The following is a 57,671-nucleotide window of genomic DNA, read 5'->3' on the forward strand; positions in this document are numbered from 1 at the left end:
GCAGGATTCCAGCGCTGCGGCAAAGTCGGCGGGGGCATCGATCTTGCGCATGCCCTTCCCGCCGCCGCCGGCGACCGCCTTGATTAGGACGGGGTAGCCGATGGCTTCGGCCTCTGCGGTGAGCCGCTCGACCGACTGGTCCGACCCGTCATAGCCCGGCGTCACCGGCACGCCGGCCGCGCGCATCAGCTGCTTGGCCGCGTCCTTCAGCCCCATCGCGCGGATGCTCGCAGGCTTGGGGCCGACCCAGATCAGCCCCGCGTCGATCACGGCCTGCGCAAAGTCGGCGTTCTCCGAGAGGAAGCCGTAGCCCGGGTGGATCGCATCCGCCCCCGTCTGCTTAGCCGCCGCGATGATCTTCGCCCCCACCAGATAGCTCTCCGCAGCGGGCGAGGGGCCGATATGCACAGCTTCGTCGGCTTGGCGCACATGCAGCGCCTTGGCATCGGCATCGGAATAGACCGCGACCGTGGCTATCCCCATGGCGCGCGCGGTGCGCATGATCCGGCAGGCGATCTCGCCGCGATTGGCAATCAGGAGTTTCTGGATCATCGGTGTTACATCCGGAACACGCCAAAGGCGGGTCGCTCGGCAATCGGTGCTTCGAGACACGCCGCCAGCGCAAGCCCCAGCACGTCGCGGGTCTGCACCGGATCGACCACCCCGTCGTCCCACAGCCGGGCGGTGGCGTAGTAGGGGTTGCCCTCGTCCTCGTATTTCTGGCGGATGGGGGCCTTGAAGGCCTCGGCCTGCTCGGGCGTCCAGCTATCGGCCTCGCGGTGGACGGTGGCGAGCACCGACGCCGCCTGCTCGCCGCCCATCACCGAGATGCGCGCATTGGGCCATGTGAACATGAACCGCGGCGAGTATGCCCGCCCGCACATCCCGTAATTGCCCGCGCCAAAGCTGCCGCCGGTCACCACGGTCACCTTGGGCACGGTGGCGGTCGCCACGGCGGTGACGAGCTTTGCGCCATGCTTGGCGATACCTTCCGCCTCGTATTTCCCGCCGACCATGAAGCCGCTGATATTCTGGAGGAACAAGAGCGGAATGCGGCGCTGGCAGGCAAGCTCGATGAAGTGAGCGCCCTTCTGCGCGCTCTCGGAGAACAGCACGCCGTTGTTGGCGAGGATCGCGACCGGCATACCCCAGATGTGGGCAAAGCCGCAGACGAGGGTGCTGCCGTAATGCGCCTTGAACTCGTGGAACTCGCTGCCGTCGACCAGCCGCGCGATCACTTCCTTCACGTCATAGGGCGCGCGCACGTCCTCGGGGATGAGGGCGTAGAGGTCCTCGGCGTCGTACTTGGGCGGGCGGGGGTCTTTCAGGGCGACGTCCGCCGCCGCGCCAGTGTTCGCGCCCAAGTGGCTGACAATGTCGCGCACGATGGTGAGCGCGTGCTCGTCATTCTCCGCGAGGTGATCGACCACGCCCGACTTCCTGGCGTGCAGATCGCCCCCGCCGAGGTCTTCCGCTGAAATCTCCTCGCCCGTCGCCGCCTTCACCAGCGGCGGGCCGGCGAGGAAGATCGTGCCCTGATTGCGGACAATCACGCTCTCGTCCGACATGGCCGGCACATAGGCCCCGCCCGCGGTGCACGAGCCCATCACGCAGGCGATCTGCGGGATGCCGAGCGCGGACATATTGGCCTGATTGAAGAAGATCCGCCCGAAATGGTCGCGGTCCGGAAAGACCTCGGCCTGATGCGGAAGGTTTGCGCCGCCCGAATCCACCAGATAGATGCACGGCAGGCGGTTCTCCTGCGCGATCTCCTGCGCGCGCAGGTGCTTCTTGACCGTCATCGGGTAATAGGTGCCGCCCTTCACGGTCGCGTCGTTGCACACGATCATGCACTGCCGCCCCGAGACGCGCCCCACCCCGCAGATCAGCGAGGCGCCGTTGACGTCGCCCTCGTACATGCCGTTGGCCGCAAGCTGTCCGATTTCCAGAAAGGGCGAACCCGGATCGAGCAGCCGCTCGACCCGTTCGCGCGGCAGCAGCTTGCCGCGCGACACATGGCGTTCGCGCGACTTTTCCGTGCCCCCCAGCGCCGCCTCGGCCACCCGCGCGCGCAGGTCCTGCGCCAACACGTGATTATAGGCAAAGCGGGCCTTGGCCTCGGGGCTCTCGCGGTCGAGTTTGGTGGTGAGCGTAGGTGCGGTCACGAGATGCCACCATCATTGCGTGCGCCAAAGTACCTAAGTGAACCAACAATAAGCGAACATGTGGTGCCGCCTTGCTCTCGCAAGCACGGGTCGATGGCAAGCGGCGCGCTCAAACCAAAGCCATCCGCCCTCATCTTCAAACAGTCCGCCGAATTAAAGCGCGTGATTTTAATCCAGGGCGTTTCATATCAACTTAGAACTCCAGCATCCTCAAGTTCCTGAATTTGCCCAGTGTCATATCCCAGGATGTCTCGAAGTACCTCCACGTTGTCACGGCCGTAGCAAGGCGCTGAACGCATATAGTTTGCAGGCGTTCGCCGAAGTTCAAAGGGTGACGCCTCGATCACGGTTGAGCCAGAAATCGCATGCGGCATGGTGACCAGATGCTTGCGCGCCACAATCTGCGGATCGAACGCAAATTCTTCGATCGAAGTCAGGCGATGGGTAGGAACGCCGCACTCTTGCAGCGATGTCTCGAGCGTTTCCACCTTTTGTCCGGACGTCCATGCTTCGATACGCGCCTCGATTGCATCTTCATCGCGCTTGCGGCCTTCAAATGTGGCCCACGACGGTTCGTCAATCTCAGCCAGCGCGGCAAACCGAGCCCATTGTTCGTCTGTCTGCACAGCTATCGCAATCCAGCGATCATCACCCGCCGTCGGAAAGACACCGTGCGGCGCCATCGCGAGATCGCGGTTGCCCATGGCGCCCTGCACTCTGCCGGTAGCCGAAGTCTCGGCCATCTGCGCCGCCAGGAATTGAACTCCTGCTTCTGTCTGCGATACGTCAAGCCAGCAGCCTTTTCCGGTGCGTCTGCGATGGTCGAGCGCTGCAAGGGTGGCAGGAATCCCAAACCGCGGCGCGACAAAGTCCGTGTAGGGGCCATAGGGACCAACGGGAGTCGCGTCTCTGTTACCGACAATATGCTGGAAGCCGGCAATCGCAGCGCCGTGGTTTCCGTACCCGGAGTACTTCGAATAAGGGCCTGACTGGCCGGTGAGCGATGTGCTGACCATGATCAGGCCAGTGTTGAGCTTTGCAAGCTCCTCATAAGACAGGCCCCAACGCGCCATCTGTCCCGGGGTGAAAGATTCCACCAGCACGTCGGCCCACTGCGCCAGACTTCGAACGATGTCGCGCGCCTCGGGCCGCGACATATCAAGCGAGAGCCCGAGCTTGCCCGCGTTACAGGTCTCGTAAAGGCCGGAGCGTTGGACATCATATTGCCCATCCGGGAATGGTCCCATCAGGCGCGCAGTTTCGACCCGCTTGGATGACTCGACCCGGATGACAGTCGCGCCGTAGTCGGCGAGATTGCGGCCGATGAGCGGGCCCGCCACAACCCAGGCCAGATCAAGCACCTTCACCCCCTCCAGCGGTTGCCTGGACGGCTCCGCCGGCAGGGCCTCCGGTGCTTCAATTGCCGCCCAATCCGCCAGAATCTGTTCGCGATGCGCATCCAGTTCGGGCGCGGCAGAGGGACTGGCAAAGGCCCCCGGCCAATTGCCGGCAAATCCCCACGGCAGAGTATATGTGCCGTCCGCCCCTTCGACGTTGGCAAGGTAATTGCGGGCAGCGAATTGTCGGCTCGACAGCATGTCCGCGATCGTGTCGATCGGGGCTATGCGAATGCCGCGATCAAGCGCAATTTGCATCAGATCGGCCTTTTTGAACCGGAGCAAAAAGGCTGACACATGATTGCGCGCTTCTTCAATCATGCTCCAGGTGATGTCGCCGCTCTCCAGGCGTTCGTGCAGGGTGGTCCAGTCCCAATCATGGAACGCTTCTGGCATTGCACCTTCATCAATCATCCAGGCGAACAGCTTGTTGGTCGAAGGGCCGGTCGCAGGCCCCATCGCCAGATGCATTTCGGCAAGCCCATCGGCGACTGGCCACTTTGACCGGCGGGTCAAGGACCCGCTGCCACTGAGATCCATTGGCCCAGCTTTCCCGCCTGAACTGACCGGGCCGGGCTTGGGCACGAAAATCTCATGCCCCACCGACTGTGCAAGCACAGCACCGAGCGTGCATTGCGGCAAGGTCTGAAGGATCGAGAGGTCGATATGCTGCCCTCTCCCGCTTCGAAGCCGCTCGGCATGGGCGATCAAAGCGGCTCCGGCAGCAGTGGCCGCTCCATGCAGATAGGCCTGCGGCACGCTTATCCGCAATGGCCGGCCATCGTGATCACGAGTGAGAAGCAACGGCCCACCTGCGGCCCATAGCGTCAGCTCACTGTCATGCCAGTCGCGCTTGGGTCCGGTCAGCCCAAAGGGAGTGATCGAGACATGAATCAGGCGCGGGTTGATGGCGGCGAGTGCATCGGGGTCGAGCCAAGCGGGCCTCCCCTCGCTCGGCGCGGCGGATTCAAGCAAGATATCCGCCGAGCTGACCAAGGAGTTCCAAGTTGCCGGGTCAGTCACCGGATCGCAGACGATCGACCGCTTTCCCGACGCATAGGCGGCCCAATAACAGGAACTTTCTGAGTCGCGCCAATCTGCGTTGAACGGCGGCTGCCTGCGGCCCGTGTTGCCGCCCGGAGGCTCCATTTGAACCACATCAGCCCCGAGCTGCGCTAGAATGTGTCCGGCTAGCAAGCCGCGATGGTCGGTAACGTCGAGCACTCGGTACGACGCGAGCAACCCCACCGACGCCGCACTGTCCGTAACCATTTTTCCACCTCTCCCCGCGCGCTTTTTTCCAGTGCGCTTCAGCCACGGCAATACGCACTCAGCCCCCAGTCGGTCAATACTTGCTTGCCACAAGCTAATCGATTAACGTGGCACACGGAGAGAGTGAGGGGCAGAGTGTGCGTGAAACGCCCACTGCGACATCCACGCGGGCACCCGACCTTCAAGAACAATAGCAACCTCGGAGGAAAAAATGTCCAGCGATCAATTGCAACAGGTCATCGAAATGATCCAATCGGGCCCTGATCTTGGATCCTTGCCTCCACCGGAATTGCGGGTGGCCTTCGATGCCATGGGCGAAATCACTTTGCCCGACCCGTCAATCGCGTTTGAGGCAGTCAATGCAAATGGCGTCCCTTGCGAGATTGGCGTCGCGCCCGGCTCCCGCACAGACGCAACCATTTTTTACCTGCACGGCGGGGGCTATGTCATTGGATCGCTCGCGTCGCACCGCGGCCTGCTTTCCCGATTGGGTCAGGCTGCTGCGATGCGCACGCTAGCGGTTGATTATCGTCTCGCCCCCGAACATCCCTTCCCCGCCGCTGTCGATGATGCGGCTACCGCCTATCAGTGGTTGATTGACAGCGGCACACCGCCTGAAAAAATTGTCTTTGCCGGAGACTCGGCTGGTGGCGGGCTTGCCGTTGCCACCATGCTCAGGTGCAAGTCTGCCGGGCTGCCCTTGCCGCGTGCAGCAGTGCTTTTCTCGCCCTTTGCTGACATGGGCACAAGCGGCCAATCGATCATCGAGAACCGCCCGCGCGATGTCCTTGTGACCGAAGGTGTCGCGCCGTCGATGGCCGAAACCTATCTCGCCGGTGCAGACCCCCGCTCCCCCGAGGCCTCGCCCATCTATGGCGACCTTACAGATCTTCCGCCGATCCTCATCCAGGTCAGCAGCCATGAGGTGCTCCTTGACGATTCCTTGCGGCTGCTGCGCGCGGCAATCATGGCGGACGTGAAGGTCCATCTGCGCGTCTATCAGGGTCTGCCCCATGTCTGGCAGCTGTTCACGGGAATGCTGGACGAGGGCCAGGCTGCGCTTGATGAAGCCGGTGCCTTCTTCAAGGAGCAGCTATAGCGACTGTGGAATGACTCAACAGTTCGTAGCCCACGCGCCACCTGGCGCAGTCGGAACGAATGCGCAGTCCGGATCGATAACGTTCGTCAGCATGCGGATCCAGGATCCGGGGAGTAAGTTTGGCGTGATCAAGATGCTGTGTCAGGTGCCGCGCAAGCAAGGCATGAGTGAAGCAGAGTTTTATCCGCGCTACCTCCGGGGACATGGCGGCCTCGTGAGACAACATGCGCAGGCCATGGCCTTCTTGCGCTATGTGCAAGCACACCGGATCGACGTGCCCGAAATGGCAGGATTTTCTGCAGGGTGCTCGTGGCGTGAACCTTTGGATGGTCAGTCGGAACTTTGGTGGGAAAGTTGGGACAGTATGGAAGCGGCGCTCGGCTCGCCCGAAGGGATGCGTGCCAGCGCCATTCTTGAGGATGACGAACAGGCCTTCACGGATACTGGCAATGTCAGCGGTTTCATCGCGCAGGAAGAGGTCGTACTGGATCAGTCCGATGGGACCGCGCCCGGATCAGGTACAGCGGTCAAGATCGTGATCGAGCTCTGGAAACGCCCTGATCTGACAGGAGCAGAATTCCGCACCCACTGGAGCACCCGGCACGCAGTCCTAGTACGACATCACGCAGAGGTACTGGGCGTCTGCAAATACGTGCAGAACCACAACGATCCCGAAACAAGGTTCGATTTTGCCGCATTGCGCGGGTGGCGCCCTGCCCCAGACGGCGTTGCGGAAATATCGTGGCCCAGTCTCGACGCGATGCAGAAGGCTCTGTCCTCACCCGCCGCGATCGCGGCTATTGCTGCGATGCGACAAGATGAGAATGCCTTTACCGATCCTTCCATGACCCGCGCTTTTGCGGCCCAAGAACATTCGATTTTTGACTTGATCTGAGGGTCGCTTGCACAGCGCAGGGGCCGCGTTGGGCCTATCGAGCGAGCAAACCCCCGTCGATGACCAGCTCCGCTCCGGTAACGAAGCGCGCTTCGTCCGACGCCAGATAGACGCATCCCCAGGCAATATCCTCAGGCACCCCGCCGCGACCACCGGGTTGGAGCGCGTTGAACATCGACTGCGCCGCACTCGCATCGGCTGCATTATTGATGATATTCTGGACAATCGGTGTGTCGATATAGCCAGGATGGATCGAATTGGACCGTATTCCGTCTCCGATATAGTCGAGTGCGGTCGACTTCGAGAAATTGCGTACCGCGCCCTTTGATGCCGCATAGGCGGCGAAATGGGGACCAGCGACGATCCCGAATGCCGACGAGATGTTGATGATCGATCCGCCGCCTGCATCGATCATGTGGGGAATAGCGTATTTGGTGAAGAGGAAAACGCCGCGTGCATTGACTGAAAAAGTACGGTCCCAATGGTCTGCCGAGATATCGGCCGCGGCGCCCATGCCGGCAACGCCCGCACACGCCACAACGGTGTCAAGCTTGCCAAAGCTCTCGACCGCCGCATCGATCGCCGCGATCACCTGATCCTCGATAGCGACATCGCAAGCGACAAAGCGGACCTTGTCCGTTTTGGACTGGATCAATTCGGCCAGTTTCGGATCAACCGGCGGCTGAAGGTCGGCGACAACGACGCTGGCTCCTTCAGCCACAAATAGGCGCGCAGTCGCCGCTCCAATGCCGGATGCGCCGCCAGAGATGACCGCTACTTTACCGTTCAGGCGATTTGTCATGGTGATTCCCTCAGAAGATATAAAAATGTAGGAAGACAGCAGTTAGAATTAACGGTCAGGATGAGAACTCTCGTAATCTGGAAACACGAGGTGTCTGCCTATTCAGGCCCAGCGATGACGGACTTCTCGCGGACACGTATGTCGATCCGCTATCCAGCGAAGTCCAATCTGCGCTCATCCCTTCGGTTCGGTGAACTGGAAGGCGTAAAGGGCCCTTCTCGCCTCGTCGTCGATAACGGATTTTGCCTCTGATCCCTGCATCACCATACCGACCCGCCGGATCGCCGGCCTCGCATCGACCGACTTGAACCAACGATTGAGATTAGGTCTTTGCGCAAATGCATCCTCACCTTCGGCGATGATGAAGGGCACTTTTTCGATCCATCCGTACGCCGCCATGTCCACGATCGTGTAATCGTCTCCGACGATGTAAGTTGATTCCTGAAAGCGCTTTTCGAGAACATCGAGATGACGGTTCATCTCGAATTCGTAGCGATGAAGCGCGTAGGGCACTGGCTCGGATGCATAATAGCGAAAGTGCGCGACTTGACCGCAGAACGGGCCAAGACCGGTGCCGATGAACATCAGCCACGACAGCAAGGCACCCCGCTCCGACGACCTTCCCATGAACTTGCCGGTCTTTTCGCCAAGGTAAAGCAGAATGGCTTGCGAATCGAAAACCACGGTTTCGTCGCCTGTTCCATCGTCGCGATCGACAACGATAGGCAGTTTGCCATTAGGATTTAGACGCCGCAGTTCCGGGCTGTGCTGTTGCCCCTTGTAGAGATCGACCCGCACGATCTCGTAGGCCAACCCTGTCTCTTCGAGCATAAGTGCCACTTTGACCGGATTGGGACCCTGGGAAAAATACAGTTGGATCATCTCGGCTCTCCTCAGGAAAGATCCAGAAGCAAGACCACTTCGGATGCGGGAGCGCCGCAGCCGGTGGTGCGGATCAAACCAACCCGACCCGGCTCGCCCAATCCGCACCTCGGGGGATGGGGCTACGCCCCGGCGCATTCAATAATTGAAGCTGACGCTCACACCGTAAGTTGCAGGCCTCCCGGCATACCGGCCGATGGTATCAAAGGCTGCGACGACGTTGTTCCAGTAATATTCGTTGAGCACGTTCTTGCCCCAGACCGATACGCGCCAGCTGTCATCGGCCGAGGCGATGCCGGCTCGCAAATCGACAAGCGCGTAATCGTCGATCTCGAACACAGTCGTGACGGGCGAAGTTATGCCTGCCGGGTTAATTTCACCACCTATCGTTGCAACGGTGTTCGACCTGAAATTGAGGCTCGCCCCAACAAAACCGTTGAGGGAATCCGACATCGGGAAATCGTAATCGATGTTGGTCCCAAACTGATATTTCGGAGTATAGGGTACATTCGCGCCCGCAAAATTGGCTTCGACCCCGCCAGCGTTGATCCCGGTGAACTCGGTGATGGTGGCATCAAGGAAAGTGAAGGTATTGTTGATCACCAGTCCCTGCGTCGGCCTGATGTTCATCTCGAGTTCGAAGCCTTTGACCTCCGATTTCGGGATATTCTGCAAGGTGTCCAGAATACCGAAATTGGGATCGACCAGCTTTGATCGCAGCTGCTTATCGGAATAGTCGTAATAAAAGACAGCACCATTCAATTGGAGTGCCCGATCCAGCAAGGTCGCCTTGAAGCCTGCTTCGTATGAAAGCACTGACTCCTGTGTGACGGGAAGGTATTGGCTAAATAGCGAAGCCGACAGCGTCGGGTAGCTACCCGCCTTGTAGCCCTTAGCAAGATTCGCGTAGAGCAGGATGTCGTCAGACGGCTTGTAGTCAAGCCCGACGCGCCAGGAGAAATTGTCTTCATTGAGGGAATCGATGAAGTTGCCAGATGCTCCTGGCACGACGCCGTTGTAGGTGTCAGGCGTGTTGTTGATTTGGTAGCACTGGCCGTCATAAGGACCCAATGCGCCGCCAAAAAGCACGTCATAGAACAGGGGACCGGTGTTGCGCGGGCTCCCGCTGTCGTCGAAGCCGCACAGGTCGGCATCGATCTGGGACTTGGTGTAGCGCCCCCCTACCTTGAGCGTAAGCTGGCCAACGTCATATTCGATGTTGGCAAAACCTGCATAGTTTTCAAACTTCTGATCGCTCGAGTAGGAAAGCGAGAAGAACGGGTAACCAAACAGTACATCGTACAGCCCCCGGATCGACGTATCGTCGAAGCGCAGATCAATGATCTGATTTACGGTACTTTTTTCGTAATTTGCACCGATCACCCAACGGAAATCGGAAAGGCTATTGTTTGCGATTCGCAGTTCCTGGCTGAAGCTTTCAATCTGACCGTTGTTGTTCACAAGATCGAGGGTGGTGATCGGGAGACCGTCACCTTCATCGCCTTGCCGCTGCTTGAATTCGACGTAGGACGTGAGAGAGGTGACGGTAATATCATCGCTCACGTCAAATTCCGTGCGCAACGATGCCTGCCACAGGCTGTTGTCGCGACGCGGTACACCCGGAGTCCAGTCCGCAGCCCGTGGCGACTCTGGCGAAAATTGCGCGGCAGCCAACTGCGGCGGAACGAACGGGGGTGCCTGCGGGAAAAGCGCGATAAATTGTGGAGCCTGCGTTTCGCTCTTGTCCTTCCAGCCATTCAGATTCAGCTTGAAGCGCAGCCGTTCGGTCGGTTCGAAATCCACCAGCAACCGGCCCATATAGTTTTCGATCTTGCCGTTGCGGTCACCGGGGCGCGAGTTGCTGACTTGCCAGCCGTCGGCCCGTTCGATTCGGCCTGCGATGCGGGCGTTAAGGTTCGGCGCCAACGGCCCGCTGATGTAGGCCTCGCCAATTACTTCGTTGAAGCGGCCATAAGAAACACTTCCGCCGGCGCTCAAAGAATCCGTGGGCTTGGCAGCAATGTAATTGATCGCACCGCCAGTCGCGTTCTGGCCGAACAGCGTGCCTTGCGGACCCTTGAGAATCTCAACCCGCTCCAGATCAAACGCCGAATGGGAGGACAGTGCCGGAAATGCCAGAGGCGCTTCATCGACGTAGGTGCTAACCGTCGGATAAGCACCAAGCGATGCTTCGTAAAAACCTACGCCCCGCAGCGTGTAAACAGGCGTGCCGTTCGCACTGTTCGTAAAGGAAAGGCTGGGGGTGGCCAACGCCAAATCCTCAAGCGAGTTGATCTGTCGGTTCTGCAGCGCATCGCCGGAAAGCACGGAAACAGTGATCCCGACATCGTTTAAACGCTGCTCACGCTTGTTAGCGGTCACCACAATTTCACCGGGAGCAGGCGCTTGGGCATCGGACGCTTCCGCATCACCGGTCTGCGCTTCAGCCGTCTGAGCATGCGCCTGCCCGGCGAATACGATTGCTGTAATGCTGGCGCCTAGCAAAGTGCGACTGAAACGGTTCATTTTACCTCTCCCGAAAATTGTTTTTGTGATTCTGCTGGATCAGCCGCGAGGAGCCCCTCGGCCTGTTTGCTGCTGAGTTTCTCGGCCAAGGCCGAACAGTGGTGTGTGGAATCGATGCGCGGATTGGGTCGAGATCTCCAACAATGGGCTGCGCAATCCGGCTTTGGCTGCAGCTGCAGGCGAAAGCCTGCCGGCGACAAGCGCACAGCCAGCCCAGCCCAATCGAGCTAACCAAGACACTGCTGCAGCACGATGCAACGTGCCGCCGGGCTGCCCCCGGCCATGACGATGAAACGGCACCCACGTGCTCAATACTTCTCTCCCACCTCAGTCTATCGCTGAGGTGATCGAAAGCTATCTCATTTGCTAACTAGGCGCAAGCAAGTTTCTACAGAGCGGAAATTCCACCGTCGATCTTGAGTTCGGACGCGGTCATGAAGCGACTCTCGTCCGACGCCAGATACAAGACGGCATAGGCGACATCATCAGGTTCCCCGAGTCGGCCGACGGGGACCTGCTTTAGGAGGCGCGCCAACATGGCCGCCTCGTCGCGATCACCACGAAGGTCGTCGAGCATTGGTGTTCTGATGAAGGTCGGGTGGATCGAATTGCAGCGGACATCCCAGCCCTTCTTGGCGGTGAGCAGCGCAATCGATTTGGTCAGCAACCAGACCGCCGCTTTCGCGGCGTTGTAGGCCGCCAGATTGGGCGATGCGATCAATCCTGCGGTAGAGGACAAATTGATAATCGATGCAGGCTGGCTTTCGCAGAGCAGCGGCAAAGCCAGCTTGCACCCAAGGAAGACGCTGTCCGTGTTCACGCACATGACGCGATGCCATTGTTCGAGAGAGAGATCTTCGATCGAACCGGTCTGCACAATCCCGGCATTATTCACCAGTATTGACAGGCCACCCATGCGATGACGGGCTTCGTCGAGTACACTTTCCCAATCGCTGGCGCATGTCACATCATGGCTGCTAGCAGAGGCAACCTGGCGACCGATTTCTTTGTTGATCGCATCTGCGACCTCCCCTGCCCCGGTCGCATTGATATCCGTCAACAGAACCTGCGCACCATGCAGCGCAAGCATCCGCGCAGCAGCTGCTCCCAGCCCTTGTGCGCCGCCGGTCACGAGTGCTTTCTTGCCGCGAACCCGTCCCGGAAAATTCATCTGCCTGCCCAATCTTCTTGTCATGCTTGCCGCAGGATACTAGTGTGTGACAAGCAAGTGGAGAGGTCAATGCAGAATCAGCTAGCCATGGGCTCGTCGGCGAAGACATCGCCGGCTGGCAGCGCCCCATATCGTCCGCGCACCGCGATCATCGGCGCAGGTGCTGCGGGGATGATGCAAGCGATCAAGCTCCGTGCAGCTGGTCTCGACAATATTGTAATCTATGAGAAGGCTCATGAGGTCGGGGGTACATGGCGGGAAAACCGCTATCCGGGCATCGCCTGCGACGTGCCGGCCCACCACTATAACTACTCGTTCGAGCACAATCCTGGTTGGAGCCACCGTCTCGCACTTGGCCCGGAAATCCAGGAGTACATGGTCAAGGTCGCCGATAAATACGACCTTAGGCGGGACATCGTCTTTGGCACCAAAGTGACCAAAGCCGAATTCGACGGTCGGCAATGGCATCTCGAAACGTCAACAGGGACACGCGATACGGTCGACTTCCTGATCGCTGCTACGGGCCCGCTGCACGTACCCGCTTACCCTGAGATCGACGGGATCGAAGAGTTCAAAGGCACGAAGTTCCATTCTGCTGAATGGCTCGACGGAATCGATCTGTCAGACAAGCGCGTGGGCGTGATCGGGAGCGGATCGACCGGAACGCAGCTCATCTCGGCACTGGCCAATCAGGGCGTCAACCTGAAAGCGTTTATCCGAACACCGCAATGGGTATTTCCCTTGCCCAACCGTCAATATGGCAAGACCGAGAAAGCTATCGTCAAGACCTTCCCGTTCATCGGGCGGATCGCGGGAAGCTTTTATGGCTGGTTCTTCGAACGCGTCTTCGCCGAAGCGGTGATCAAGGATGGCTGGCAACGCAAATTCCTGTCGGGCATGTGCAAATGGCATCTCGGCCGCATCAAGGATCCTGTCCTGCGGCAGAAGCTGACCCCCACCGATGCTCCGCTATGCAAGCGCATGGTCATGTCGACACTATTCTATCCAGCTGTCGCGCGGCCAAACGTCGAGATCATCCGTGACGGGATTGTGAAAGCAACCGAAACTGGCCTTGTTGATCAATCAGGTCGCCTGCACGAGCTCGATGTGATCATCTTTGCGACCGGGTTTCACGCTCGCGCCTACCACCGACCGATGGAACTGGTGAATGCCAAGGGAGAATCCCTGACAGAGGCCTGGAAGCAGCAAGTCGGCGCTCATCTGTCCGTGCATGTGCCAGGCTTTCCCAACTTCATGCTCATCGGCGGACCGCACTCCCCGCGGGGGAACTTCAGCGCGATTGCCTATTCGGAGGCGATCGTCGATCACATCGTGAAAATCATCCACCATTGTGCCGAAAATGGCATTCACGCGATCGAGGCCAAGCCCGAGGCGCTTGAGCAATTCCGCGAACAGGTGATTTCCGCTGTCCCCAAGACGATCTGGACGACGGGCTGCAGGAGCTGGTATCTCGATGAAAACGGCGTGCCCGAAAACTGGACCGGCTCGCCCGACGAATATCGTGAGGTTCTGCGCGAGCCGAATTACGCCGAATTCAGCCTTTCGGCATAGCGCGGCTGCGCGGCGCCCGGCACTCCGATCACAAGGATTAGCGCATCGCGGAAGTCGTGCAGGGCGCTTTCGAAGTCGATGACATCTGGATTAGACAACCATTGATAAACGAGGCCGAAGAAAAACGAGGTATATTGGAGCGCGACCCGTCCAGGCTCGACGGTGTGCTTGAATGATTTCTCTTCGATGCCCTGGCTGATGTATCTACCAATGGCACGGCGATAGGCACTATGCTGGGCGGCAAGCCTCTCCCGCATGACCGTGCTGCTGCCGACCGTTTCATAGTAGAGGATGAACATGGCCCGGATGTAGTCCGAGTTGGTGTTCATGAAATGGATGATGCTTTCGTTTGCGGCATCAAAAGCTTCCAGGCCGGTCTTGCTCCCGACAAATGCAGTGCTTTCCTTTTTCCAGCGCTCGTTGAAGACATCGATCAGTTCTGCAAACAGGTCCTCCTTGGAGCCGAACCGGTTGCTAGCCAAGCCCCGGCTATATCCCGCCAGCTCGCCAATTTCCCGTAGTGTGGTGTTGTGCGTTCCGCGTTCGAGGACGAGAGTCATGGCTGCATCGAGCATACGCCCGTCCGAAATTGCCGTGCGCTCCGCTTGGGTCAGACGTGGCGCCTTGCCTGCTGTTTTTTTTGCCGCCTGGGGCCTGCGCATTGTCACCAATTTTCCATTCCTCGCGAGAAAATCCCGGCCGTCATAGTTATTCCGGTTGCTTCGAGCAAGTGAGCCTATTGGCAGAAACGAAGAGCCTAACCCCCTAGGCCAATAACCTAGAACGCCCATTCACGCGCAATCTCGAGGACAAAGATTTCTTGCTTGCTTGCGTCTAACAAGCTAGCTGGCTTTTAGACGGCCAGATGGTCGCAACGGAGAGGGTTTTCGGGTGGCCGAGCATGCCAGCGCGCCAACCTCTGCGGGTGTCACGCCCGTTCGGGACGGCCATGAGTTCGACATAAGCAAGCTTGAGCACTGGATGCGCGCCAATGTTGAAGGCCACGCTGGCCCAGTGACCGTGAAACAATTCCGTGGCGGGCAATCCAACCCGACGTATCTGATCGCAACTCCGGACAGGAATTACGTCCTGCGCCGCCAGCCGAGCGGACCACTTTTGAAGGGCGCACATGCGGTCGACCGTGAAGCTGTGGTGCAAAGCGCACTCCTCGAAACTGGCGTACCGGTCGCGCGCATCTTTGGAACATGTCTCGATCCTGATGTCATCGGAACCAAATTCTATCTCATGGAACTGGTCGAGGGTCGCATCTTCTGGGATGCCACCTTCCCTGGCGTTCGGCTGACCGATCGCCCGCAATATTTTCTAGCTATGAATACGGCGCTTGCCGACCTGCACAGGCTCGATGCAGCAGCGGTTGGCCTCTCCGAATTCGGACGATCAAGTGGCTATGTGGAGCGTCAGATCAAACGACTGAGCGAACAGTACATGGCCGACAGCGAAGCCGGTCGGGATCCGAACATGGACCGCCTGATTGCGTGGCTTGTCCAGAATTTGCCGCAACACGAAGCGCCCCCCGCGATCGTGCACGGCGACTTTCGCTGCGACAATCTCATCTTTCATCCGACCGAGCCCAGGATCGTAGCCGTGCTTGACTGGGAGCTCGCAACGCTTGGTCATCCGCTCGCCGATTTCGCCTATCATGCCATGATGTACCGCATGCCGGGCCACATCGTCGCCGGACTGGCAGGCGTTGACCTCGCGGGCCTGAACATCCCTTCGGAGAAAGAATATCTCGCTCTTTATGCCGAACGCTCCGGGCTTTCGAGCACGGCCGATTACGACTTTTTCGTCGCATTTTCGTTCTTCCGGCTTGCTGCCATCATACACGGGATCAAAGGGCGTCTTGCCCGGGGAACCGCCGCTTCTGCCGATGCGGCCGAACGCGTGAAGGCTCTTCCAGAATTAACAGAACTCGCATGGGAACAAGCGTGCCGTGCCGGTGCAAAGACGTAATTGAGGTAGGCTGACATGGACATCACTCAAAGCGCCAGAAGCCTTGCGTTAGAAGAACAACTGCGCGCCTTCATGGCCAAGCACATTTACCCCATTGAACGGGATCTATACCTCGCTGCGGAGCGCTTGGGGCCGTGGGCCCTCTATCCGCACATTGAAGACCTTAAGGCTCGCGCACGCTCGGAAGGGTTGTGGAACCTTTTCCTGCCTGCATCGCACGCGGCTGGCGGCCTCACCAACGTCGAATATGCTCCGCTCTGCGCGGTTATGGGTCGGTCGCTGTTCGCGCCGGAAATCTTCAATTGCTCTGCGCCTGACACGGGAAACATGGAAACCTTGGTGCTCTTCGGCACTGATGAGCAGAAAGTGCGCTACCTTGATCCGCTCCTGGCCGGAACGACACGGTCTTCTTTCGCGATGACCGAGCCGGATGTCGCTTCATCCGACGCAACGAATATCGCCTCGCAAATTGCGCGCGATGGTGACGAATACATCATCAACGGCCGCAAATGGTACACGACGGGTGCAACCGATCCGCGGTGCGACTTTTTCATCTTCATGGGCCGAACCGGCAGTGCGGCCACGGATCGGCATAGAGCCCAATCCATGATTCTGGTCCCGCGCCATGCAGACGGCGTACGGGTGGTCCGGGCCTTGCCTGTCCTTGGTTTTTACGGCGTGCCGGACCGATCAGCGGAGGTTGTGTTTGAGAATGTTCGCGTCCCGGCGTCAAACATCCTGCTCGGCGAAGGCCGGGGCTTTGACATTGCCCAAGGGCGTCTCGGTCCGGGGCGAATCCACCATTGCATGCGCCTGATCGGCCTTAGCGAACGCATCCTCGAACGAATGTGTCGACGCGCGAGTGAGAGGGTGGCCTTCGGCGTTCGGCTGTCAGAACAGAGCGTCACGCTTGAGCGGATTGCGCAATCGCGGATCCTCATTGAACAGGCGCGGCTCCTTACGATGCGCGCCGCGTGGATGATGGATACAGTTGGGAACAAAGCCGCGAGACAGGAGATCGCGATGATCAAAGTTGCCGCGCCGGCGATGGCACAGCAGGTCATCGACTGGGCGATTCAGCTGTTTGGGGGGGGCGGGACCAACAACGACCACTTCCTTGCCGCAGCCTTTGCCAACGCCCGGCTCCTGCGGCTGGCGGACGGGCCTGACGAGGTGCATCGCAACCAGATCGCCAAGCTTGAAATGCGCCGCCATGCAGAGAGCGGTGGCGGGGCAGATGGCGCCGTAGGAGTCGGTTATACGCTCGCGGAAGCCGACGCTGCTGCAGCCGCCAGCCTGTGGCCGCCGCCAGCCACGACCGGTCAATCCCAAGTCGCACACGCGGACTTCCCCTAAATGCGGCCATTCCGTCGAAGAGAACCAATAGGCTTTTAAGATTCAAATGCAGTTGGAGCACATTATGCAGATGTTCGATTTCGATCTCGGCGAATCCGCCGACATGATCCGCGAAACAACCCGGCGTTTCGCCGCGGAAAAGATCGCGCCGCTCGCCAAGAAAGTTGACGCAGAAGACTGGTTTCCCCGTGACGAGCTGTGGACGAGCATGGGAGAGCTCGGCCTGCACGGCATCACTGTTGCGGAAGAGGACGGCGGACTGGGCCTCGGATATCTGGAACACGTCGTCGCTTGCGAGGAAATTGCACGAGCTTCCGGTGCTATCGGCCTCAGCTACGGCGCGCATACCAACCTGTGTATCAACCAGATTGCACGTTGGGGTTCGCCCGAGCAGAAATCCAAGTATCTGCCGAAGCTCATTTCGGGTGAACATCTGGGAAGCCTGGCAATGTCCGAGGCCAATGCCGGCTCCGATGTCGTATCGATGAAGCTGAAGGCCACGCCGAGCGATGGCGGTTATGTTCTCAATGGCACTAAGTTCTGGATCACCAATGCCACTTATGCCGATACGCTCGTGGTGTACGCCAAGACCGGCGAAGGCAGCGGGGGCATCACCGCTTTCATCATTGAAAAGGGCATGCCGGGTTTCTCGATCGGACAAAAGATCGACAAGATGGGTATGCGCGGATCGCCGACAGCTGAGCTGGTGTTCTCAGATTGCGAAGTACCCGAAGCGAATATTCTCGGGCCCGTGAACGGCGGCGTGGGGGTACTGATGAGCGGGCTCGATTTCGAACGCGCCGTGCTGGCCGGCATACCGCTCGGCATCATGCAGGCCTGCCTTGATGTTGCCTTGCCATACGTCCGGGAGCGCAAGCAGTTCGGCAAGCCTATCGGTCAGTTCCAGCTAATGCAGGCAAAGATCGCCGATATGTATGTCGCACTTAACTCCTCCAGAGCCTATATTTATGCTGTTGCAAAAAGTTGCGATGCTGGCCGAACGACACGGTTCGATGCAGCTGCGGCGATCCTGTTGGCGAGCGAGAACACTGTTCGTGTCGCGAGTGAGGCAGTTCAGGCACTTGGCGGTGCGGGCTATACCAAAGACTGGCCGGTTGAGCGGTTTTATCGAGATGCCAAGCTGCTCGACATCGGAGCCGGCACTAACGAAATCCGGCGGATGCTGATCGGGCGCGAGCTCATCGGCGGGGCGGGATAAGTCTATATCATGGACGGCATATCGGGGCGGTACAACGGCTGCGGCCATTACGCGGCCGCCCCGATGACGCGGCCATGCTCGACAAGATGCAGTAGTCACAATTTACTAGCTTGCCGCAAGCAAGTCTTGACGGTGTTGTGGGTGAAGCATACCATCGCGCCAGAAGAGTCGCACCCGCTGCAGGTGAGCGGAAGCGAACGACAAGAGGGTGTCATGTTAGCAATGTTTTTCGATCATTTGCGGCCCATCGCGGTCCGCTTGACCTGTATGGTTCAAGTATCACAACAGGTGACGGTCGGGCGCGCGACACTGGCAGGGATTGCATGATCTCGCCTGTCAGTCTGGGTCTTGCGCCATCTGAGATGGTTACCGGGGGAATTGGTCGGATCGCGCTTGGCGATCTGCTGCGCCGATCGGCCCGCCGTTTCGGGAACAAGACTGCGATTGCGACACCATCCACGTCTATCACTTTTAACCAGCTCGATGAGAAGGCGAACCGCTGCGCTAACCTGCTGCTCGATCTCGGGGCAAATCCCGGCGACAGGATCGCAACAATCTGCGCCAACAGCATCGACTTCGTGGTAACCATTTTCGGGATCCACAAGGCAGGGCTTGTCTGGGTGCCGGTCAATCCCCTCCTCCCGCCCGAGGATCGCGATTACATTCTCGCCCATACCGAGGCTTCGCTCATCATCGCCGATGAAGGCGTTGGCGTTATGTTTGCCAGCTCGGGTAATAATGCGTTGCAGGTGCTGAACCTTGGCCCTGATTTCGACGCCCGGCTTCAGACCGCATCGTCATCGGAGCCAGATCTTGCGATCCGCGAACGTGATCTGGTCATGATCATGTACACCAGCGGCACGACGTCGCGTCCCAAGGGCGTGATGCACTGCAATCTTGCGGTCTACGCGACCGTAATGTGCAACATCGGCGAATGGATGGTTACCCGCTCCGATCGTATCCTGATCGTCATGCCACTCTTCCACGTTTCCGCCCATTGTCTATTGACGACATTTCTCGCTGCGGGCGCGACGGTGGAACTGCACAGCGGGTTCGAACCGGCCCAGGTTCTGACCACAATTGCCGAGCGAGGCGTCACCTTTTTCGTCGGTCTGCCGATGATGTACGCGGCGATGATGGAGCACCCGCTGCGCAAGGGTCTGGATCTTTCGTCACTTCGCTACTGCATTTACGCGATGGCTCCGATGCCGGGGCCGCTGCTGCGACAATTGCTTGCCGAATTCTGCTCCACCTTCGTTCTATCTTCTGGCCAGACCGAAATGTACCCCAGCACGATGATGCTACGGCCCGAGCAGCAACTGCTGAAGGAAGGAAATTACTGGGGCGAACCGTCGATCGTGAATGATGTCGCGATCATGGCGGACGACGGTAGCCTGCTGCCGCGCGGCGAGATCGGCGAGATCGTTCATCGCGGCCCCAATGTCATGCTTGGATACTACAAAGACGACGAGGCGACCGCTCATTCGCGGCGCTTTGGATGGCACCATACTGGCGACCTCGGAGTGATCGACGGGGATGGTCAGCTGCTGTTCGTCGACAGGCTCAAGGACATCATCAAGAGCGGCGGTGAAAACGTCGCCTCGGTCAAGGTCGAGCAGGTCCTGCTCCAGCATCCGCAAGTCGCGAATGCTGCCGTCATCGGCGTGCCCCACCCCCGCTGGAGCGAAGCGGTGGTCGCGGTGGTGATGCTGAAGCCCGGAGCGAGCAAAAACGCCGACCAGATCCTCGATCATTGCCGGAGCGATCTTGCCCCTCACGAGGTGCCAAAGGCGGTTCAATTCGTGGACGAGATGCCGCTCACGGCAACCTCGAAGCTACGCAAGGTCGAATTGCGCGATCGTTTCATCAATTTGTTCGGAGATTGATCATGGCGATCATCGAGAGTTTGGCGATCCCCGAAAGCGAGGCTTTCAGAAAAAACAGAGCAACCCATTTGGAGTTGATCGATCAATTCCGCGCTCTGGAAACCAAGGTGCTTGCCGCTTCGGCTCGCGCAGGCCCGAAATTCGCCAAGCGCGGCCAGCTCCTGCCACGTGACCGCGTCGCCTTATTGCTCGACCGTGATGCACCCTTCCTCGAACTGTCGACGCTCGCCGGTATCGGCATGCATGACGACGACGGGGTCGAGAACGTCTACGGCGGCGGTGCGATTGCCGGTATCGGTTTTGTCTCCGGCGTCCGGGTGATGGTGTTCGCGAGCGATGCGGGCATCAAGGGCGGCGCTGCTCATCCGATGGGCATCAAGAAGCAGTTGCGGGCGCAGGACATCGCCATCGAAAACAAGCTGCCTTACGTCCAGCTGGTCGAGAGCGCCGGGGCAAATCTCAACCTCCAAGCCGAGATGTTTGTCGAGGGCGGGCGCACGTTCGCCAACCTTTCCCGCATGTCGGCACTTGGTCTGCCGACCGTCACAGTGGTCCACGGCTCATCGACAGCAGGCGGCGCCTATCAGGTCGGCCTGTCCGACTATGTCATCATGATCCGCGGCCGGTCCAAGGTGTTCTTGGCCGGTCCGCCCCTGCTCAGGGCGGCCACCGGTGAAATCGCCAAGGATGAAGATCTTGGTGGCGCCGAGTTGCACACCAGCGTCACGGGTGTCGGTGATTACCTTGCCGAAAGTGACGCTGATGGCCTGCGTCAGGCGCGTGAAGTTATCGCCAAACTGCGGTGGGACCGGAGCACTCCGACCGCTCCTCACTGCCCACCCCGCTATGATCGCGAAGAGCTTCTTGGCATCGTTTCGCCCGACTATCGCAAGCCGTACGATGTCCGGGAAGTCATCGCACGATTGGCGGACGATAGCGATTTTACCGAATTCAAAGCTGAATATGGCATCCACACGATTTGCGGTCACGCCCGGATCGAGGGGCGCGAAATCGGCATTATCGGCAACAATGGGCCGATCGACTCACTCGGGGCGACCAAGGCCGCGCAATTCATCCAACTGTGCTGCCAATCGCAGACACCGCTCTTGTTTCTGCAAAACACCACCGGCTTCATGGTGGGCGTGGAGGCGGAGACTTCAGGCATCGTCAAGCACGGCTCCAAGCTGATCCAGGCCGTCACCAATGCATCTGTGCCGAAGGTCACGATCCAGATCGGCGCGAGCTTCGGTGCGGGTGCCTATGCGATGTGCGGCAGGGCGTTCGGCCCGCGATTCATCTTTTCGTGGCCCAACAACCGGCTGTCTGTGATGGGCGGCGAACAAGCAGCAAAGGTCCTCACTATCGTCGCAGAAGATGGTGCCGCTGCCCGCGGGGTAGAACCCGATCACGCAGCGCTCGCAGCTATGTCCGAGCGGCTGATAAGTCAGTACGAGCGGGAAGGCGAAGCTCTGTTTGCTACGGCACGCCTGTGGGACGATGGGATCATCGATCCACGCGACACCCGCCGGGTTGTGGCCTTCTGTCTCGACACCTGCGCCGAAGGCGACGCCCGCGAACCGGCGCGCAACAATTTCGGGATTGCACGGCTGTGACGCAAGCGGCGCCCCTTCCTGCGAGCACAACCGTCATTCGTCTGGAAATGCGCGGCTGCGCGATCGTCGCCACGATCGATGATCCTGCCCGCCGTAATGCCATGTCTGATGCGCTGCTGGCTGATTTCGAGATTCTGTTCGCTCATTACAGCGACAGCCCTGATATTCGCGCGCTCGTCATCCAGGGTAACGACCGCGTATTCTGCGCCGGTGCCGATCTGGGGGGCAATACCCTGGGCGGCGCCTCAGCAGACCCACGTGCAGCGACAGTCGAACTGTCGCTCCGCGGTGCGCATCTCTACAGTGCTCTTAACGCCTTCCCCAAGCCGGTGATTGCTGTCGTAGAAGGTGCCGCCATGGGCGGCGGTCTGGGGTTGGCGTCGTGCGCCGATATGGTTCTGGCCGGGCCAGGCGCGGTTTTTGCGCTGTCCGAGGTACGGCTTGGGCTGGTTGCCGCGCAGATCGCGCCCTTTGTAGTTGCGCGCCTCGGCATGGCCCATACTCGCCGACTGGCGCTGACCGGCAGCAAATTCACCGCGGCGCAAGCGGCGAGCTTCGGTCTGGTCGACGAACTTTTGGCAGATCGCACCGCGCTCGACACCCGCCTCGACGCAATTCTCGCCGAAATCCAGGCCTGTGCCCCAGGTGCCTTGACGGCGACAAAAGCCTTACTGCGCGGCTTGCAGGAATTCGAAACAGCGGCCTTCTCGCATGTGGCCGCCGAGATCTTCGCAGACGCCGTCTTGGGTGAAGGCGCAGAAGGTATCGCAGCTTTCAAGGAAAAGAGACCGCCGGCATGGGCCACAAAATGAACCCGTTTTCGAAAATCCTGATCGCCAATCGCGGTGAAATCGCTTGCCGGGTCATTCGTAGCGCAAAGGCGAAAGGCTATGCTACGGTGGCCGTTTACAGCGACGCGGACGCCGGAGCTCGTCATGTCTTGGAGGCGGATGAAGCCTTTCGGCTTGGCGGCGGACCGCTGAGCGAATCCTACCTGTCGGCAGAACGGATTATGGCTGCGGCAGATGCAACAGGCGCCGATGCGCTTCATCCCGGGTATGGCTTCTTTTCCGAGAATGCCGAATTCGCAGAGCGTTGCGCAGCCGCCGGCATCACCTTTATTGGGCCGCAGCCGGATTCTGTGCGTGTCATGGGAGACAAAGCGCGATCGAAGCGCCGGATGATCGAAGCGGGTGTACCTTGCGTCCCTGGCTACGAAGGCGATGATCAGGATGACGCGATCTTCATTCGGGAGGCTGACAGGATCGGCTATCCGGTGATGGTCAAGGCATCAGCTGGCGGCGGCGGGCGTGGGATGCGTCTGGTCCATGATCGCGGCGATCTGCCCGGAGCGCTCGCTTCGGCCCGGTCGGAAGCCAAGAATGCTTTTGGCGACGACCGGCTGTTGCTTGAACGCGCCGTCATCAACGCCCGCCATGTCGAAATCCAGGTCTTCGGCGACACCTTCGGCTCAGTCGTGCATCTTGGCGAGCGGGATTGCTCGGTACAGCGCCGCCACCAGAAGGTGATAGAGGAAGCACCCTCTCCCGCGGTCAACGAGGATCTGCGGCGACGGATGGGCGATGCGGCTGTGCGTGCTGCTGCGGCGATCAACTACGTTGGTGCCGGAACGGTCGAATTCCTGCTTGGGGCCGATGGCGAATTCTATTTTCTTGAAATGAACACCCGCCTTCAGGTCGAGCATCCGGTCACCGAGTGCGTGACCGGTGTCGACCTGGTCGATCTTCAGATCGATGTGGCAGCCGGGCTGCCGCTGCCCTTCACCCAAGACGATATCACCATCTCGGGGCACGCTATCGAAGTGCGTCTTTATGCCGAAGACCCCCAGCAGGAATTCCTGCCACAGACGGGTGTGGCATCCGTCTGGGAGCCTGCCACGGGCGAAGGTGTACGCATCGACCATGGCCTCGTCACAGGACAGATCATCAGTCCCTATTATGATCCGATGATCGCCAAGATCATCGCCAGCGGCGCAAACCGTGAAGAGGCGCTTCGCCGACTGGTGCGGGCAGTTCGGGGCACTCATCTTCTGGGCGTTGCAACCAACCGCGAATTCCTGCTCGATGCCCTGTCGATTGATGAATTCCGTGACGGGTTGGCGACGACTGCCTTCATCGGCAAGCACTATGCCGATGGCTTCAAATCCGTTGATGCTGATCCCATCGCAGCCCTGCTCGCCGCAATCCTTGCAGCGGATGACGCCGGACAGGGTTGGTCATCCAATGGCGTTCAGACTCATTCGATCCACCTCAGCGGACAAGCAGGCGAGACCCCTGTCCGCCTTGCCCGGTCAGGCACGCGCTGGCTGGCGGAATGTGACGACGTTTCAGCGTCGATCGCAATCGTTGAACGTAGCCCGACCGCTATCCGGTTTGAGGTAGACGGGCTGGTCCGCCGAGCGGCATATTGGTGCGAACACAAAACGATCACCCTTGATCTCGACGGCAGGGTCTACAACTTCGAGGACACGACCTATCGCGCCCCATCCAAATCGGGGGCAGGCGGAGATGGTATGCTGCGCGCTCCGATGAGCGGCACGATCACCTCTGTATCGATCGATCAGGGCCAGACCGTCGCTCGCGGCGATGTGATGGCGGTGCTCGAAGCAATGAAGATGGAGCAGCAGATCATCGCGCCGATGGCAGGCACCGTCGCCACCGTCGCCGTTGCAAAAGGCCAGCAGGTTGCTGCGCGCGATATTCTGTTCGTGGTCGAGGCTGACCCGGCATGAGCCGCAGAACAATCAGCATCGGCGGTGCGTCGGGGTTCTGGGGCGACAGTTCCATTGCCTTGCCCCAGCTGCTTACGCACAATGGGTTGGATTACATCTCCTTCGACTATTTGGCCGAAGTGACGATGTCGATCCTCGCCCGTGCGCGGGCCAAGGATCAGGCGCTGGGATATGCCACCGATTTTGTCAGTCTGGTGGCCCGTTACCTGCCGGACATCGCCCAGCGCGGGATCAAGCTGGTGGCAAATGCTGGCGGCGTGAACCCTGCCGCATGCGCAGATGCGTTGCGGGCCCAAATCGCAAAAGCCGGATTGAGCCTGCGCGTCGGCGTCGTCACGGGCGATGATCTGATGGCGATGCAGGCTAGCTTGCAAGACAGCACCGAAATGTTTTCCGGCGCTGCAATGCCTGAGCGGCTCATGAGCCTCAATGCCTATCTCGGAGCAGCACCGATTGCCGCTGCATTGGATGCCGGAGCAGACATCGTCGTGACGGGGCGCTGCGTCGACAGCGCGACGGTGCTGGGCATCTGCATGCACGAGTTTGGCTGGTCGCTGTCGGATTACGACCGGTTGTCCGGCGCTTCGCTCGCTGGCCATATCATCGAGTGCGGCGCGCAGGCCACCGGCGGTCTGTTCACCGACTGGGAACAAGTCTCCGACTGGGCGAACATCGGCTACCCCATCGTGGAAATTGATGAAGACGGCGCGTTTGAGGTCATCAAGCCGCAGGGCACCGGCGGCCTTGTCTCGCGCGGCACCGTGAGCGAGCAGCTGGTTTATGAGATCGGCGATCCAGCTGCCTATCTCCTGCCTGACGTCACCTGCGACTGGAGCATGGTGACTGTAGCAGAGGTTGATGAAGGCAGGGTGCGCGTTTCCGGCGCGCGCGGCACACTGCCGCCCCCGACCTACAAGGCCAGTGCAACCTGGCAAGACGGCTTCCGCGTCGGTGCCACCTGGACGATCATCGGGGAAGCGGCGACCGGGAAAGCAAAGAAGGTGGGCGAAGCGATCGTGGGGCGGGTTGCCAACCTCCTGCAAGCAGCGGGCGCGCCTCCCTTTAGCGAGACTTCGATCGAAGTGATCGGCTCCGAATCCAGCTACGGTGCGAGCAGCCGTGCGCAAGCTGTGCGCGAAGTCGTGCTCAAGATCGCGGCGAAACATTCCGATCCCAAGGCGCTCGATTTGCTGGTTCGGGAGTTCACCTCTGCCGGGACGTCGATGGCACCGGGTTTCACCGGCATGGGCGGGAACCGCCCCAAGGTCATGCCGCTGGTACGCCTGTTTTCGATGATGGTCGACAAGGCCATCGTTGATGCCCAGATTCAGGTGGAGGTTGACGGAGAGACGGTGGCCCTCCCCGCTAAGTCTGATGCGCTTCAACAGGAGCAGCCAGACAATCAGTCGGTAACTGCCGAGCCTCCAACGCCAACGCCATCATTGGTCGAAGCCCCGATGATTGCGGTTCCGTTGCTCGCACTCGCGTGGGGCCGCAGCGGTGACAAGGGCAATCATGCGAACATCGGCATCATCGCGCGGCGCCCGGAATACTGGCCTTACATCCGGCAGGCCCTTCAGCCCGAAACGGTGGCCGGACTGTTCGCTCACTACCAACCCCGTGAAGTCCGCAGGTTCGATCTGCCCGGGGTCTGCGGTCTGAACTTCATGCTTTACGATGTGCTGGGCGGCGGTGGCATCGCTTCGCTGCGCAATGATCCGCAGGGCAAAGGCTATGCGCAAATCCTGCTCGGCACCAGCATTTCCGTGCCAGCTGATCTGGTCCGCGCCTGACCATCGCAGCCACTACCGACAATTCCACCGGAGTCTGAAATGTCCATCGAATCAAACAAAGAGGTTGTCCGTCAGTTCTTAGCCAAGTTCGGCACGGGTGATGCGGACGGACTCATCAACAGTCTGACCGACGACGCCGTCTGGTGGATCGGGGGCAAACCCGGTGATCTGCCGCAGGCAGGAGCGAAATCCAAGGAAGCGATCAGCGCCGTTCTGCGCGGCGTGGGGGCGAAGATTCCAGGCGGAATCGCAATGCACATCCGGGGCATGATCGGCGAAGACGACAAGGTCGCTGCCGAGGTCGAAGCCCATGGAGAAATCACCAACGGCCGCATCTACAACAACGAATACCACTTCCTGTTCACGATCCGCGAGGGTCGCATCGCAGGGGTCAGGGAATACCATGACACCCTTCATTTGAAGTCAGTCTTTGCGGCGTGATGCGCGGCATGCGCCGCCAAAATGCCTTTGCCATCCCGTCGACCAGGAGCCGCCAGTCCGATGACGAGCGCCGATACCAAGCCCCATGAAGGCGCCTATGCGCGCTGGCAGCAGACTGTTGCTGCACGCTATAAAGATCGCTCTTTTGTTGCCCGCAACCGGTCTGGCGTCGAGGTCGATCCTGTCTATGGCGGGCTCGACCGCTTCGGCAACGAAGCGGAGATGCCCGGACAATATCCCTATTCGCGCGGCATCTATCCGATCCATTACCAGTATCAGCCGTGGATGGACCTGCAGATCATCGGCTACGGCCTGCCCTCGCAAACGCGCGAGCGCATGGACCTGCTGCTCGAGCAGGGCGGATCAAAAGGGTATTTCGACCGCGAGGCGTATAACTTCATTTTCGATATGCCCACCTCGATGGGCTACGACCCCGATCATCCCGGTGTCCGCGGGAGCATTGGCGATTGCGGCATTTCCGTCTGCAAAGCGAGCGATTACGAGGTGCTGCTGGCGGGCAAGGATTTGTCGAAGACAACAGTCTCGCTGGTTCTGAATGCCGGATCGCCCGCGATGCTGGGCCTTTACCTTGCGGCTGCCAAGCGTCGCGGCTTTTCTTTCGATAGCCTGGGCGGCAATCTCACAAATTACATCTGGGACTTTTTCGGCCACAGCGGAGGCACCAATTTCTCACCGCGCGGCAGCTACCGTCTGATCGCGGACATCGCCGCTTATTGCTCGGAACATGTGCCGCTGTGGAACCCGCTGACGATAAGCGAACACAATATCTGCGAAGCGGGCGCCACGAATGTACAGGCCGTCGCCTATTCGATTGCGGCGATCATTGCGGTCAACGAAGAATGCGTGAAGCTGGGCATCGAGCCTGACAGTGTCGTCCCTCGTTTTGGCTTTCATGTCCGCTACGGCGAGAACTTCTTCGAGGAAGTTGCCAAGACCCGCGCACTGCGGCGTGTCTATGCCAAGGTAAACCGCGAACGGTTCGGATGCCAGAAAAGCGGATCGCTGCAGGCTCGGATTCACGCGCAGACCGCCGGTTCGCTGCTGACGGTGCAACAGCCGCTGAATAACCTTGTTCGCAATGCCTACGGCGCATTGGCCGCTGTGCTTTCGGGCGTGAACGGCATGACGATCAACGCCTACGATGAAGCTCTGGGTCTGCCGACCGAGGAAGCTGTCACCCTTTCTCTGAGAACCAGCCAGATCATCGCTGAAGAGACCGGCGCCGTCCATGTGTCCGATCCGTTTGGCGGTTCGTTCTATGTGGAATCGTTGACTGACGAGATTGAACGGCGGGTCTTTGAAATCATTGACGACATCGACAATCGCGGCGGTCTGATCCCATGCATCGAGTCCGGGTGGGTCAAACAGCAGGTTTCGGCCGCCGCCTATGAATGGCGTCAGGAGATCGAGAGCGGCGCGCGCACGATGGTGGGGGTCAACAAATACACCACCGACGAACCCGAGCAGTACGCCGTCTTCCAGCCCGATCCCGAAGCCGCTCGGCTGGCGATCGAAGATCTGGAACGCCATCGCCGCGAGCGCAATGAGCCTCGCTTCCAGCAGGCCATGGACGCCCTACGTCACGCAGCAATCGAGGTGAACGAAGGAAGGGCCATCGGGTCCGTCATGGCAAGCCTTGTGGCCGCAGCAGAAGCGGACGCAACCCTCGGAGAGATGCAGGCCGTCCTCCATGATGTCTTCGGACGCAACAAGTAGAAAGTCGGCAAAGATGCAAAACGAGCTGCCAACCCCGCGCATCCTCCTCACCAAAAGCTTCATCGACAGCCACGATCGCGCGATTGCAACCATTGCTCTGGCGCTGCGTGATGCGGCGATGGAGGTCGTGCTGATCGACTATCAGCAACCTGAAGACGTGGTGTCTGTCGCATTGCAGGAAGATGTCGACGTCATCGGCCTGAGCTTCATGTCGGGAGGCCAGGTAGAGACCACCCAGAAGATCGTGACCGAACTGGCGCGCCGCGACCTAACCGATCTTCCGTTGGTGGTCGGCGGAGTCATTCGTCCGTTCGACGTAGAGCCACTGGAGGCGGTCGGGGTAAGAGAGATTTTCCGGGGCGGCGCGCCGCTTTCCGACGTCGTTGCTACATTCAAGAGACTGGCTCACGAATACCGGGGAACGGCTTGACCTCGCATCGCACCAACATTGACGCCGCACCACTTCTTGAACGGGTCAGAAGCGGCGATCCGCTTGCGATTGCGAGGTCGATCACGGCGATCGAAAACCGCAGCGCCCTCGGCACGCAACTTGCCGTCGCCTGCCGCGGACGTGTCAGCGATTGCCGTACCATTGGCGTCACTGGCCCTCCCGGCGCCGGCAAATCGTCCCTGATCAATGCGCTCCTGCCGGAGATATCGGGACGGTATCAGCGCATCGCGGTCATCACTGTCGATCCATCAAGCCCGGTCAGTGGCGGCGCCGTTCTCGGTGACCGGGTGCGCATGGCGGCCTTCAGCGCCAACCCGAACATCTTCATTCGCTCGCTTGCTGCCCGCGGCCATCTTGGCGGGGTGACCCGCACCACTCGGTCGGTGATGGATCTTCTGGCGGCGGGCGGGATGGATCTGGTGATTGTCGAAACAGTCGGCACTGGACAATCCGAAGTCGAAATCGCCGACCTAGCCGACGCGAAGATTGTGGTCTGCGCACCCGGTCTCGGCGACGAGATGCAGGCGATCAAGGCGGGTGTGCTGGAAATCGCCGATCTGCTGGTGGTGAACAAATCCGATCTGCCCGATGCCGGGCGCACAGCGTCACATTTGAAGGCGATGCTTCACCATAGCGGCCATGATGAGCGCAGGATCGTGCTTCAGGTATCCTCGACCGAGAACAGCGGGCTCAAGGCTCTCGCGGAAGCGATCAGCGGCCTACTAGATCGTCAATCGGATGGTACTGGAGCATCACGCCCAAAGCGCGGCTTTTCACGTGCATTGCTTGCCAGCGATGTCGCCAATGCAGCCGCCGCTCTCGTGCAGCAGAACCAGGACCCGAGGGTGGACGCGATCGTGATCGGCGTGGCCCAAGGCAAGCTTTCCCGCGCCGAAGGCACAAAGCAAGCGCTTGATCTGCTGCTGAACTCCGATGCCGACCAGAATGAGGAAACTTTAATATGACCCGCGACCTGTTTTCGCTGAACGGGCGTGTTGCGCTTGTCACCGGCGCATCGAGCGGCATTGGCCGCGTCCTCGCCAAGGGTTTGGCTGACGCGGGTGCCAAGGTCGTAGCTGTGGCTCGCAGAGCGGATCGTCTCAAGGATCTCGTGAGCGATATCACGGATTCCGGCGGCAGCGCCCTTGCCGCTCAAGCCGATGTGACCGACGAAGCCAGCATCGAACGGGCCTTTGATGATGCCGAGGCAGCGTTCGGGACTGTCGATGTGATTGTCAGCAACGCGGGCGTGACCGATACCCGCAACTTCCTGAAGATTGACGCAGCCGCAAGAGACGCCGTCTTCGACACCAACTTGCGCGGCGTATGGAATGTCGGTCAGATCGGCGCGCGGAGGCTCGTTGCGGCAGGTCTCGGTGGCTCCATCATCAATGTCGCATCGGTTCTGGGCCTGGGAGCCCAGCCAGGGCTTGCCAGCTATTGCGCGTCCAAGGGCGCCGTCATTCAGCTCACCCGATCAATGGCAATCGACCTCACGCGGCACAAGATCCGTGTGAATGCGCTGGCGCCAGGCTGGTTCAAGACGGAGCTGAACAGCGATTTCTTTGAAAGTCCCACCGGGCTTGAACGCATCTCCCAAATGCCTGCACGCAGGCTCGGTGAGATTGAAGAACTCATTGGACCGGTCATCATGCTCGCAAGCGATGCTGGTTCTTTTATGAACGGTTCGGTTGTGGTCGTTGACGGGGCACTTAATGCTCTGGTTGCTTGACTGATCGTGGGACATGACAATACAAGTGAGCGATAAGTTCCTGTTCAACAGAGTATAAATTGGTCAACATTTGCGAGATTGCCAGCGCTAGAGGTGTTATTGAACCGATCGGAAGTCAATATCTCAGATCTAACGTTTCAAGCACCACTGCGGTCAGGAAGATGATCGAGCGATGCCTTCAATCCAGTCGTTGATCTCGGCCTCAACCCAGACTGAGCACTTGGGCCCGAGTGTGCGACATTTCGGAAAACGCCCTTCGCTCATACGCTGATAGATGGCCGAGCGGCGAAGTCCGACCCGGTCCATGACTTCGGGCAGACGCAGCAGACGCGGAGGTGGCGCGCTGGTAGGCGTGATCTCGGCGGTTTTGGGATTTGCAGTCATTGAAGGTCCTGTCGGGTTGTCGCATCGGTCCCCTCCGCGTTGCCTTGGTTCAGCGTGTCAGCGACATGGCGATGTCGCGATTGGCCAGATCATCGATATGCCTGGAGAGCAGCTTCGCCACGAGCTGCGAGGTGCCGCTAGCCCAGCGCGGCCTCAGGTCATCGACCCTTCGCCCAAGGGTGCGATCAAGTTGCCCCGGCAAACTTGTGATGAATTCATCAAGGAACGCTCCCATCTCGCGGTGCATCCATTCGCAAGCCAGCGCTTCCTCGCCTGCCAATGTCAGCACGATTACGGCATGGGGCGAAACACCGCAGACCTCGAGAAGACGCACAGCGCGGTCAATGCTGATAGCGCGCTCACCGCGCATGACCTTCAGCATGGTTTCACGGTGGATCCCCGCTTCACTGGCAATCTGGTGCTTCGGCTTGTCGGCGGTTTCAATGGCGTGCGTGATGACGCGCGCAAGGCTGGCATTCGTATCTGGGGCAGACTGATGCATGGCGACGACTCCTGTCTCTGAGCATGTGAGTCGAAGGCATATCGCGCATTATCGATATAAGAAAGAAATTAGAACATATATCGAACATCTCGTTTCTAGGATGACCTATCTTAGGACACGAATCGCCGGAGAATGTCGACAGCGCAAGTGGTGCAGATCGACTTTGATCACCGTTAAAGCCACTGATCATGAGGAAGAATCTGGCTAAGCCCATTTCGATGCGTCCATATACGTCCGCTGCGCGGCACGCAGAAAGCTCCAGACTTCCTACACGCATTTCCTAGATGCATAGAGAACACACAGCGAACGCAAGAACGCTGCTCAACCCTCCCAGACGGAGTTCTCTTATGCAGTCCCTGACCCTCCCCCAGCGCGCCGCCACATCCTTGCAGCGCGCCTCCAAATTTGACCGGGCAATGACCTTGGCCATCCCGGCGCTGATCGCCAGCCTCGCGGCAGGCGCGGCCTATGCCGGCGCCGATACGACCTTTGATCCGGCGCTCACACAATTCACGAACTTCCTCGAAGGCTCGGGCGGCAAGATCATCACCGTTCTCAGCCTCGCGGGCGGCCTGATCGGCCTTGCCTCGGGCCGCTTCTCGCTCGGGCAGGTCGCTGTCCCGGTGGGTGTAGGCATCGGTGTGGGCACGGGCGTTCCGATCGTCACCTCGGTCGTGACCGCGGTCATCTGACGCATCGGGCACGGGAAGGCAGCATAGCCATGAAGGACCCCTATATCATCCCGCGCAGGCTCGACGATCCGGAGCTCATCGGCTTCTGGACCATCGACGAGTTTGCCGGGATGATCATCCCCTTCACCTGGGGCATTCTCAGCCAGCATATCTTTATCGGCATTATCGTTGCTTTCGGCGCCTGGTTCGCGCTGCGAAAGGCAAAAGCAGGACGCGCCAGCTCCTGGGTAGCCCATGCCGCATATTGGTATCTGCCGGCCGGAATTCTCGGGCTCAAAGCGACGCCGCCTTCCCACTGCCGCCTGCTTGCCGGTTGAGGGGAGACATCCATGTTTGCCGACATTTCTCATGAGCGACAGCAGACGCTGCTGCGCCAGCGCAACCTGTTCGCGCTGACCAGCGCCGGCCTCGGGATCGCGCTGGTGATCACCGCTGGCCTCGCGGCCACCCGGGACCGCGAGGTCGTTCTGCTCCCGACCCTGCCCAGTGCGCTGACCGTCAGCAGCGCAGGGGTCGAGGCCGATTATCTCGAGCTCGTCACCCGCGACACCGCGCTCGTTCTCCTCAATCGCAGCCCCGAGGGCCTCGATTACTGGATGGCCGAGATTTTGAAGCTCGCGGACCCTGCAAGCCACGGTCAGCTCAAGGCCGATCTTGTCCGGATCGTTGCCGAACAGCGCGGCTCGGACGTCACCCAGGCTTTCGTGATCCGCTCGATGACGGTCGATCCCAAGGCGCTCACCTCGGAGGTGACCGGCACGCTCAAGACCTTCGTCGGCGCGCAAGTCATCGCCAGCGATGATCGCCGGTTCCGCTTCCACTGGACCTATCGCGGCCTGCGCCTCGCGCTCGCCGGGTTTGCCCAGGTTCCCACTGACAAACAGATGAAGGAGGCCAAGTGATGGCTTGCCAATCCCCACCTCGCAGTCACCGCGCAGCGATCTGCTCGGCCACGCTACTTGCCGTCTGTGCCACCAGCGCAAACGCAGCAGACCAGTTCCGTCAGGCCGCCGACGGCTCGAGCATCGAATGCGCGGTTTCGGCGCGCGAGCTCACCCGCTTTGCGCTGATCGACGATCAGTTTGCCAGCGTTTCGAAGATCTCGAGCGGAACGCCTTACAATGATTTCGCGGTGACCAACGAGCCGCTGCGCGGCGACATCTACGTCTCGGTCCCGGAGACCTTTGCGGCGCGTGCGATCAGCTTCTTTGCCACGACCCGCAAAGGCTATGTCTACAAGCTTGCCTGCAAGATCGAGCCGATCCCGGCGGTCCAGGTCTTCATCGCCAACCCGGCCATTGCGCAGGGCAAGGCAGCGGACTGGGAGCGCGAAACCCCGCTGTCTACGAGCGCGGTGCGCCTCATTCAGGCGATGGCCAATGACCGCGCCGTCGATGGCTTCGAGGTGCGCCAATCTGCCAATCCGCCGGCACGCGTGGGCGATCTCGAGGTCCAGCTGATGGCCGACTACCGGGGCGCAGCGCTAGCAGGAAAGGTGATCCGCATCGCCAATCGCGGCGCCACGCAGGTGACGCTGGCCGAGCGCGACATTGCCCCTACCGACACGCTGGCGGTGACCATCGTCAATCCTGTGCTGGGTCCAGGCGGCAGCACGACCGCCTTCATCGTCGGGACGAACGGAGGATCTGAACAATGAGCGATACGTCACCCGCACCTGCCTCGCATGACGTGCACTCGGAACACCCTGCCCCTTCGCCGGTCGCCGAGCTTAACGCCCGGACCGCGCGTCGCCAGAAGCTGCTCATGGGCGCCATCGGTGCCCTTGTCCTGGTGGGCGGCAGCTGGTTCATTCTTGGCGGCGACGACAAACCCGCCGGCAGTGATCCGGATGCTGCGCAGACCATCGATACGGCCGGCATCGTCAACCGCGACCTCGCCAACCGCGAGTTCGTTGCGACCTACAGCAACAGGATCGATGCGGTAACCCGCGAGCAGAAGGCGCTGCGCGATGCCAGCGTACCTCGCAGCGAGATCGAGGAACAGCTGGCGGCGCTCAAGGCCGAGAACCAGGCGATGCGCACCGACGGGCAGGCGGCAATCGATGCGATCTCGGCGGAGAATGTCGAGCTCAGAACCCGGCTCGCCAGCCAGCCGCCTGCCCCGCCCCCTGCTGCCCCGCCTCCGGCCTATGGCCCGCAAGCGGGAGGCTACGACGCGCGCGGCAGCGCGGCTGCGCCCGCCCGGTCAACCGGTACAACGACCGAGAACGCCGGCCCTGCCTTTGCGCCCGGCGAGGTCAAGCTGTTGAGCTTCGCCTCGGAGAAGGCGGGCCCTGCAGGACGGCGCACGGCACGCCCTGAAACGCCGCCCGTGGTGGTCGAGGACTCGCCCGATTATCTGCCGCCCAATTCCTATGCGCCGGCGCGGGTCATCGTGGGCGTCGATGCCTCGGCAGGGGTCTCGAGCCAGACCGATCCGCTTCCAGTGGTGCTGCGGATCACAGGCCCGGCGCGCTCGGTGATGCAGGACGGCAAGGTCCTGACGACGCGGATCGAAGGGTGCATCGTCAATGGCGCAGCGCGCGGCGATCTCTCATCCGAGAAAGTCTATGTGAAGCTTGCCCGCATGACCTGCGACCAGCCCGGGGGGCGGGTTGCGGTGAGCGAGGTCAAGGGGTTCATCAGCTTTGCGGGCAAGTCCGGCGTGCGTGGACGCGTCGTCAGCCGCGAAGGCAATCTGGTCAGCCAGGCGCTGCTTGCAGGGATCGTCGGCGGGTTCGGACGCGGGTTCTCAGCCAACGCCAATGGCATTTTCGCAGGCCAGCTCGGTGCAGGCCAGCAGCGGGAGCAGCTCTCTGCCACCGACATTCTGGCGGGCGGTCTCGGACAGGGTGCGGGCGAAGCTGCCGATACGGTCAGCCGCTACCTCATCGAGCGCGCAGAACAATACCAACCCGTCGTCGAGATGCCGACCGGCATCGCGGTCGAGATCGTGTTTCTCGACGGCGTCTTCGTGAGGAATTCCCAATGATCAGCGATACGAATCCCCTCCCCCACAAGCGGCGCATGCGCTGGATCAAGCCTGCGGCTGGAATCGCCGGGGTGATCGCCCTTTCGGCCGCGACAGGCTGGGCCGTCGCGAGCCTCGCCTCACCCATGAAGGCACCCGATACAGACACCGTGCGGGCCGCCCTTAAGCTGCGCCTGCCCAAGACCCCGATCGACCGGATCGCCTGCGAGGGTCTCGGCGGCCTGTGCGAAGTCGCTTCCAAGTCGACGCTGTTCTACGTCGACCGGGCGGCGCGCTATCTCGTGATCGGTCGGGTCTATGACATGGAAGCGCGTCAGGATCTGACGGCGGCCCGGCTGCTCGAGCTCAACCCTGACCTTCTGACGGCGGGCGCGCCCCGGGCTGCTGACGGCGAGAAAGCCCCTCAGGCCGCGGCGCGCATGGCCCCCAGAAGGGTCTCTCTAGAGGGCCTTCCGGCCAATGGCGCGGTCACCTGGGGCCCCGTGAACGGGCCGAAGGTGGTGGTCTTTTCCGATTTCCAGTGCGGCTACTGCAAGAGGCTCGAAGAGGAGCTGAAAGCGATTGGCGCGCGCGTCGAGGAACGGCCGATCTCGATCTTCGGACCCGAAAGCCGCCGCGACGCCGAACGCGTGCTTTGCGCGCCGCGCCCCGAACTCTCGCTCCGGCTTGCCTATTCGGGCGGCGCGCTCGTCAATCCCAAGCCCTGCGACACGAGCGGTCTCGATGCCAACGAGGCCTTCGCCAAGGCCAATGGCTTTACCGGCACGCCCGTTCTCGTGCGCCCTTCCGATGGCGCAGTGCTCGAGGGCTACCGCCCGGCGGCCGTGCTCCGCGAGTTCCTGCGCCCCGCCGCTCCGGCGCTGACCCCATCCAAGAAAGGATAGACCCATGCGGCTCCCCTTCCGTTTCCTCGTCTGCGCCGGTCTGGCCGTGATGACGAGCGCCTGCGCGACCTTCGGCACCAATGTCGAAGGCTCGTTCCAGTGCCGCGCGCCCAAAGGCGACTGCGCACCCTCCCACGTCCTCGATGCCCGCGCGACCAGCGACATGACGACGGACAAAAACCCGCAGCACGCCATGCGTCCAGCCATTGCTGTCGCGGCAGGAGATCAGGCGCGCACATCCGAGCGCACGCTGAAGATCGTGTTCCCGGCGCGGGTCGATGAGGCGGGAACGCTGCACGACGAGGCCGTCGCCTGGGCCGTCATCGAGAACCCGCGCTGGGCGGCGGAGCTGCGCCGCAATCCCGGAGAAAAGTCCGCTCCGCCGCTGATGCGACAGTTGAAGCGGCAGCTGAAGGCGGTGCAGGCCACGGCGCAAACCAGTGCGCAGGCAGACAACATGCTCGCGGCTGACAGCATGGACGAAGCCACCACCGCCCAGTCAGACCAGAACACCCCCGACGCCGAAATCCTCATTCAGCCCGACAACCACTCCGATCTCTTCCCGTTGGTCTCGCCGCCGGTATCCCCCTCCCCGGCGAACGAGACTGCAACCGGTGCTGATGCACCGGTGGCCGGGGGGCTCCATGCGACCGCGTCCCCGCATGATCCAGCTCCCCGGCTTTCCAATACCCGCGCGCCGCTGACCTTCCCCAGCATCGAGGCGATCGAGACGGCCAAGCGCGATGCAGCCGCCAGCAAGGCACAGCCCGAGAAGGAGCAAAACTGATGGCCCAGCGCCTCAACATGATCGTCGACCGGGTCCTTGCAGGGCTTCTGGGCGATGCCGAGCATTCCGAACCGGCGCGCCCTGCCCTTATGATCGATCAGCTCTCGGACTGGCTGCCCTACCGGGTCTATGATCCGTCAAACCGGCTCTACCTCAACGCACGCTCCAAGGGGTTTGTGCTGTCGGTAACGCCGCTCATCGGCGCCGACGAGCGCACCGGCGAGATCCTGGGACAGTTCTTCTCCGAAGGTCTTCCACCCGGCGCGTGCCTGCAGGTGCTGCACCTAGCCTCGCCGCGCATCAGCCGGATCATCGCGCCGTGGTTCGCCCCGCGCTATCTGCAGGGCGGGGTCTATGAGGCGATTGCGCGCCACCGCGCCAAGCGCCTGTATGGCCTGGTGTGGCAATCGGGCTCGGCCGATGCGCCGTTCCATGCCCGCCACCACCAGGTGATCGTATCGGTTGGCGTTCCCGCTTCGAAGGCGGTCAGCAATGAGGAGCTGCGGCAAACCCGCGACGGCCTGATCGCAATGCTCAAATCTCTGAACCTCGGCGTGGTCGAGGTGGGGCCGGAGGATCTCATCGCCATTATCGATGACCTCACGTCCCCCACCACCGCGCCGCAGGAGGATGCCCTTGCCTATAATCCGCACGACGCGATCGCTACGCAGGCGATCCGGCATGATATCGAACTGATCGTACAGGAAGACCGGATGCGGCTGGCAACCGAGCGCTTCCGGCCGACCGGCAAGCTTCGCGACGGCGTGCCGGAGATCGGGACGATCTACCCTGACGCCTTCGATGTTCGCCATTTTTCGGTCCGCAACACCCCGGCGCGCTGGGCACCCTGGGAATGCGCGCGGCTGATCGGCGATCTGTTCACCGACAAGCTGCGTTTTCCTTGTCCCGCAGCGACCATGCTGTGTCTCGTTTATCCCGATCAGGAAGCGGCCGCCGCCAAGGCCGGGTTCAAATTCATGCGCACCACCAGCCTTGCCGAAACGCGCAGCGCGCGCTTCCTGCCACGGATCGGCGAACAGGCCGCAGAATGGCAGCATGTCCAGGCCGAACTGCAGGAAGGACGCCGGCTCGTACGGGTGTTCTATGGCCTCACGACCTTCTCGCCGCTGGGGCGCGGGGACAGCGACGAGCGCGCGATCAAGTCGATCTACAAGGCGGCAGGCTGGGATCTTGCCGACGAGCGCTTCCTGCAGATTCAGGGGCTGCTGGCTGCCATGCCGATGACACTCGCCGATGGGCTGGGTGCCGACATGGAGCGACTGAAGCGCTTCAAGACCGTCTTGTCGACCACCGCCGCCAACATGGCGCCGATGCAGGGCGAATATCTCGGCAGCGCGCATCCCCATCTGCTGTTCATTGGCAGGCGCGGTCAGCCCTTCTTCTGGTCCCCCTTCGAGAATGAGGCGGGCAATCACAACGTCGCGATCTGCGGCAAGTCGGGATCGGGCAAATCGGTGCTGCTCCAGGAAATGTGCGCTGCGCTGCGCGGCGCGGGCGCTCAGGTGGTGGTGATCGATGATGGCCGCAGCTTCGAGCACTCGGTCAAACTCCAGGGCGGCCGCTTTGTCGAATTCACGATGAAGGCGGGCTTCTGCCTCAACCCCTTCTCGATGATCGATGCCGCGCGCGCGGCCGAGGACGAGGATTACCGGCTCGACTGCTTCGGGATGGTCAAGGCGATCATCGGCCAGATGGCACGGCACTCGGCCAAGCTCACCGACATCGAGCGCGGTCTTATCGACCGCGCAGTCAACGTGGTGTGGAACGAGGCGGGAAGCGCCGCGACCGTTACCAGCGTCGGCGAAGCGCTTGCCGGCGTCGGACACGAGATCGCAAGCGATCTTGCGACCTCGCTTGCCCCATACATGGCCGGCGGGACCTATGGCGCCTTCTTCGAGGGCGAGGCGAGCCTTGCGCTCGACAGCGATTTCACGGTCTTCGAAATGTCGGACCTGTCGGCGCGCGAGGAACTGCGTGCCGTGGTGCTCTCGGCGATCATGTTCATGACCAGCCAGGCGATGACCCGCACCCCGCGCCAGGTGCGCAAGCTGCTGCTCATCGATGAGGCCTGGTCGATGCTGAAGGGCGGGTCGATGGGCGAGTTCGTCGAGACCTATGCGCGCACCTGCCGCAAATATGGCGGCGCGCTGGCGACCGCGACGCAGTCATTGAACGACTATTACAAGTCCGACGGGGCCACGGCCGCGCTCGAGAACAGCGACTGGATGCTGATCCTCCAGCAAAAGCCCGAGACCATCGCCGATTTCAAGGCAAGCAAGCGCCTCGACATGGATGACCGGACCGAGACGCTGATCCGCAGCCTCAAGCGCTTGGGCAACGACTATTCCGAGGTGTTCATCAAGGGCCCGGAGGTCGAAGCCATCGGCCGGCTTGTGCTCGACGAGTACTCGGCGACCCTGTTCTCGAGCTCGCCTGAGACGTTCGCTGCGATCGATGCCGAAGTCGCGCGCGGGCATCAGCTGGCCGACGCGATCGAGCAGATCGCCTTTGGTCGGTCCTGAACAATAGCCCTCACAACATCACAAGGGACCCCAGAAAGCCATGGAACTTCATCTCGTCGACCCGGCGCACCAAGCGTCAGTGCTCCCTCAGTCAGACATGCCACCGGGGACATCCTCGCCCAAACGCGCCTGGCAGCGGCGCGCCAGCGACCTCTGCTTCATCGCGCTGAAGGCAAGCGGGTTCATCGCCTCGAGCTATCTCATGGCCTTGGGTGCGCCGCTGCTGTTCTTCCTTGCCCTGTCGGGCGGGGACGCAGGGCTGCTGTTTGGGCAGCTCGCCAACATCGCCGAGCGCTTCCTTGCGGCTGACCATGCCCGGCAGGTCGCATTCCTTGGCGAGATCAAGGTCGTGCTGATCGGGCTGGCCACCCTGCTGATTGCCTGGCGCCTGCCGCGCTTCCTGCGTGATCTGGGCCGCGAACTCTCGGGAGAAAAGTTGTGAAGAACATATTGGCAACAAAAAGCCTGCGCAGCAAGCTTCCCGCGATCAACACCGCGGCCATCGTGCTGGGTGTGAGCATGATCGGCTCGACCCTCTGGGGCGTCTGGGCGACTGACGCGCTGCTTACCCTCCAAAAGCGCGAAGTTGTGACGGTCCAGCTGAGCCGCATCATGGGCGACTTCATCGAGGCCGAGGCGCGCGCCGGCCGGCCGCCCGAAGAGACGAAGCAAAAAGTCGAGCTCTACCTGAAGGCGGTCGAAGCCTCGGTCGAGGCTCTGGGCCGCGACGGGCGCACCGTGCTGGTGGCCGAAGCTGTGGTGTCGGGCAGCGCGCCCGACCTTACCGAAAGTGTCCGCGCCGATGTGGCGCGGCGGGTGGCAGGCGTTCGCCATGCGCAGCCCTGAGATCCTCACCCGTTCGGCCACCGCGCGCCGCCTTGTGCTGCTCGCGGGCCTTGGCGCAGGCGCGCTCGCGCTCACCGCGCTCGGTGCCTTTGCCAGGGGCCATGCGCTAATGATCAATGTGAGCCCGAGCCTGCCTTTTTGGGCGCTCTGGACCACAAAGGGCGCCGTCCCGCAGCGCGGCGACATCATCCTGTTCGTGCCGCCGCCCTCCCCGCTGCTCGAGGCGCATTTCGGCAAGGAGCCGAAGCCCTTCGGCAAGGTGGTGAGCGGCGTGCCCGGCGATGTCGTAACCCGCAAGGACCGCGCCTTCTTCGTCAACGGACGCCTGGTCGCGACGGCCAAACCGGCGAGCCGCCGCGGCGAGCCTCTCGCACTTGGCCGAGCCGGAGCAGTGCCGAAGGGCTGCTATTTTGTCACAACCCCGCACAAGGACAGTTTCGACAGCCGCTATGCGGCTATCGGATGGGTCTGCAAATCACGCATCCTCGGGGTCGGGAGGCCGATCCTGTGAAGGCGCTCCTCTTTACCGCAGCATTGTGCCTCGCCTGCAGCGCGCCAGCTGCCGCGCGCGACTATGGCCAGCATGGAACGCTCTGGCCTGTCATCGAGCCCGATCTTCTTAAGCAGATCGAAGCGCGGCTGACCCACCTTGAAAAAACCGGCGAGACCGCGCGGCTCAATAAGCAACTGAAGCAGCGCACGATCGCGCGGGTCAATCGTCCCGAGCCGGTTGCGGGTATCACGAACGCTGTAACCGCCCGGAGCTGGGACTTCGATCCGACGATCAGCGCGGACCGCGACATTGCTGACGACAAGGGTCGGATCATCATTGCGGCCGGCACGCGGGTCAATCCGCTCGACACTGTGCGCCTGCGCGCTCCCCTTGTGTTTCTCAACGGCGACGACCCGGCGCAAATCGCATGGGCGAGCCAGCGCTATGGGACCACGTCGGCGAAGTTCATTCTGGTGCGCGGCGCGCCGCTCGCACTGATGAAAGCCCGCCAGCGCCGCTTCTATTTCGACCAGGGCGGGACCCTCGTGAAGCACTTCGGCATCCGCGCCGTTCCGGCCGTGGTCGAGCAGCAAGGCCGTGTGCTGCGCGTCAGCGAGGTTCCGCTCAAACCTCGGGAGCGCAAGCCATCATGACCCGGAGAAAGCGTTTCCTGACATGGATTTGCAGCGCGCTCCTGATGCTGAGCCTCAGCGCGCCGGCCAGCGCGGATGCGGGCCCGGGCAAATGCACGGGCAAGTTCGTCAACCCGATCACCGACATCTGCTGGTCGTGCCTGTTCCCGATCTCGGTCGGGAGCCTCAAGATCTGGCCCTCGAACCGTCCGGACCCCGACAACCCGGACCTGCCGGTCTGCCTGTGCGGCATCCGGCCCGGGATTGCGATGGGCTTCTGGGAGCCGGTACGCCTCGCCGATGTCAGCATGAAGCCGTGGTGCTTCGTCAATTTGGGCGGGATGAAGATCGATCCCGGCTTTGACATCGGGTTCAAGACCATGGCCGGGCCTTCGGCGGTGGGCGGCGCGACCCAATACCATTCGCAGTGGCATGTCCACTGGTACGCCTATCCGCTGATTTACTGGATGGAGCTGGTCGCCGACTTCCTGTGCCTTGAGGCAGGTTCGGTCGACATTCTCTATGTGAGCGAGATCGATCCGCTGTGGCAGGACAGCGAACTCACCGCGATCATCAATCCCGAGAGCGTGCTCTTCGCCAACCCGCTGGCACTGGCGGCCTGCGCGGCGGACTGTGTCGCAGCGACATCGAAACTGCCGAGCGACGATCTGTTCTGGTGCGCCGGGTGCCAGGGCACGATGTACCCGCTCAATGGCAATGTCTCGGCGACGATCGGCCATGTGCAGGCCTCGCGCCTGGCTCTGTCGCGCTTCTCGTACAAGCTGCATCGGCAGCTCGTCGCCTGGGGAACGATGGGCAGCAAGGGATTGTGCGGCAAGTATCTCATGCCGGTGATGCGCAAGCAGCAATACCGCTTCCAGGCCACCAACCCCAATCCGCAGACCAAGGGCCGCTATGCCTGCGCGCCGATTGGCGCCTCCACCACCTTCATGTCAGCAGGACAGGTCTACCCCGCCATCGGCGAGGACATGGGCTACCTGGTCTGGCGCAAACGGAATTGCTGCGCGCTATGAAGAGCCCTTTTCATCTTGCTGTATTCGCGAGCCTCATCAGCCTCGCGGCCATTGCCGGCGCTGCGGCACAGTCGATTGAGCCCGAGCTTGATCTCGCTGCCATCCGCGCGAAGGCTGAGATCAATGCGGGCGAGGCCGAGGCGCTCGCTGCCACCGCACATGCGCGGGCCAAGGCCCTTATGGAAGAGGCCGATGCCAATGCGCGCGGCGCGCAGACGCATGGCCAGAACTATACGCAGGCGGCAAGAGCGGCGGCGAAGCCGCCCTCGCAGGACACCTTCGATTTCGACCGCATGGTGGTCGATGCCGGGACCATGGCGACCAGCGAGCTCGGCGAAGCGCCGCGCTTCATCGCCTTTGCATCGCTGTCGATGCCGCCGGCTGCTCTCAAACAGATGATCCGCGACGTGAATGCTGCAGGCGGTGTGGTCGCGCTGCGCGGCTTTCCGCAGGGCAGCGCCAAGGCGTTCACCGAAGCGCTCGGCAAGCTCGCGCTCGACCAGGACACGCTGGGACAGGTGGGGATCGACCCCCGCCTGTTCCGCGCGTTCAATGTAACTGCCGTCCCGACTTATGTGGTCGCGAGCAGCGACTTCGACCTGTGCGACGGGTTTGATTGCCAGACTACAGTGCCGCCGCATGACCGCATCAGCGGCAATGTGAAACCTGCCTTCGCGCTCGAAACCATCGCGCGCGGACAAGGCCCGGCTGCGCGAATCGCTTCCCAATATCTTGGCCGCCTTGAAAGGACCGGACCATGATACGCAGGCTCCTCATCATTCCCGCTGTCCTCATCGCGTGCCTTGCACCCGCCGCACAGGCCCAGACTACGCGTCAGGGCCCCAGCACCACCGAGGCGGCCAAGGCCGAAGGCAAGGCATTCGGCCGCGAACAGGCTGGCGCTGCTCAAAGCGCGGCGACCACGCGCCCCGACGCAGACAGGATCCCGAACTTCAGCAGCGCGCCGGCCGAATCCCGCTATTTCGATGATCCTGCGCGCATGGAGCGCGACGCGGCAAGCCAGGCAAATGCCAACACCGGCTATCGCACCATGCGCGATTCCATGGAGCGGCGCGCGCGCTTCACGCCCGAGGACCTCGATGCGGTTGTTGCCCGCAGCGGGCAGATCAGTGCCGACCCGCTTGCCTTTACCAGCGGCATGAGCGTCAGCGGCTCGCAGGGCCGCTGCGTCCCGCTGCCCCCTGGCAGCGGAACGGGCGCACGGTACATGGCAACCTGCAATGTCGGATACACGGCGAGCGAGGAGACGCGCAGTTGTACGATCCCGCTCAACGTCGCGGTCGAGACAGAGACCCGCTACATCTATTGGTGCAGCGAATTTGGTTCGGGCTTTGAGGAAGATTGCACACGGTTCCATGCGGCGAGCTGTGAGCGCACGGGATTTATCGAAGGCCCTTGCCTGCAATGGGGCGACTTCGGCGGACCGCGCTTTTGTGCCGAGCCCGGGAACCCCATCAGTGTCATGTCCTGCCCCGCCCCGGTTACAGGCGGCGAACTCCAGAACATCGTAGCGACGCGGAACGTCACCACCAGTCGCGATGAAAGCCGCTGCCCCTTCGCAGCGGATGCCAGCTGCCGCGAGGCTACCGAGGCCTGCTCTGACAGCGATCCGGTCACCCGGATCATCGACGGCGTCGCCGTGACGCAGCCCTGCTGGGCGTGGGAGCGGCAGTTCACCTGCGCTCAATTCGTCGAAGCACAGGACTGCCAGACCCTCGAGACGACGCCGGGCTGCGCGCTGGTCGGCGAGGAATGCCTCTCGGGCGAGCCCTGTCGTACTTGGGAGCGGGTCTATGATTGCCCGGTTCCCGATCAGCCCGGCAGCCCCAACCAGTTCATCTGTGATGGCGACGTCTATTGCATCGATGGCTCATGCGAGACGATCGAGCGCGAGGCGAATGACGAGTTCAAGGATGCCGTCGTCGCCTTGAATGCCATGGATCAGGCGCGCCGCGAGTTCGATCCCGACACGCTCACCCTGTTCAAGGGTACCCGCAACACCTGTTCGTCCAAGGTGTTCGGCGTCCTTAATTGCTGCAAGGGCAAGGGCTTTCCGCTGATCCCCGGGATCCAGCTCCTTGTGAGCCTTGGCTGCAGCCGCGAGGAAATGCTGCTGCATGAGCGCGATGCCAAGGGCCTGTGCGCCTATGTCGGCACCTATTGCTCAGACAGCTTTCTTGGCGTCTGCCTGACCAAGAAGAAGGCCTATTGCTGCTTTGAATCCAAGCTCTCGCGGATCCTGCAGGAGCAGGGGCGCAGGCAGCTGAACAAGCCGTGGGGCAATCCCAAGACCGAGCAGTGCCGCGGCTTCACGCTCGACGAGTTTTCCCGGCTCGATCTCAGCCAGATGGATTTCGGCGAGGTGTACGCCGAATTCACCGAGGCTGCTCGCCTGCCCGACGAGCTCACAGCAGCCAGCGATCTCCAGCAGAAAATCGAGGACTATTATGCCCGTGCCAGCAATTAGGGCCGCCTTGCGGCCGCTCGCCACCTGCATCGCTCTGCTCGCTGTCGCGGCGACGCCGCTGCGGGCCGAAGAACTGCCAATGGTGCAGGCGGGAGAGCAGCAGGACAGCTTCTACTGCCAGGAGCGCAAGCTTGGCTACTGGTTCTACTGCGCCAAACCCAAGGCCGAAAAGCCCCAGGCGGAAGACCCGCAGCAACCGCAAACTGCGACCGAACAGCTCGATGCTGTGACCGCCACCTTGCGCGAGCTCAAGGCCAAGGCGATCCTCGAGCCGACCCCTGCCAATGTGACCGCCTATATCCGCTTTCAGCGTGAACAGCTCGACCGGGCATCGCTGTTCAGCGATGTCTGGCAGCGGGCGATCTGGCAGGATCCCGAGCTCGATTACACGCTGCAGCGCCCGGTCTCGACACTCGGAAAGCGGCAATGGCAGGATGATCGCAACGCGGAGCGCGATGCCGCGATGGCTCAGCTCTCGCAGCGCTACGGGCTGTTCTACTTCTTCGCGCAGAGCTGCGGCGCCTGCGAGGTCATGTCGCCCATCGTCCAGGGCGTGGCATCGCGCTGGCGCATCACCGTGCGCGCGATCTCGACCGATGGCGGTCCGTCGCGCCATTTCCCCGGATACACCGTAGAGACCAACCAGCGCGCGCGGCTCGGGCTCGAGCCGAAGATCACCCCCGCGATCGTGCTGTGGGACGCCGAGAAGGGCCGCCCCATCCCGATCGGCTACGGCGTGATGAGCGCCGATGAGCTCCAGGACCGCATCTATCTCCTCACATCGAAGGAAGCTGGCCGTGACTACTGAAACCTCGCGCCCATGGAACGACCTAGAGCCGCAAAGCCATCAGCGCGGAACCCCCAGACATGGGATGAAGACCAAAGCTCTTGCGGCACTGATCGCCGTCGCCCTGCCCCTCACGAGCGCATCGGCCGATGTCGGAAGCTCGATGGACGCATTCCTCGACGATGTCGGCGGGGCGTCCAACGTCACGGGTCCGACCGCATTCGAGGGTCAGTCGGCCGGCTACTACAGCCTCGGCAATGTCTGGACGCGCTTTCCGCAGAAGACGACCAACATTGCCAATCTGCAATTGCCGCGCGCACGCGCCGGCTGCGGCGGCATCGACATCTTCGCCGGGTCCTTCAGCTTCATCAATGCCAGCGAGATCGTCGCGATGATGAAGGCGGTGGCCAACAACGCGGTCGGGTTCGCCTTCAGCCTCGCGATCGACACTGTCTGCCCCGAGTGCTCGAAGATCATGCAGGAGTTTGCACAGAAGGCGCAGCTCATGAACAATCTCAACATCAACTCCTGCGAGATGGCGCAGGGTCTGGTGGGCGGGATCTGGCCGAAGGGCGACCTTGCCGACAAGGCGATCTGCGAAGCGATCGGGAACTCGGAAGGCATCTTCACCGACTACGCGGCTGCCAAGCATGGCTGCGGCACCAGGGGCCAGCGGGCGAGCACCACGGCGCAAGGATCCGGCCAGTACGACGACGTCAATCCGGGCGTCGCCAGAAACTACACCTGGACGATCCTCAAGAAGTCGGCCTTCTTCTCGCCCGGAGGCAACTTCGACCGCGAACTCGCTGAATATGCGATGACGCTGCTCGGCACGATCATCTACATCCCGCCTACCGACGATCAGCCGGGCAAGTTCGTGCCGATCGCGGGCGATGCCTCTTCGACGCTCGTCACCTCCCTGCTCGACGGCACGAGCGGCAGCAATGTCCTCATCTATGACTGCGATGAGCCCGACAAATGCCTCGATCCCGGTTTCAAGCCATTGAGCCTTCCGGCATCCAAGGCACTTCGTCCTCGCGTTGCTGCACTTATCGCCGGGATGGTGGACGCGATCCGCGAAGACACGCCGATCACCGAGGCCCAGAAGGAGCTGCTGCAGGTCGCATCGATCCCGCTCTACAAGATCCTGACGGTGCAGGCGGCCTATGGCCGCGGCATGCCGACCGATGATCGCGAGACCCTCGCCGAGATCGCCAGCGTCGATCTGCTCTTCGCCGTGCTCGACCGCATCGTCAGCGAGTCCGGCCGCTCGATGTCGAGCTTCATCGGCGCCGACGAAGCCAAGATCGCGATGTGGCAAGGTCAGGTCAATGTCGTAAGGCAGGCGCTCGCAGACCGGCAGGCCAACACGCATCTCAAGGTCGGCGCGATCATGCAGATCATCGAGAAGACGGCCTTCATCGAGAATGTGCTCGCCGCCTCGATGTCGCCCGGAATGTCGGCCTCGCTTGACTGGTCGCGCGGCGTGCAGTCGCGCGCGCTTTCCCAGTAATCCCCAAACCCAGCCGCAAGGCCGCCTCGCGAGGAACGCAGCACAATGGTCGAGATTTTCACGGTTGGCGGCGGGGATTACCTCGTCAACGTCTTTCAGGCGGTGGCGGCTTGGACCGGCAATGGCGGCTACAAGAGCCTGCTTCAGGTCGTGATGGTCATGGGCCTTGCCCTGTCGGCGATCACGCTGGCATTCAACCAGGACTGGCGTGCCTGGATCAACTGGTTCCTTGGCGCCACGCTGATCTATTCGTGCCTGATGGTGCCGCGCCTTGATGTGCGCGTCACCGACCGGATCAACCCCGGCCTGGCACCGGCCACTGTCAGCAATGTGCCGCTCGGCCTTGCGCTGATGGCGAGCTTTACCAGCCAGATAGGCGACTATCTCACGGGCTCGGCCGAGGTCGTGTTCGCCTTGCCCGGGGATCTCAACTACTCGAAGAATGGGATGATCTACGGCGCGCGGCTCTATGACGCAACGCGCTCGCTGCGCATCTCGGATCCGGAATTTGCGGCGAACCTCGATGAGCATTTCCGGCAATGCGTCTTCTATGACGTGCTGCTCGGCCGCTACTCGATGAAGGAATTGGCGGAGAGCGGCGATATCTGGTCGACGATCGCGCCGGGCAGCCAAGCGCGCGCGCAGCGCTTTCTCACGCGTGATGCGGGTTCGGGCGCTGTGACTGCCAATATTGTCACCTGCCGCGAAGCCTATGGCGCGCTCAATGGCCAGTGGGCGAGCCTCGTCGACAGCATGGGCACCGTGTTCGGACGACAGCTCTACCCCAACCAGACGGCGACCCTCGCCAAGGCCAAGCTGTTTGCCGACCTGCCGGTCGCCTACCAGTACCTGACCGGTGTCTCGTCGAGTGCGACCGATATCTTCAAACAGACGCTCACCATCAACGCTATGAGCCAGGCAATGCATTCGATGTCGGCGGCAACTGGTGCCGGGAATGTCGATGTCTATGCCCAGACCCGCGCCGACATTCAGACCGAGCGCACCTATGGCTCGATTGCCAGCAATGCGATGAAGTGGGTGCCGCTCCTCAATATCGTGCTGACGGTGCTGTTCTACGCCCTGTTCCCCGTGCTCTTCCCGCTGTTCCTGATGCCGAAGACCGGACCTATGGCGTTGAAGGGCTACATTACAGGCTTCTTCTACCTTGCCGCGTGGGGTCCGTTGTTCGTGATCCTCCACATGATGCTCATGGTCAAAGGATCGGCCGACATGACGGCGGCGACGGGCGCCAACGGCATCAGCCTCGCAAGCTTCACCGGCATGGCCGACGTCAACAGCGATATCGGCCTTCTGGCGGGATATCTCATTGCCTCGGTTCCCTTCCTCGCCGGCGGCGTTGCCAAGGGCGCGATGGCGATCTCGCACCATGCGACAAGCTACCTCAATCCGAGCCAGAACGCGGCCGAGGAGGCCGCGCGCGAGGCGAGCACGGGCAATGTCTCGCTCGGCAACACCAGTTTCGAAAATTCGAGCGTGCTAACCCGCCAGTTCGCGCAAGGGACCGTCGCGCCGAGCTTCACCTATGGCGCACCGCAGACCCGCACGGTCAGCGACAGCGGCTCGGTGACCACGAGCTTCGGACAGGCGAGCTACGATCAACTCCCGAACTCAAGCTATCCCTTCACCCCGACGCTGGGGCAGGAATTCACCGCAAGGCTGTCGACCATGGCATCGCAAGCGCGTGCCAACAGCGAGAGCTATGCCAGCGTCGCTGCGGAATCGACCAGCAGTGCGGTAACCAAGTTCCGCGAGCTCAGAGACCAGTTCAGCAAGGGCAATTCCTTCGAGAGCGCCAGCGGCACCTCGAACTCGGACAGCATCCAGAGCGCTTTCAGCGAGGTCGATCAGGCTTCTACCAACCTGCAGCGGCAGTTCGGTCTGTCGCGCAGGGCGGCTGATGACATCTCGACCTCATGGTCCCTTGGCGGCGAGGCCGGAGCCAAGGCTGGCCTGTCGAACGGGGTGCTTTCTGGAAGCATTGGTGCAAAGGGTGGTGGGACACGGACCTGGACCGACAGTGATATCGGCATAGCGTCGGAGGATCGTTCGCGGATCTTCGGGAGCCTGTCTCAAATGTCGGACAGCCGAAATTGGTCAAACACCCGCGACGGCTTCATCCGATCCGTCAGCACCTCATCAAGCTCTGCAGTATCGAGCACTGCGAGCGGCTTGAACGCGTCGCTGACAGAGGCGCAAAGCTATACCGTGGAAGCACGCCGGGCTGAGGAGCTTGCCAATCGCCTCGAAAACCAGGCGTCATTCTTCGAAGGCGACAGCGCAGCTGGCAACCTCAACCTATCGCAAGCCTATAGAGATTGGGGCTTGGCCGAGATCGAGGGCAATCGCGACTTCTACGGCTCCGCGCGGTTCGACGACATCGCTTTCCAGCTCAGCCCGGAAGGCCAGGCACTGCAGGGTAAATTCATCGAAAGCTACGCCGAGCAACTTCGGGACGGGATCGAAGACCGCCTTGTTCTACCTGCAGGACAGCCCGTTTCTCGCCCTTCGATCTCTGGTCCAAGTTCTGTGCGCGGGCGTGCGCAGATTGGTGGAGGGGATCAAGCAACCGTGCCTCAGATGGACACAAGCGCCATCCAAGATGAGGTACAGCGCGCTCAGGCTGGTGGTCGCAAGACGATAGGCGGATCGAGATCGCGCCTCGATGCTGTCACCAAGAGCTCCAAGGGCGCGAGTGCAGAGGCAGCGGATGATGTAAAAGATTGGTGATGTTCGGATCACCACAGTCCGAATGAGGCGCCAGCCAAAAAAACGAACACTGCAACGATGAAGAAAACGCCAAATATCGTCAGCTTGCGACCCCAAGGATCAGCCCAGGACTTCTTGATCCGGTACTCCATGAGGCGATTGTCGCGGATTGCCTGATCGATCTCGGACAACCCATCCCACTTGCGGGTTTCGCGAGCCTTCTCAGCATCGATGTCGAAATTGGTCATGATGGCATTCATCCCGCTTCTCCTTGGAACATAGAGGAAACACTCAGGCGGGGCTAGAAAAATTCGACAGTTGCCTTTGGATGCCCAACAAACCGGAGCTTTCTCTCCTTTTGGCGCTGGGCAGGACGTAATGTGCCAAACCAAGAGCCTAGACCCGTGATAGTCCGTCTCAGGATCTCAGACACAGGCGCGGTCCGCACAACGGGTATAGCAGGTTGCCCGAAGGGCAGCGCTACCCACACAATTCCCCACCATAAATCGATGTCGAGACTGGCGTCCTTGGTCTCAACATGATGATATCTTGGACGCTATGGGAAGCGCCTCTCCTCTCAACGCCGAACAAGAACAACGATACATCTGTCGTCGCCTTACATGGTCCGACAAAGATGGCAGATTGCAGTCGGCAACCGAACAGGATCTTTTTCGCCGGTTCTCAGGGTCGGTCGTCATCCTCGGTGACCCGGGGATGGGCAAGACGTGGCTAATGGAGCGATATGGAGCACAGGAGGGGGCAGGCTTCATTCGTGCGACAAAACTTGTGCGTCAACCTGACCACACTGATTTCGGTTCCGGGCGCCTGGTTATCGATGGGCTCGATGAAATCGCTTCCTCAGGGGAAGCAGACGCTCTGAACAGCGTGCTCAAAAAGCTCATCGCCTGCGGGAAGCCAAACTTCGTTCTTTCCTGCCGGGCTGCTGATTGGAAAGGCAAAAGTGCAGAGATCGATATAGCTGACGAGTACGGCGAGCATCCAGCTGTTGTGGAGTTGGAGATGCTGACCACCGATGAGGCGGTAGCTGCTCTGACCCCCCGCATCGGTCGAGAAAAAGCGAATGCTGCAGTTTACGCACTCAATGCTGCCGGTCTCGAAAATTTCTTTCAAAACCCTCTGTATCTGGACTTCGTGTCAGCAATCGTTTTGTCCGACCGTGATGTCCCCAACAATCGAGCGGAATTGTATGAGCAAGCGATTGACCAGCTTTGTATCGAGGTGAACCCGCATCATTCAGATAGGGGGTTCTCAGTTCTTTCCCGTGAAGCGGCATTGGAAGCGGCGGGGGCGCTTTGCGCTGCGCTCCTGGTGACCGGGAAGTCTGCTATCCAGCGGGTCGGAAAATCAGCGCAGACGATATCCGTTTCTGAGATGAGCGGACTTGCTGACAGAGCCGACATGCATGCGGTGATCGGAAGCAATCTGTTCCGAGCTGTCCAAGGGGCTCCGGGGCAGTTCATGCCGTTGCATCGGACGGTCGCTGAGTATCTGGCAGCCAGATGGCTGTCGCTCTACCTTGATAAAGTGATCGACGCTCTGAATGGCTCAAGCGTTGTGGCTCACCGCATGCTCGCACTCATATGCAGCGAAAGTGGCGTGCCTTCGTCGCTTCGTGGGCTTCATGCCTGGTTGCCTCGGTTTAGTCCTACGCGACTTGGACCCGGCGCTATTGAGCGCGACCCATACGGCATACTTCGCTATGGTGACGGCGATGGTCTTGCTCTCGACCAAGCGCGTGCACTCCTTGGGGCACTGCGCAGACTCGCACACGATGATCCGCAGTTTCGAGATGGCTGGGGGCGCTCGGAAGCATTGAGCGGTCTGGCACAGGTGCCGCTGGCTGATGATCTAAGAGCTGCGATAACGGACACAGGAAACAGCGTGTTGTTCCGGTTCGTTGTCCTTGAGGCGATTACCGGCAGCGGGGTTGCCCCCCTCTTAAAGGATGAGCTTTCCGACATCCTCTTGGACAAGAGGAGGACTTACCGGGAGAGACGACTTGCCGGCGAAGCACTAGCAGCAATTCGACCTGATCCGCTGGATTGGCCGGAGGCGCTCGGGCAATTGATGCTTTTTGGAGATTCGGACTCCACGAGAGCCGGTGCGGAGCTTCTGGACGACATCGGATATGACCGGCTTGAGCCTGAATTGGTCGCGAAGGTTATCCTAGCCGATTGCCGCCTGACCCAAACCGGACGGCGGGCAAGAAATCGAGTGTTCGGCTCGTTTTTCAGGCTCCACAAAGAATATCCTGATGATCGCATTGCGCACTTGCTTGATGCATTCGCAGCCATCGTCTTGCCCGGTCTCAACGCCAAGAAGCGTCTCGATGACGGACTGCATGATGGATGGAGTGAGTTCTGTAATCTCGTACAGGCCTTGGCCGCGCGTCATTTGCAGATCTCGGCAGGGCCTGTTTCCCCTGAGCGGCTGTGGAGGTGGCTGCAGATGGTCCAAACGCGATGGGCGCGCAAGGATGATGACAACGCCAAGATTGAGGCTGCTATTCTGAGCAATCCCGAGCTCAGGCGAGGTGTTCAGCGGATTGTGCTTTTCGATGACGCAGCCGACTTTAGCCTGTGGGCAGTTGGATCTCGGCTTCAACAAGCATCGAGCGGCTTTCGCTTTAGTGACGAGGATGCGGAGCTGTTTCTGCGAGAGGTGGTGGAGCGAAAACGTCCGTCGGATCGGGAACGCTGGAAGAGCCTTGTAGCCTTCTTTCGCACTGATGGGGTAATTCCGGTTGCCACTCGAAAGATCGCGAGACCCTATGCCAAGGGTGATCGAGAACTTTTGGAATTCCTTGTCCAGCGGCCGAGGCGACAGAAGCTCGACGGGTGGGAACTAGAATATCGGAGGAAGGATCGTGCTCGAAAGCGGCAAGAAGAAAGAGACAATAAAACGCTTCGTGCAGAGTTCACTGAAAACATACAAAAAATTCTTGCTGGCGAGCTCGACTGGGTGAGCAAACTCTCCCGCGTGTACCTGAACATGTATTCTGACTTCGATCGAGAGGCGCGGCCACGCGATCGGATCGAAAACTGGGTGGGGCCGGAGATACGGGATGCTGCCCTGCAGGGGTTCGAGGCGGTCCTGCACCGGAAGGATCTTCCTTCCGTAGATCAGATTGCCGACAGCTATGCCCAATCCCGGGTATGGCATTTCGTATTTCCGATGCTCGCTGGAGCCGGACAAAGATTTGATAATGGTGAGAGCTTCGACGATTTACCTACGGATCTTCTCTCGGCCTTGCTGATTGCAAGCAGCCACGAACTCGGAGGGTTCCGGGAAACTTTTGATGGTCTCGAACATGCCTTGCGAAAGATCTTACGTAAGGATCGAAACGCATACGAGACACATGTTCGCCGCATGTTCGAACCAATGTTTCGGGCAAACCGGAATTACGTTCCCGATCTTAACCGGTTCATGCGGGTGGGGGCAGAGCGGCCATTATCCACCCGTCTCGCTATTGAATGGCTGGCGGAATTCCCAGATCTTCCGCTCGAAATCGAACGAACCCTGGTGGAGGGTGTCGTGCATAGTCCCGCAGACACCCTTTCGGAGGAAATTGAGCAACTGTCCACAATTGCGAACGAGCGGCTTGCGGCTTTCAATGAGGTGAGCGACCGACAGACTTTTTGGTTGGGCATAAGATTTTGCACTGATTTCGAACGTGCTTTGTCGCGTTTTCCTCCAGTTAATCGCGACAACAGATCACTTCTATGGCCTCTCACACAGCCTTTCTACGATGGCCGCCAAAATCATGCGCATTACCTCGCTCCTTCTCTTCGGCAGTTGGAGTGGTTGTTCAGGACCTTCCGGACCTTATGGCCTTTTACCGCCAGACCTGACCGCACGACTAGCGGGGACAAGAACCCGTGGGATGCCACCCAGCTTCTGGAATGGATAGTCTATCAGATCGGCAAGAACCCTGACCCTCAAGCTGGCGAAGTGCTACGCAGACTTCGCGCCATGCCGGATGATGGGTATAGTCAGACGATCCAGGCCAACATCGCGTTGCAGCGCAAAGCCCATCTCGAATCGAGTTTCTGTGCCCCTACCTTGGCTGAGTACAAGGCGGTGCTGACGAGTACAGGGCAGCCGCAAAGTCCAGCCGACGTACAGGCGATAATCCTCGCAGAGCTTGAGCGGCTGCAAGAAAGGCTGAAGGGCGACCCCCTGAATCCGGTCGACAATTTCTACAGCGAGGATGGCACTCCGAAGATCGAAAACGAGTGCCGCGATCAGATGTTGCTGTTGCTGGGTGGCAATCTGCCTTTCGGCATCCAGGCATTCTCTGAAGCCTCCATGCCACGCGGCAAGCGAAGCGATGCGATTTTCAGCTACGGCAAGTTCGTTGTTCCCCTCGAATGTAAGGGGCAATGGAATGATCAGGTTTGGACGGCCGCTTCGGGTCAGCTCGATCGCTATTACGCAATCCACCATCAAGCCGCTCAAAAGGGGATTTACGTCGTTTTCTGGTTCGGTGACGATGTTCCGAGGAGCAGGCGACTGAAGGCGCCACCGAAGGGCATCATCCGTCCAAGCGCTGCGAAGGAAATGAGGCAAATGCTGCAGACCCTACTGCCCGCGGGAGTCTCGGGTTCTGTGGCAATCGTTACCCTGGATCTGAGCAGGCGGAGGCCAGCGTAGCTTGATGGTTGGCTGTCAGCCTCATTGATGCGACGTTAGGAGCTTGCGTCGTTCAGATCTGCCAAGAGGCTGCCGACATCTGCAAACCGCACCACGTCTCGGTTGGCTGCCGCTTCAAGCGCAGCCTCAGTTTCGCGGTTCGGCGAGCGGACCTCGAAAGGTAAGCTCCGCTCAGCAACCACACGAACCAGCATCATCCGGATTGCGTCGGAGACAGACAGCCCCATGGTGCCAAGCACCTCAGTGGCTTCCTTCTTCAGATCAGGGTTGATACGCGCTCGAACAACTTCAGCGGCAGGCATGGCAATCTTCCAAACATCGGTAGCCACGTTGTAGCTACAAATTGTAAATGGCCCCTTGCTGCCACTTGGTCAAGATTCCCGCCCCCTTTCTGGACTATCCTCGGGAGCACATGGAGCACCGTCAGAACATCGAAGAACAGTGAGCACTAGAGAGTACAGAGTGAATCGGGTTAACACATTGAGAATGAATGGGTATTTTAACAGTCTTTGCAATGAACGTTGCATGGAAGTTGATAAGTTGTGATGTGCGCTGTAATCTTAGGAGTGAGAGATGCGACAAGTCCGCTTCTCATCCCATTTATTAAAACACATAAAGCATTGAAAACATTACCATTTTTCTAGAAAATTGCCGCCATGAGGTTGGCGGCGGCTCGTCATCCATTAAGGTGTAAGGAACTTCAAGATGGCGACAGTACGTGCAGCCAGCGCAATTGCGAAAAAGCAGCAAGCCCTTCGGGATCACCTCTGGCCTGGCAAGGAACCATGGCTGTGGGACCGAAAAAAGCAAAAGGGCTTCACGACAATTCCTAAGACCATGCCCATGATCCTGAAGATCATGGACGAGATCACAAAAGGGACGCCGGTCTCGGCGACGTACCTAACGCTGTGGTGCAACACGTGGGACAACAGTTTCGTTACCCTTAACAAGAATGCGGACATGGCCAATGCCTCAGGCTTTGGTGGTCAGCGCGGTGAGCACACATGGACGACGCGGATGAAGCTGCTTCAGGAGCTGGAGTTCATCGACATCAAACCAGGCAAATCGGGTCCGATGGGCCATGCGATAATCTGGAACCCGCACTTCATTTTGCGGTGGCATCGCCACATCAAGACGCCTGGCCTGACCGAGGCTAGCTACAATGCTTTGATCGAGACGGCCCTTGAACTCGGCGTAACCGACATGACAGCGGATTGGCCTGTGCCACACTCGCCGAACAATCCCCCGCCACCCCCGCCGCCGGTACCGTCACCTGCGGTTCCTGCTGCCCCCGAGGCTGATAGCAGCGGAGGTGGATAATGCGCGAGATCGAACGCACCACCAAATTTAAGCGCGATTACAAGCGTGAGAAAAAGACCGATCCGGAACTGGATGGCGTTCTGGTTCCGGTGCTTGAGCTACTTTTGACGGACGCTCCTTTGCCAGCAAAGCTTCGCGATCATGGCCTGAGTGGAACTTGGGCAGGCTATCGCGACTGCCATATCCGGCCAGACTTGGTGCTGATCTATGCGAAGCCCGACGATGAGACGCTGGTGGTTGTTCGTTTGGGTTCGCACAGCGAGCTTTTCTCATGAGTACGATCAGGCCGGTCGAGCTTGATATGATTGACCTTGTCTTCCGAGGGGGAGAGCGGGGGTACATTCTCGATTTTTCGAACCGGACCTTCGGAGAGTTCTTCGCGCTGGAACTCGAAGTCGACATTGACGCCGAGATGTACAAGCGCGAGGGCACTTCGAAGGGGAAGCGCCTCCGCACCTTCCTGACGATCGTTGATGATGGAACGGCCGCCAGAACTCTAAGGCTCTTGTGGGAGTACCGCGACGCGATGCTGAAGAGGCTTGGCCAAAATGACGCACAGCCTCTGGCGAAGAAGCAGATTTTTGCGGTCGTGGCGCGGCTCGAAGGAACTGCAACCGGGATCCCCAGCGGACTGGTGCCAGCGCTAAAGCTCTCAATTCAGGATTGGGCTGGCCTTCGTACGCGGCTGCTCAGCGTGCGTGACATGCGACCTCATGATCGCGGTTATGCGTTCGAAGCCTATCTGAAGGAGCTTTTTGACGCCTTCGGCATGGCGGCGCGCGAACCGTTTAGACTCAGGGGCGAACAGATCGATGGCAGTTTCAGCCTCGCTGGCGAGACCTATCTGATCGAAGCAAAGTGGCTGAACCGGGAAGTGGGAATTGCCGAACTTCACGCATTTCACGGAAAATTAGAGCAGAAAGCGGCATGGGCGCGCGGCGTGTTCGTCAGCTTCGGAGGTTTCTCGGAGCAGGGATTGGACGCTTTTGGAAAGGGCAAGCGGCTCGTCTGCGTGGAAGGGCGTGAGATAAAGATCGCGCTTGAGCGAGAAATCGGGATCGATGCGCTTATAGCAATGAAGGTGCGGCGCGCTGCGGAAACGGGTTCCGTGTTTACGCCGTTAGAGTCACTCTTCCCTCATTAAGCCAGGCATTGCATCCAGGGTAAGCGCCCGATTGTAGGGCGCTGATCCCCCCTTCCCCGAGCGCCAGTTGGAGAATTGCAAATTGGGAGACGGCTCTGTGCTTAGCCTGCGATTCCTAATGCACTTGCGTTCTTTCTATGTTCCAAATAGGAGGCCTTCCTAGAGCCTAGGATCATGCTTCCTAGACAGATGCAACAGGAGCCGCAGCATGGACGATGCACGACGAGCGCTGGACGAGTTGATCCAGAAGCGCGGCTGCAACTATTCCGAGATCTCACGCCTGCTCGGGCGCAATGCCGCCTACATTCAGCAGTACATCCGCCGCGGCAGCCCGAAACAGCTCGATGACCAGGATCGCTCGGTCCTCGCCCGCTTCTTCGGGGTGGACGAAAAGGTGCTCGGCGGCCCGGCACGCCGCTCAAGTCCTGACGCCGACCTCGTGCATATTCCCATCCTCGATGTGGAAGCATCGGCCGGATATGGTGCGCTCGCCGG

At 60.6% G+C, this 57,671-nt stretch carries 51 protein-coding genes (2 of these 51 cut by a window edge); 39 read left to right on the plus strand and 12 right to left on the minus strand.

Going from position 1 to position 57,671, the window contains the following annotated elements; translation table 11 throughout:
- The 3 genes from ACU0AG_RS09780 to ACU0AG_RS09790 form a co-directional block, all read right to left on the minus strand.
- Positions 1–552 carry the 5' end (the start) of an acetyl/propionyl/methylcrotonyl-CoA carboxylase subunit alpha gene (locus tag ACU0AG_RS09780; RefSeq protein ID WP_482782093.1) on the minus strand. 1,338 nt of this gene lie to the left of the window's left edge, so 552 of the gene's 1,890 nt are visible here — the first part of the coding sequence; its start codon is at positions 550–552; its stop codon lies beyond the left edge, outside the window.
- Between the two features lie 5 nt (positions 553–557).
- Positions 558–2,165: a carboxyl transferase domain-containing protein gene (locus ACU0AG_RS09785; RefSeq protein WP_482782094.1), complete on the minus strand. Its 1,608-nt coding sequence runs from the start codon at positions 2,163–2,165 to the stop codon at positions 558–560.
- A gap of 188 nt (positions 2,166–2,353) precedes the next feature.
- Positions 2,354–4,834 (minus strand): CaiB/BaiF CoA-transferase family protein, encoded by a 2,481-nt coding sequence (locus tag ACU0AG_RS09790; protein ID WP_482782095.1) that lies wholly within the window; start codon positions 4,832–4,834, stop codon positions 2,354–2,356.
- Positions 4,835–5,045: 211 nt separating this feature from the next.
- On the opposite strand from ACU0AG_RS09790, the gene ACU0AG_RS09795 reads away from it, so the two are divergent.
- Entirely contained in the window at positions 5,046–5,933 is an 888-nt protein-coding gene (locus ACU0AG_RS09795) for an alpha/beta hydrolase (RefSeq protein WP_482782096.1), read from the plus strand.
- Positions 5,934–6,066: 133 nt separating this feature from the next.
- Complete coding sequence (locus tag ACU0AG_RS09800) at positions 6,067–6,828, plus strand: EthD domain-containing protein (RefSeq protein WP_482782144.1); 762 nt, start codon at positions 6,067–6,069, stop codon at positions 6,826–6,828.
- A gap of 34 nt (positions 6,829–6,862) precedes the next feature.
- Here ACU0AG_RS09800 and ACU0AG_RS09805 read toward each other — a convergent pair whose 3' ends face one another.
- The 4 genes from ACU0AG_RS09805 to ACU0AG_RS09820 all read right to left on the minus strand — a co-directional run bounded on the left by ACU0AG_RS09805 (position 6,863) and on the right by ACU0AG_RS09820 (position 12,209).
- Positions 6,863–7,630: an SDR family NAD(P)-dependent oxidoreductase gene (locus ACU0AG_RS09805; protein ID WP_482782097.1), complete on the minus strand. Its 768-nt coding sequence runs from the start codon at positions 7,628–7,630 to the stop codon at positions 6,863–6,865.
- A gap of 174 nt (positions 7,631–7,804) precedes the next feature.
- Positions 7,805–8,512, minus strand: a complete 708-nt coding sequence (locus tag ACU0AG_RS09810; protein ID WP_482782098.1) for a glutathione S-transferase family protein — start codon at positions 8,510–8,512, stop codon at positions 7,805–7,807.
- 138 nt (positions 8,513–8,650) lie between these two features.
- Positions 8,651–11,038, minus strand: coding sequence for a TonB-dependent receptor (locus ACU0AG_RS09815; RefSeq protein ID WP_482782099.1), 2,388 nt, complete (start codon positions 11,036–11,038; stop codon positions 8,651–8,653).
- 388 nt (positions 11,039–11,426) lie between these two features.
- On the minus strand, positions 11,427–12,209 hold the full coding sequence (locus ACU0AG_RS09820; RefSeq protein WP_482782100.1) for an SDR family oxidoreductase: 783 nt from the start codon (positions 12,207–12,209) through the stop codon (positions 11,427–11,429).
- 69 nt (positions 12,210–12,278) lie between these two features.
- Between ACU0AG_RS09820 and ACU0AG_RS09825 the strand changes: the two genes are divergently transcribed.
- Entirely contained in the window at positions 12,279–13,781 is a 1,503-nt protein-coding gene (locus tag ACU0AG_RS09825) for a flavin-containing monooxygenase (protein ID WP_482782101.1), read from the plus strand.
- On the opposite strand, the gene ACU0AG_RS09830 is transcribed toward ACU0AG_RS09825, so the two are convergent.
- Positions 13,754–14,443 carry a TetR/AcrR family transcriptional regulator gene (locus tag ACU0AG_RS09830; RefSeq protein WP_482782102.1) on the minus strand — a complete coding sequence of 230 codons (690 nt, stop codon included), beginning with the start codon at positions 14,441–14,443 and terminating at the stop codon, positions 13,754–13,756. The two genes, ACU0AG_RS09825 and ACU0AG_RS09830, sit on opposite strands and share 28 nt — an antisense overlap.
- Positions 14,444–14,672: 229 nt before the next feature.
- Here ACU0AG_RS09830 and ACU0AG_RS09835 point away from each other — a divergent pair, with 229 nt between their 5' ends.
- The 13 genes from ACU0AG_RS09835 (at position 14,673) to ACU0AG_RS09895 (ending at position 30,735) form a co-directional block, all read left to right on the plus strand.
- On the plus strand, positions 14,673–15,755 hold the full coding sequence (locus ACU0AG_RS09835; protein ID WP_482782103.1) for a phosphotransferase: 1,083 nt from the start codon (positions 14,673–14,675) through the stop codon (positions 15,753–15,755).
- Positions 15,756–15,770: 15 nt separating this feature from the next.
- Positions 15,771–17,111 carry an acyl-CoA dehydrogenase family protein gene (locus ACU0AG_RS09840; protein ID WP_482782104.1) on the plus strand — a complete coding sequence of 447 codons (1,341 nt, stop codon included), beginning with the start codon at positions 15,771–15,773 and terminating at the stop codon, positions 17,109–17,111.
- A gap of 64 nt (positions 17,112–17,175) precedes the next feature.
- Complete coding sequence (locus ACU0AG_RS09845) at positions 17,176–18,330, plus strand: isovaleryl-CoA dehydrogenase (protein WP_482782105.1); 1,155 nt, start codon at positions 17,176–17,178, stop codon at positions 18,328–18,330.
- A gap of 323 nt (positions 18,331–18,653) precedes the next feature.
- On the plus strand, positions 18,654–20,216 hold the full coding sequence (locus tag ACU0AG_RS09850) for a class I adenylate-forming enzyme family protein (protein ID WP_482782106.1): 1,563 nt from the start codon (positions 18,654–18,656) through the stop codon (positions 20,214–20,216).
- 2 nt (positions 20,217–20,218) lie between these two features.
- A complete protein-coding gene (locus tag ACU0AG_RS09855) occupies positions 20,219–21,829 on the plus strand; it encodes an acyl-CoA carboxylase subunit beta (RefSeq protein WP_482782107.1) in 1,611 nt (536 codons plus the stop codon).
- Positions 21,826–22,641: an enoyl-CoA hydratase-related protein gene (locus tag ACU0AG_RS09860; protein ID WP_482782108.1), complete on the plus strand. Its 816-nt coding sequence runs from the start codon at positions 21,826–21,828 to the stop codon at positions 22,639–22,641. Before ACU0AG_RS09855 ends, ACU0AG_RS09860 begins: the two co-directional genes overlap by 4 nt.
- On the plus strand, positions 22,638–24,581 hold the full coding sequence (locus tag ACU0AG_RS09865) for an acetyl/propionyl/methylcrotonyl-CoA carboxylase subunit alpha (RefSeq protein WP_482782109.1): 1,944 nt from the start codon (positions 22,638–22,640) through the stop codon (positions 24,579–24,581). The genes ACU0AG_RS09860 and ACU0AG_RS09865 overlap by 4 nt, the downstream gene beginning before the upstream one ends.
- On the plus strand, positions 24,578–26,374 hold the full coding sequence (locus tag ACU0AG_RS09870) for an acyclic terpene utilization AtuA family protein (protein WP_482782110.1): 1,797 nt from the start codon (positions 24,578–24,580) through the stop codon (positions 26,372–26,374). Before ACU0AG_RS09865 ends, ACU0AG_RS09870 begins: the two co-directional genes overlap by 4 nt.
- A gap of 39 nt (positions 26,375–26,413) precedes the next feature.
- The gene (locus ACU0AG_RS09875) at positions 26,414–26,815 is read left to right on the plus strand and encodes a nuclear transport factor 2 family protein (protein WP_482782111.1); all 402 of its coding nucleotides are present in this window, start codon (positions 26,414–26,416) and stop codon (positions 26,813–26,815) included.
- A 60-nt stretch (positions 26,816–26,875) separates the two neighbouring features.
- On the plus strand, positions 26,876–28,552 hold the full coding sequence (locus ACU0AG_RS09880) for a methylmalonyl-CoA mutase family protein (protein ID WP_482782112.1): 1,677 nt from the start codon (positions 26,876–26,878) through the stop codon (positions 28,550–28,552).
- Entirely contained in the window at positions 28,527–28,982 is a 456-nt protein-coding gene (locus ACU0AG_RS09885) for a cobalamin B12-binding domain-containing protein (RefSeq protein ID WP_482782113.1), read from the plus strand. Before ACU0AG_RS09880 ends, ACU0AG_RS09885 begins: the two co-directional genes overlap by 26 nt.
- A complete protein-coding gene (gene meaB, locus ACU0AG_RS09890; RefSeq protein ID WP_482782114.1) occupies positions 28,979–29,968 on the plus strand; it encodes a methylmalonyl Co-A mutase-associated GTPase MeaB in 990 nt (329 codons plus the stop codon). Before ACU0AG_RS09885 ends, meaB begins: the two co-directional genes overlap by 4 nt.
- Positions 29,965–30,735 (plus strand): SDR family NAD(P)-dependent oxidoreductase, encoded by a 771-nt coding sequence (locus tag ACU0AG_RS09895; RefSeq protein ID WP_482782115.1) that lies wholly within the window; start codon positions 29,965–29,967, stop codon positions 30,733–30,735. Before meaB ends, ACU0AG_RS09895 begins: the two co-directional genes overlap by 4 nt.
- Before the next feature lie 153 nt (positions 30,736–30,888).
- On the opposite strand, the gene ACU0AG_RS09900 is transcribed toward ACU0AG_RS09895, so the two are convergent.
- Positions 30,889–31,119, minus strand: coding sequence for a helix-turn-helix transcriptional regulator (locus tag ACU0AG_RS09900; RefSeq protein WP_482782116.1), 231 nt, complete (start codon positions 31,117–31,119; stop codon positions 30,889–30,891).
- Positions 31,120–31,168: 49 nt separating this feature from the next.
- On the minus strand, positions 31,169–31,621 hold the full coding sequence (locus ACU0AG_RS09905; RefSeq protein ID WP_482782117.1) for a helix-turn-helix domain-containing protein: 453 nt from the start codon (positions 31,619–31,621) through the stop codon (positions 31,169–31,171).
- A 416-nt stretch (positions 31,622–32,037) separates the two neighbouring features.
- On the opposite strand from ACU0AG_RS09905, the gene ACU0AG_RS09910 reads away from it, so the two are divergent.
- The 18 genes from ACU0AG_RS09910 to ACU0AG_RS09995 all read left to right on the plus strand — a co-directional run bounded on the left by ACU0AG_RS09910 (position 32,038) and on the right by ACU0AG_RS09995 (position 50,059).
- A complete protein-coding gene (locus ACU0AG_RS09910) occupies positions 32,038–32,313 on the plus strand; it encodes a hypothetical protein (RefSeq protein WP_482782118.1) in 276 nt (91 codons plus the stop codon).
- Between the two features lie 29 nt (positions 32,314–32,342).
- On the plus strand, positions 32,343–32,630 hold the full coding sequence (gene traL, locus ACU0AG_RS09915) for a type IV conjugative transfer system protein TraL (protein WP_088914971.1): 288 nt from the start codon (positions 32,343–32,345) through the stop codon (positions 32,628–32,630).
- Between the two features lie 12 nt (positions 32,631–32,642).
- Positions 32,643–33,215, plus strand: coding sequence for a type IV conjugative transfer system protein TraE (locus ACU0AG_RS09920; RefSeq protein ID WP_482782119.1), 573 nt, complete (start codon positions 32,643–32,645; stop codon positions 33,213–33,215).
- Positions 33,215–33,970, plus strand: a complete 756-nt coding sequence (locus tag ACU0AG_RS09925) for a type-F conjugative transfer system secretin TraK (protein ID WP_482782120.1) — start codon at positions 33,215–33,217, stop codon at positions 33,968–33,970. The genes ACU0AG_RS09920 and ACU0AG_RS09925 overlap by 1 nt, the downstream gene beginning before the upstream one ends.
- Positions 33,967–35,304: a TraB/TrbI/VirB10 family type IV secretion system protein gene (locus ACU0AG_RS09930; protein WP_482782121.1), complete on the plus strand. Its 1,338-nt coding sequence runs from the start codon at positions 33,967–33,969 to the stop codon at positions 35,302–35,304. The genes ACU0AG_RS09925 and ACU0AG_RS09930 overlap by 4 nt, the downstream gene beginning before the upstream one ends.
- The gene (locus ACU0AG_RS09935; RefSeq protein ID WP_482782122.1) at positions 35,301–36,188 is read left to right on the plus strand and encodes a DsbC family protein; all 888 of its coding nucleotides are present in this window, start codon (positions 35,301–35,303) and stop codon (positions 36,186–36,188) included. The genes ACU0AG_RS09930 and ACU0AG_RS09935 overlap by 4 nt, the downstream gene beginning before the upstream one ends.
- Positions 36,189–36,192: 4 nt before the next feature.
- The gene (locus tag ACU0AG_RS09940) at positions 36,193–36,975 is read left to right on the plus strand and encodes a conjugal transfer protein TraV (protein WP_482782123.1); all 783 of its coding nucleotides are present in this window, start codon (positions 36,193–36,195) and stop codon (positions 36,973–36,975) included.
- Complete coding sequence (traC, locus tag ACU0AG_RS09945; RefSeq protein ID WP_482782124.1) at positions 36,975–39,518, plus strand: type IV secretion system protein TraC; 2,544 nt, start codon at positions 36,975–36,977, stop codon at positions 39,516–39,518. The genes ACU0AG_RS09940 and traC overlap by 1 nt, the downstream gene beginning before the upstream one ends.
- Positions 39,519–39,597: 79 nt before the next feature.
- Positions 39,598–39,960: a hypothetical protein gene (locus ACU0AG_RS09950; protein ID WP_482782125.1), complete on the plus strand. Its 363-nt coding sequence runs from the start codon at positions 39,598–39,600 to the stop codon at positions 39,958–39,960.
- 8 nt (positions 39,961–39,968) lie between these two features.
- Complete coding sequence (locus ACU0AG_RS09955; protein ID WP_482782126.1) at positions 39,969–40,364, plus strand: TrbI F-type domain-containing protein; 396 nt, start codon at positions 39,969–39,971, stop codon at positions 40,362–40,364.
- Positions 40,351–40,875 carry a S26 family signal peptidase gene (locus ACU0AG_RS09960; protein WP_482782127.1) on the plus strand — a complete coding sequence of 175 codons (525 nt, stop codon included), beginning with the start codon at positions 40,351–40,353 and terminating at the stop codon, positions 40,873–40,875. Before ACU0AG_RS09955 ends, ACU0AG_RS09960 begins: the two co-directional genes overlap by 14 nt.
- On the plus strand, positions 40,872–41,510 hold the full coding sequence (gene traW / locus ACU0AG_RS09965; protein ID WP_482782128.1) for a type-F conjugative transfer system protein TraW: 639 nt from the start codon (positions 40,872–40,874) through the stop codon (positions 41,508–41,510). The genes ACU0AG_RS09960 and traW overlap by 4 nt, the downstream gene beginning before the upstream one ends.
- Positions 41,507–42,523, plus strand: coding sequence for a conjugal transfer pilus assembly protein TraU (gene traU, locus ACU0AG_RS09970; RefSeq protein ID WP_482782129.1), 1,017 nt, complete (start codon positions 41,507–41,509; stop codon positions 42,521–42,523). Before traW ends, traU begins: the two co-directional genes overlap by 4 nt.
- On the plus strand, positions 42,520–43,284 hold the full coding sequence (trbC, locus tag ACU0AG_RS09975) for a type-F conjugative transfer system pilin assembly protein TrbC (protein WP_482782130.1): 765 nt from the start codon (positions 42,520–42,522) through the stop codon (positions 43,282–43,284). The genes traU and trbC overlap by 4 nt, the downstream gene beginning before the upstream one ends.
- Positions 43,281–45,011 (plus strand): conjugal transfer protein TraN, encoded by a 1,731-nt coding sequence (locus ACU0AG_RS09980; RefSeq protein ID WP_482782131.1) that lies wholly within the window; start codon positions 43,281–43,283, stop codon positions 45,009–45,011. Before trbC ends, ACU0AG_RS09980 begins: the two co-directional genes overlap by 4 nt.
- Positions 44,992–45,819 (plus strand): conjugal transfer protein TraF, encoded by an 828-nt coding sequence (locus tag ACU0AG_RS09985; RefSeq protein WP_482782132.1) that lies wholly within the window; start codon positions 44,992–44,994, stop codon positions 45,817–45,819. The genes ACU0AG_RS09980 and ACU0AG_RS09985 overlap by 20 nt, the downstream gene beginning before the upstream one ends.
- Positions 45,820–45,883: 64 nt before the next feature.
- On the plus strand, positions 45,884–47,311 hold the full coding sequence (locus ACU0AG_RS09990) for a conjugal transfer protein TraH (protein ID WP_482782145.1): 1,428 nt from the start codon (positions 45,884–45,886) through the stop codon (positions 47,309–47,311).
- A gap of 45 nt (positions 47,312–47,356) precedes the next feature.
- Positions 47,357–50,059 carry a conjugal transfer protein TraG N-terminal domain-containing protein gene (locus ACU0AG_RS09995; RefSeq protein ID WP_482782133.1) on the plus strand — a complete coding sequence of 901 codons (2,703 nt, stop codon included), beginning with the start codon at positions 47,357–47,359 and terminating at the stop codon, positions 50,057–50,059.
- Positions 50,060–50,067: 8 nt separating this feature from the next.
- Here ACU0AG_RS09995 and ACU0AG_RS10000 read toward each other — a convergent pair whose 3' ends face one another.
- On the minus strand, positions 50,068–50,298 hold the full coding sequence (locus tag ACU0AG_RS10000; RefSeq protein ID WP_482782134.1) for a hypothetical protein: 231 nt from the start codon (positions 50,296–50,298) through the stop codon (positions 50,068–50,070).
- A gap of 382 nt (positions 50,299–50,680) precedes the next feature.
- On the opposite strand from ACU0AG_RS10000, the gene ACU0AG_RS10005 reads away from it, so the two are divergent.
- The gene (locus ACU0AG_RS10005) at positions 50,681–54,712 is read left to right on the plus strand and encodes an NACHT domain-containing protein (RefSeq protein ID WP_482782135.1); all 4,032 of its coding nucleotides are present in this window, start codon (positions 50,681–50,683) and stop codon (positions 54,710–54,712) included.
- 35 nt (positions 54,713–54,747) lie between these two features.
- Here ACU0AG_RS10005 and ACU0AG_RS10010 read toward each other — a convergent pair whose 3' ends face one another.
- On the minus strand, positions 54,748–55,041 hold the full coding sequence (locus ACU0AG_RS10010) for a type II toxin-antitoxin system RelB/DinJ family antitoxin (RefSeq protein ID WP_482782136.1): 294 nt from the start codon (positions 55,039–55,041) through the stop codon (positions 54,748–54,750).
- 376 nt (positions 55,042–55,417) lie between these two features.
- Between ACU0AG_RS10010 and ACU0AG_RS10015 the strand changes: the two genes are divergently transcribed.
- From ACU0AG_RS10015 to ACU0AG_RS10030, 4 genes are all read left to right on the plus strand, one after another.
- A complete protein-coding gene (locus tag ACU0AG_RS10015; RefSeq protein ID WP_430386396.1) occupies positions 55,418–56,032 on the plus strand; it encodes a hypothetical protein in 615 nt (204 codons plus the stop codon).
- On the plus strand, positions 56,032–56,307 hold the full coding sequence (locus ACU0AG_RS10020; protein WP_482782137.1) for a type II toxin-antitoxin system RelE/ParE family toxin: 276 nt from the start codon (positions 56,032–56,034) through the stop codon (positions 56,305–56,307). The genes ACU0AG_RS10015 and ACU0AG_RS10020 overlap by 1 nt, the downstream gene beginning before the upstream one ends.
- A 26-nt stretch (positions 56,308–56,333) precedes the next feature.
- The gene (locus ACU0AG_RS10025; RefSeq protein ID WP_482782138.1) at positions 56,334–57,176 is read left to right on the plus strand and encodes a restriction endonuclease; all 843 of its coding nucleotides are present in this window, start codon (positions 56,334–56,336) and stop codon (positions 57,174–57,176) included.
- A gap of 208 nt (positions 57,177–57,384) precedes the next feature.
- Positions 57,385–57,671, plus strand: the start of a protein-coding gene (locus ACU0AG_RS10030) for a S24 family peptidase (protein ID WP_482782139.1). Its footprint extends 358 nt past the window's final position; 287 of the gene's 645 nt are visible here — the first part of the coding sequence; it begins with the start codon at positions 57,385–57,387; its stop codon lies off the right edge, out of view.

This window comes from Erythrobacter sp. RANMB8 (assembly GCF_056848235.1).

Excerpts from the sequence above, each read along its gene's own strand:
- ACU0AG_RS09790 (WP_482782095.1), bottom strand. The coding sequence starts at position 4,834 with ATGGTTACGGACAGTGCGGCGTCGGTGGGGTTGCTCGCGTCGTACCGA.
- ACU0AG_RS09795 (WP_482782096.1), top strand. The coding sequence starts at position 5,046 with ATGTCCAGCGATCAATTGCAACAGGTCATCGAAATGATCCAATCGGGC.
- ACU0AG_RS09800 (WP_482782144.1), top strand. The coding sequence starts at position 6,067 with ATGCTGTGTCAGGTGCCGCGCAAGCAAGGCATGAGTGAAGCAGAGTTT.
- ACU0AG_RS09805 (WP_482782097.1), bottom strand. The coding sequence starts at position 7,630 with ATGACAAATCGCCTGAACGGTAAAGTAGCGGTCATCTCTGGCGGCGCA.
- ACU0AG_RS09810 (WP_482782098.1), bottom strand. The coding sequence starts at position 8,512 with ATGATCCAACTGTATTTTTCCCAGGGTCCCAATCCGGTCAAAGTGGCA.
- ACU0AG_RS09815 (WP_482782099.1), bottom strand. The coding sequence starts at position 11,038 with ATGAACCGTTTCAGTCGCACTTTGCTAGGCGCCAGCATTACAGCAATC.
- ACU0AG_RS09820 (WP_482782100.1), bottom strand. The coding sequence starts at position 12,209 with ATGAATTTTCCGGGACGGGTTCGCGGCAAGAAAGCACTCGTGACCGGC.
- ACU0AG_RS09825 (WP_482782101.1), top strand. The coding sequence starts at position 12,279 with ATGCAGAATCAGCTAGCCATGGGCTCGTCGGCGAAGACATCGCCGGCT.
- ACU0AG_RS09830 (WP_482782102.1), bottom strand. The coding sequence starts at position 14,443 with ATGCGCAGGCCCCAGGCGGCAAAAAAAACAGCAGGCAAGGCGCCACGT.
- ACU0AG_RS09840 (WP_482782104.1), top strand. The coding sequence starts at position 15,771 with ATGGACATCACTCAAAGCGCCAGAAGCCTTGCGTTAGAAGAACAACTG.
- ACU0AG_RS09845 (WP_482782105.1), top strand. The coding sequence starts at position 17,176 with ATGCAGATGTTCGATTTCGATCTCGGCGAATCCGCCGACATGATCCGC.
- ACU0AG_RS09850 (WP_482782106.1), top strand. The coding sequence starts at position 18,654 with ATGATCTCGCCTGTCAGTCTGGGTCTTGCGCCATCTGAGATGGTTACC.
- ACU0AG_RS09855 (WP_482782107.1), top strand. The coding sequence starts at position 20,219 with ATGGCGATCATCGAGAGTTTGGCGATCCCCGAAAGCGAGGCTTTCAGA.
- ACU0AG_RS09865 (WP_482782109.1), top strand. The coding sequence starts at position 22,638 with ATGAACCCGTTTTCGAAAATCCTGATCGCCAATCGCGGTGAAATCGCT.
- ACU0AG_RS09870 (WP_482782110.1), top strand. The coding sequence starts at position 24,578 with ATGAGCCGCAGAACAATCAGCATCGGCGGTGCGTCGGGGTTCTGGGGC.
- ACU0AG_RS09875 (WP_482782111.1), top strand. The coding sequence starts at position 26,414 with ATGTCCATCGAATCAAACAAAGAGGTTGTCCGTCAGTTCTTAGCCAAG.
- ACU0AG_RS09880 (WP_482782112.1), top strand. The coding sequence starts at position 26,876 with ATGACGAGCGCCGATACCAAGCCCCATGAAGGCGCCTATGCGCGCTGG.
- ACU0AG_RS09885 (WP_482782113.1), top strand. The coding sequence starts at position 28,527 with ATGATGTCTTCGGACGCAACAAGTAGAAAGTCGGCAAAGATGCAAAAC.
- ACU0AG_RS09895 (WP_482782115.1), top strand. The coding sequence starts at position 29,965 with ATGACCCGCGACCTGTTTTCGCTGAACGGGCGTGTTGCGCTTGTCACC.
- ACU0AG_RS09900 (WP_482782116.1), bottom strand. The coding sequence starts at position 31,119 with ATGACTGCAAATCCCAAAACCGCCGAGATCACGCCTACCAGCGCGCCA.
- ACU0AG_RS09905 (WP_482782117.1), bottom strand. The coding sequence starts at position 31,621 with ATGCATCAGTCTGCCCCAGATACGAATGCCAGCCTTGCGCGCGTCATC.
- ACU0AG_RS09910 (WP_482782118.1), top strand. The coding sequence starts at position 32,038 with ATGACCTTGGCCATCCCGGCGCTGATCGCCAGCCTCGCGGCAGGCGCG.
- traL (WP_088914971.1), top strand. The coding sequence starts at position 32,343 with ATGAAGGACCCCTATATCATCCCGCGCAGGCTCGACGATCCGGAGCTC.
- ACU0AG_RS09920 (WP_482782119.1), top strand. The coding sequence starts at position 32,643 with ATGTTTGCCGACATTTCTCATGAGCGACAGCAGACGCTGCTGCGCCAG.
- ACU0AG_RS09925 (WP_482782120.1), top strand. The coding sequence starts at position 33,215 with ATGGCTTGCCAATCCCCACCTCGCAGTCACCGCGCAGCGATCTGCTCG.
- ACU0AG_RS09930 (WP_482782121.1), top strand. The coding sequence starts at position 33,967 with ATGAGCGATACGTCACCCGCACCTGCCTCGCATGACGTGCACTCGGAA.
- ACU0AG_RS09935 (WP_482782122.1), top strand. The coding sequence starts at position 35,301 with ATGATCAGCGATACGAATCCCCTCCCCCACAAGCGGCGCATGCGCTGG.
- ACU0AG_RS09940 (WP_482782123.1), top strand. The coding sequence starts at position 36,193 with ATGCGGCTCCCCTTCCGTTTCCTCGTCTGCGCCGGTCTGGCCGTGATG.
- traC (WP_482782124.1), top strand. The coding sequence starts at position 36,975 with ATGGCCCAGCGCCTCAACATGATCGTCGACCGGGTCCTTGCAGGGCTT.
- ACU0AG_RS09960 (WP_482782127.1), top strand. The coding sequence starts at position 40,351 with ATGCGCAGCCCTGAGATCCTCACCCGTTCGGCCACCGCGCGCCGCCTT.
- traU (WP_482782129.1), top strand. The coding sequence starts at position 41,507 with ATGACCCGGAGAAAGCGTTTCCTGACATGGATTTGCAGCGCGCTCCTG.
- trbC (WP_482782130.1), top strand. The coding sequence starts at position 42,520 with ATGAAGAGCCCTTTTCATCTTGCTGTATTCGCGAGCCTCATCAGCCTC.
- ACU0AG_RS09980 (WP_482782131.1), top strand. The coding sequence starts at position 43,281 with ATGATACGCAGGCTCCTCATCATTCCCGCTGTCCTCATCGCGTGCCTT.
- ACU0AG_RS09985 (WP_482782132.1), top strand. The coding sequence starts at position 44,992 with ATGCCCGTGCCAGCAATTAGGGCCGCCTTGCGGCCGCTCGCCACCTGC.
- ACU0AG_RS09990 (WP_482782145.1), top strand. The coding sequence starts at position 45,884 with ATGAAGACCAAAGCTCTTGCGGCACTGATCGCCGTCGCCCTGCCCCTC.
- ACU0AG_RS09995 (WP_482782133.1), top strand. The coding sequence starts at position 47,357 with ATGGTCGAGATTTTCACGGTTGGCGGCGGGGATTACCTCGTCAACGTC.
- ACU0AG_RS10000 (WP_482782134.1), bottom strand. The coding sequence starts at position 50,298 with ATGAATGCCATCATGACCAATTTCGACATCGATGCTGAGAAGGCTCGC.
- ACU0AG_RS10015 (WP_430386396.1), top strand. The coding sequence starts at position 55,418 with ATGGCGACAGTACGTGCAGCCAGCGCAATTGCGAAAAAGCAGCAAGCC.
- ACU0AG_RS10020 (WP_482782137.1), top strand. The coding sequence starts at position 56,032 with ATGCGCGAGATCGAACGCACCACCAAATTTAAGCGCGATTACAAGCGT.
- ACU0AG_RS10025 (WP_482782138.1), top strand. The coding sequence starts at position 56,334 with ATGATTGACCTTGTCTTCCGAGGGGGAGAGCGGGGGTACATTCTCGAT.